Raw genomic sequence first — 57,671 nt, forward strand, 5'->3', positions numbered from 1 at the left:
TAGCTTCGTGAGTAAAGATCTGCGCAGATTTTTAAAATAGAATCCATTAAAATCTGCTAAAATCTTTATAAATCTGCGTGAAACTTTTTTAATCATTCGTAAAATACCATTAATATTTTTTCTCGCAGATTTAGCAGATAAAGCAGATTAGCTTCGTGAGTAAAGATCTGCGCAGATTTTTAAAATAGAATCCATTAAAATCTGCTAAAATCTTTATAAATCTGCATGAAACTTTATTAATCACTTCCTTAAAATCCATTAATGTTTTTCACGCAGATTTAGCAGATAAGGCAGATTAATTTATCAATTAAAGATCTAAGCAGATTTTAAAATAAAAATCTATAAAATCTGCTAAAATCTTTATAAATCTGCGTGAAACTTTTTTAATCATTTCATAAAATACCATTAAAGATTTTTCCACGCAGATTTAGCAGATTTTAAAATAAAAATCTATCAAAATCTGCTAAAATCTGAGCAAATCTGCGTGAAATAAAACTTTTCCAGCCCTTCCAAATGAAAAAAATCCGCAAAATCTGCAAAATCTGCGAGAGTCATGATTTAGCAGTATTAATAAAATTCCAGTTCACAAAAAAAAGGTAAAATCACGACAATCCATTAAAAATAAAAACCTTCACCTGTTTAGAATAAAAAAACTTTGCGCCTTAGCGCCTTCGTGGCAGAAAAAAATAATTCTGCAAGAAAAAAGCAATTTCAACTTTTTTTTAAAGAACAGTTTCCAAATTTGCGCTTACTATTTATTTACATTAAATTTGCAGCTCAATACAACAAACTACACAAATGATCCATTTCTTTGAAAACCAAAGCAAAACTGTTTTTGCCGTACAAACGCAAAACGAAATTTCAGCTCAAGACATTTCAAAATTAAACTGGCTTTTTGCCGATGCAAACAAGATCGAAAAATCTGCACTGGCAGGCTTTTTTGTTGGTCCACGCGCCACAATGATCACACCTTGGAGTACAAATGCTGTAGAAATTACTCAAAACATGGGTATTGACGGCATCATCAGAATCGAAGAATTTCATCCTGCAACAGAAGATTTCACTGATTTTGATCCAATGTTATTCCAAAAATTCAATGAATTAGATCAAGAAATCTTCACTATCAACATTCAGCCAGAACCAATTCTGGAGATTGAAGATATTGCAACTTACAACAAAGCTGAAGGTTTAGCTTTAAGCGAAGAAGAAGTTGATTACTTAAACAATCTTTCAGCAAAACTTGGAAGAAAATTAACTGACTCTGAGATTTTTGCTTTTTCTCAGGCAAATTCAGAGCACTGCCGTCACAAAATTTTCAACGGAACATTTGTAATTGATGGCGAAGAAAAAGAAACTTCTCTTTTTAAATTAATCAAAAAAACATCTCAGGAAAACCCTAACGATATTGTGTCTGCTTACAAAGACAACGTTGCTTTTGTAAAAGGACCAAAAGTGCAGCAATTTGCACCAAAATCTGCTGACAAACCAGATTTTTATGAAGTAAAAGAATTTGATTCGGTTATCTCTTTAAAAGCAGAAACACACAATTTCCCAACAACTGTTGAGCCTTTCAACGGAGCTGCAACAGGATCTGGAGGAGAAATTCGTGACCGTTTAGCTGGTGGTCAAGGTTCATTGCCATTGGCTGGAACTGCAGTTTACATGACTTCTTACTCTCGTTTAAACAACGAAAGAAAATGGGAAAATGCAGTTGAAGAAAGAAAATGGTTGTACCAGACTCCAATGGATATTTTAATCAAAGCTTCAAACGGAGCTTCTGATTTTGGAAATAAATTTGGCCAGCCGCTTATTACAGGTTCTGTTTTAACTTTCGAACATGAAGAAGAAAATAGAAAAATTGGTTACGATAAAGTAATCATGCAAGCGGGTGGAATTGGTTACGGAAAAGTAGATCAATCAATTAAACACAAACCAAAAGAAGGCGATAAAATCGTTATTTTGGGTGGTGAAAATTATAGAATCGGAATGGGTGGTGCTGCGGTTTCTTCTGCAGATACAGGAGCTTTCGGTTCAGGAATTGAGTTAAATGCGATTCAGCGTTCTAACCCAGAAATGCAGAAACGTGCTGCAAACGCCATTCGTGGTTTAGTAGAAAGCGACAATAATCCAATTGTTTCGATTCACGATCACGGAGCGGGTGGACACTTAAACTGTCTTTCTGAATTGGTGGAAGAAACTGGAGGTTTGATCGATTTAGATAAATTACCGGTTGGAGACCCTACTCTTTCTGCAAAAGAAATTATCGGTAACGAATCTCAAGAAAGAATGGGATTGGTTATTGGTAAAAAAGATATCGATACATTGCAAAGAATTGCTGATAGAGAGCGTTCGCCAATGTACGAAGTTGGAGATGTTACAGGCGATCACCGTTTTACATTCCAATCACAATCTAACGGTTCAAAACCAATGGATTATGCTTTGGAAGATTTCTTCGGAAGTTCTCCAAAAACGATTATGACAGATAAAACTGTTGATAGAAAATATGCTGAAGTTGCTTACAATGCAGCAGATTTCGAATCGTATTTAAAAGACGTTTTACGTTTAGAAGCGGTTGCATCTAAAGACTGGTTAACTAACAAAGTAGACCGTTGTGTTGGAGGAAAAGTAGCAAAACAGCAAACTGCGGGTCCATTACAATTGCCTTTGAACAACGTTGGTGTAATGGCATTGGACTATTTAGGAAAAGAAGGAATTGCAACTTCTATCGGGCATGCTCCTATCGCTGCTTTGATTGATCCTGCTGCTGGTTCTAGAAATGCTATTGCAGAATCGTTATCAAACTTAGTTTGGGCTCCAATTATCAACGGAATAAAAGGGGTTTCTCTTTCTGCAAACTGGATGTGGGCTTGTAAAAACGAAGGTGAAGATGCTCGTTTATACGCTGCTGTTGAAGCTTGTTCTGAATTTGCAATCGAATTAGGAATCAATATTCCAACTGGAAAAGATTCACTTTCGATGAAACAAAAATATCCAAATGATGAAGTAATTGCACCGGGAACGGTAATTATTTCTGCTGCTGGAAACTGTACAGATATTAAAAAAGTAGTAGAGCCTGTTTTACAAAAAGACGGAGATTCAATCTATTATATCAATTTGTCTCAAGATGATTTCAAACTTGGAGGTTCATCTTTTGCACAAATTAGAAATGCAATTGGAAACGAAACTTCTACTATTAAAGATTCGGCTTTCTTCAAAAATGCATTTAATACGATTCAGGAATTAATCGTTGAAAATCAAATTTTAGCTGGACACGATATCGGAAGCGGTGGTTTAATCACCACTTTATTAGAAATGTGTTTTGCTGATGTGAATTTGGGAGCAAAAATTGATTTCAGCGCTTTCGCGGAAAAAGACTTATTGAAAATCCTTTTCGCAGAAAACATCGGAATCGTGTTCCAAGCCAACTCAAACGAAGCAGTTGAAGCTAGATTAAAAGCTAATGATATTGAATTTTTCAAAATTGGAGAAGTTCAAAACACAGCTGTTTTGGAATTTGGAATTTATAAATTGGATATTCCTACATACAGAGACATTTGGTTCGAAACTTCTTATTTATTAGATCAAAAACAATCTAAAAACGGAACTGCTAAAGCACGTTTTGAAAACTATAAAAATCAAGCTTTAAATTACACTTTCCCAAGTCATTTTACAGGTAAAGCGCCAGTAATTGATGCTTCTAAACCTCGTCCAAAAGCAGCTATTATCCGCGAAAAAGGAAGTAATTCTGAGCGTGAAATGGCAAACGCTATGTACTTGGCTGGATTTGATGTAAAAGACGTTCACATGACCGATTTAATTTCAGGTCGCGAAACGTTAGAAGATATTCAGTTTATTGGTGCTGTTGGAGGTTTCTCTAACTCAGATGTTTTAGGTTCTGCTAAAGGATGGGCTGGAGCTTTCTTATACAACGAAAAAGCAAAAACAGCTTTAGATAATTTCTTTAAAAGAGAAGATACTTTATCTGTCGGAATCTGTAATGGATGCCAATTGTTTATGGAATTGGAAGTAATTAATCCAGAGCATGAAGTGCACGGAAAAATGCTTCATAATGACAGTAACAAACACGAAAGTATTTTTACTTCTGTAAAAATTCAGGAAAACAACTCTGTAATGTTATCAACATTGGCAGGAAGCACTTTAGGAGTTTGGGTTTCTCACGGAGAAGGTAAATTTAATTTACCAATGGGTGAAGAAAACTACAACATTGTTTCTAAATATGCTTACGAAGGATATCCAGCAAACCCGAACGGTTCTCATTATGATGTAGCTATGATGTGCGACAAAACAGGAAGACATTTGGTTACAATGCCTCATATTGAGCGTTCTACTTTCCAATGGAACTGGGCACATTATCCAAAAGATAGAAATGACGAATACACTCCTTGGCATGAAGCGTTTGTCAACGCCAGAAAATGGATTGAAAAAAACTAAAAATATATTTATAACTAAAACGCTCGAATTTTATCGAGCGTTTTTTTATAGCCACGAATTCACGAATTTCATTAATTCAATTTTTGCTAATAAAATTCGTGAATTCGTGGCTATACAATATTAACAAATTCTCGGCAATTGCTCACCAACCAAAGGATTCACAACTCTTTTTCCTCCAAAACTGCTTTCAATAACTATTTTTGAAGGATGCTCAGCTGTAATAAAACCTATCTCTGAAGCATTTGAATTTTCTTTTTGTAAAATTTCTAAAACTTCTGTCTTGATTTCAGGCGCAGCGATGCAGACAAAAATTCCTTCATTGGCAACATATAAAGGATCTAAACCTAGCAATTCGCAGGCACTTCTCACCTGATTCTGTACCTTTATTTTTTCTTCAAAAATGGAAATGCCAAAATTAATTTCTGTTGTTATTTCGTGTAAAACCGAAGCAAGTCCGCCTCGTGTAGCATCTCTTAAAAAGTGAATTTTACCTCCAAATCTCTCTATTAAATTTGCCACAACGTGATTTAAATTGGTAGTATCACTCAAAATATCACTTTCAAATTCCAGACCCTCGCGTTGAGACATAATAGCCATTCCATGCGAAGCGATCGGTCCATTTATAATAATTGCATCATTCTCTCGAATGTTTTGAATTTTTATAGCTGCCCTTTCATGAATTACTCCAATTCCAGAAGTATTGATATAAATTTGATCTCCTTTTCCTTTCTCTACAACTTTAGTATCACCTGTAACGATTTGCACATTAGCCTTATCTGCCGCAATTTTTATAGATTTAATGATTTCTGTAAATTTATCCAGACTAAAACCTTCTTCTATAATTAATGCCAGAGATAAAAATTTAGGAACCGCACCACACATTGAAAGATCATTAACAGTACCATTTACGGCAAGTTCTCCAATATTTCCACCTTTAAAAAATATAGGAGACACAACATAACTATCGGTAGAAAATGCCAAATTTCCTTGAATATTTAAAAATGCGCCGTCATGACGCACTTCTAAAATATCATTTTTCAAAATCTTAAAAATTACTTCATTCAGTAATTTAGTCATATGTTCACCGCCACTTCCGTGATGTAAATGAATGACTTCTTTATTTTTATTCATTTCGCTAAAAATTAAATTTCTTCGCCCAATTCTTTCAGGACTTCCATCGTTCTTTTAGCTTCAATTTCATCAATGATTCCAATAGCCGCGCCAACATGCACTAAAAGATAATCGCCCACTTTTGCTTCAGGAACGAGCGCCAGATTAACTTCTTTAATAATACCTTCAAAAGAAACATTTCCAATTCTGAAAGTTTCATCAAGTTCTATTACTACTTTTTCTAATAAACCAGGAACTGCTAAACACATATTTATCGTTTTATAGATTGCGCTAAAAACTCATACCATGCAGATAACCCTTCTCCTGAAGTTGTCGAAACCTCAAAAAAGGTCAAATGCGGATTGACTTTTTTAGCATATTCTTTTAATTTTTCTAAGTCAAATTTTAAATAGGGCAGCAAATCTATTTTGTTGATAATACAGATTTGTGAACCTAAAAACATATCTGGGTATTTAAGCGGTTTGTCCTCACCTTCTGTAACCGAGATAATTACAACTCGTTTCAGTTCGCCCAAATCAAACATCGCAGGACAAACCAGATTACCAACGTTTTCAATCATCAATACCGAATCTTGAACTGGCTTTAATTCCTTAACTGCTTTCGCAATCATCTCGCTATCTAAATGACAGCCTTTTCCAGTATTGATTTGTATCACAGGAACATTTAATTTGTGAATTCTGTCGGCATCGTTGGTAGTCTGCTGATCACCTTCTATAACCGAAAATGCCATTTTACTTTTTAAATCTGAAATCGTTCGCTCCAACAAAGAAGTTTTTCCCGAGCCTGGAGAACTGACAAGATTAATTGAAAAAATGTTTAAGGCTTCAAAAAAGCCTCTATTTCGCTCGGCTGTCAATTGATTTTTGTACAAAATATCTTTTTCAAGCTGCACAATATTAATTTCATGCGAGTGATGATGATCATGAATATGGTCGTGGTCATGGTCGTGACTATCATTATCGTGGTCGTGATCGAAATGATGTTCATGATGATGGTCTTCGTGATGATGATGGTGATAATGTCCGGAATGATAATGAGAATAGAAGTTTTTATCGCCTATCTTGGTGAATCGTATTTCATTTTCATCAGAACTGCAGCCGCAAGTCGTACACATATATAAATTTATTTAATAATTATCTTTTTTATTTTTAATTCCTTTCCTGACAGTATCTCTTTAAATGGACTATTGCATTTTGGACAGCTGTCAAAACTTTTTTCTATCGGAAACTCCGTTTCACATTCGGCACATTTGGCTCTTCCAATTGGTTCTTCAACATATAATAAGGAGTCATGCAAAACGCTTCCGCTAATACATTGCGGCCAGACGAAATGAAAAGAACTTATTTCTACTCCCGATAATTTTCCAATTTCTAAATAAAGTTCTAAGACTTTTTTCCCTTTTATTTTATGTACTTCTTGCTCGGCAATTTTTACAATTGAGGTAACTACAGAAAGCTCATGCATGATTTCTTTTTATTACAAATATTTTTTCAACCTCGCAAGGTAAAAACAAAAAAGAAAGTAAAAACTGACAATTATCAGTTTTGCGAAATAAATGTTTAGATAATTTTAGCCCCGCAAAAAATGTAAACAAAGTTTCTAAAACTGCATTTTTATTAAACAGTATCAGTATGGAGGAAAAAGAAAAAAGCAACGAGACCTATTATAATAGTATAGAAAGGCAAGGCTACAGTAGAAGGGATTTTTTAAAGTTTGTTGCCTATATAGGTGCTTACATGGGTGTTCAAAGTTCGGCAATTGGCCAAATTACTAAAGCTTTAGAAACTACTCCTCGATTACCCGTAATTTGGGAACACTTTCAAGAATGCACTTGCTGCAGCGAATCATTCATTCGATCGGACCATCCTATCGTTGCTGATATTATTCTGGACAAAATTTCTTTAGACTACACTCTTACGCTCATGGCGGCTTCTGGACATCAGGCTGAGGCAGCTAAAAAAGCAACAATGGATAAATATAAAGGAGAATATATCCTTTGTGTAGAAGGTTCTATTCCGATGGGAGCTGACGGAAATTATTGCTGTATTGGTGGAAGAAGTGCTGTTGAAATTTTAAAAGAAGCTGCTGCTGGAGCAAAAGCAATTATTGCTTGGGGAAGCTGCGCAACGTCTGGCTGTGTACAGGCTGCAAAACCAAATCCAACGGGTGCAGTACCAATTCACAAAATCATTACAGATAAACCTATTATTAATGTTCCTGGCTGTCCTCCTATTGGAGAAGTTATGGCTGGAATCATTGTGCACGTGGTTGCATTTGGAAAACTTCCAGAATTAGACAGTTCTGGGCGTCCGAAAGCTTTTTATTCAAAAAGAGTTCATGACAGCTGTTATCGCAGACCTTATTTTGACGCAGGACTTTTTGCAGAGAGCTTTGATGATGAAAATGCCAAAAAAGGATACTGCTTATATAAAGTCGGCTGTAAAGGACCAAGTACATACAACGCTTGCGGTAACATGAAATGGAATGGTGGTGTAAGTTATCCTATTCAATCTGGACATGGATGCATTGGCTGTAGTGCCAATGATTTCTGGGATGCAGGAAGTTTCTATTCTAGAGATGCAGCAGTGAATCCGGGCAATATTGAAGCAAATGCTGACACTTTAGGCAAAATAGCTCTTGGAGGAGTTGCGGCTGGAATTGGTGCACATGCCATTATTTCTAATATATCTAAAAGAAAAGAACTTACTCATAGAATTAATCAGGGAACTGAAAACGAAAAACATTTAGAGGATTTATAATCTATAAAAAATAAACATGGCAGAGAGAATCGTAGTAGACCCTATTACACGTATTGAAGGACATTTGAGAGCCGAAGTAGAAATCTCAGATGGAACGATAAAAGAAGCTTTTTTATCTTCTACAATGGTTAGAGGCTTAGAAAATATTGTAAAAGATAGAAATCCAAAAGATGTTTGGGCATTTGTACAAAGAACTTGCGGTGTTTGTACTGCGACACATGCTACAGCATCAGTGAGATCAGTAGAAGATGCATTGGGAATTGTTGTCCCGCCAAATGCAGAAATTGTAAGAAACATTATGCTTGGTGCTTTGTACTTACACGATCACGTAGTGCATTTTTATCACCTGCATGCTTTTGATTGGGTAGATGTTTTAAGTGGTCTAAATGCAGATCCTGTGAAAACATCTCAATTAGCACAGTCCATTTCTAACTGGCCTAAAAGTTCTCCAGGCTATTTCTCAGATTTACAAAAACGACTTAAAAAATTTGTTGCCAGCGGTCAGTTAGGCATTTTTGCCAATGGTTATTGGGGACATCCTCAAATGAAACTGCCTCCTGAAGCCAATTTAATGGCTACAGCTCATTATCTCGAAGCTTTAGAATGGCAAAAAGAAATTGTAAAAGTGCACGCTATTTTTGGAGGTAAAAATCCGCATCCCAATTTCTTAGTGGGCGGAATGGCCTGCTCGATAAATCTAGATGATGCCAGTGGATTAAACGCAGAAAGATTGGCATTTGTTAGACAACTGTTAGAAGACGGAAAACGATTTGTTGAACAAGTTTATGTACCAGATGTTTTAGCAATTGCAGGTTTTTATAAAGATTGGGGAGCTATTGGAGGCTTTCATAATTTTATGTCTTTTGGAGATTTTCCAACTCAGGGATATAATAATACCAACATGAATACTTTCAAATTCCCTTCTGGTGTTATTTTAAATAAAGATCTAACAAAAGTTCATGACTTAGACCTAAGAGATTTAAAAACGGTTGAAGAATACGTAAACAACTCTTGGTACGATTATGAAGGTGAAGGAAATACAGGAAGACAGCCTTGGAGCGGCGAAACGAAGATTAATTACACTGGTCCAAAACCTCCATATACGCATTTAAATGTAGATCAGAAATACAGTTTTATCAAAACCCCTAGATGGAAAGGTCATGCGATGGAAGCTGGTCCGCTAGCGCGAATGCTGGTTGGTTACGCATCAGGAAGGGAAGAATTTAAAGATATCATAGACTCGACATTATCGACTTTACAAATTCCTGCTGCAGCCTTATTTTCAACTTTAGGAAGAACTGCTGCCAGAGCTTTAGAATCAAAATTAGTAGCAGAATGGAATCTGGAATTCTTTGATGCTTTAATTCAGAATATCAAAAATGGAGATACAAAAATGGCCAATATGGAGAAATGGGAAACCTCAACATGGCCAAAAGAATCTCAAGGAGTCGGGCTTGTAGAAGCTCCTAGAGGTGCTTTAAGCCATTGGATTGTTATCAAAAATGGAAAAGTTGCCAACTATCAGCAAGTAGTTCCTTCAACATGGAATGCTTCACCTAGAGATCCAAAAGGACAGCGATCTCCTTATGAAAGCAGTTTATTGAATACGCCAGTTGCAAATCCAGATTTGCCATTAGAAATCATTAGAACTATTCACTCTTTTGATCCTTGTATTGCTTGTGCAGTTCACTTATACGATGAAAACGGCAACATTATTAAAGAAGTAAACGATATTTCAATTTGCACTATTTAATATAAAATTTACAACATGCCAACAAAAACTAACGATTATAAAAGAGCTTATATCTGGCAGTTACCGATACGTATTTTTCATTGGATAAATGCTTGGGCAATTACGGGATTAGTTGCAACAGGTTTTATCATAGGTAATCCGCCGGGTATAATCTCCAAACAAGAAGCAACCAATCAATTTTGGCTTGGTTACATTCGAGAAATCCATTTTGCATGTGCCTATTTATTAGTTGCGGTCATGATCTTGAGGGTATATTTTGCTTTTAAAGGAAACAAATACGCGAATTGGCGTGTCTTTTTTCCATTTAAAAAAGAAGGTTTTAAAAGAATGTGGCATGTTGTAAAATATGACATTTTTTTACAAAATGAAGAAACAAACGGAGCCCCGAGCGGTGCTGTAGGTCACAATAGTGTGGCTGCAGCATCTTATCTGGTGATGTTTATCATGGCATTAATAATGGTTTTTACAGGTTTTGCTATGTATGCGCCAACTTCGACATGGTTTTTTCCAAAAATGTTTGGTTGGGTTACTGATTTAGCAGGCGGTGATCTCAATGTTAGAACGATACATCATTTTACCACTTGGACATTTATCCTCTTTGCTATAGTTCATATCTACTTAGTATTCTTCCACGATTGGCTGGAAGGCTTGGGTGAAACATCTGCAATGGTAAGCGGTTACAAATTTGTACGTACTGAAAGAGTAAAAACAGAGGAGAACATCAATAATACAGATGAAAATATTGAGCAGGATTTACCATGGTAAACTGCTTTCTAATTTTGATACCAAAGAAATATGCAAGAAGATGTTATTGAAAAAAAGATAGATCATTTCCATACTGATGGAAATGAAATTCTAGTACTAGGAATTGGCAATTATCTTATGGGAGATGAAGGTGTTGGAGTTCATTTTATAAATCGAATTGACAAAACAAAATTCTCAGAGAATATTTCTTTTATAGATGGCGGTACTGGTGGTTTTACGTTAATTCCTTACATAGAAAATCATAGAAAAGTGATTATTGTAGATGCTACAATGGACGGTAAAGAAGAAGGAACAATAACACTTTTAAAACCGCGCTTTTCTGAAGATTTTCCAGTTTCGTTGAGCGGACACAATTTCGGGCTTAAAGACATGGTCGATATTTTATCGATGCTCGATACCATGCCCGAAATTTATTTATATACAATCACGATACTGAAAATGGAACCGATGTCTATGACACTCTCTCCAAAAGTAGATGAAGCCATTCAAAAAGTTACCGATCAAATTGTGACACAAATAGCAAATTTTAAAAACTAATAATTCCCTTTTTTTTGATTCCCTCCTTTCAAATAGTAATTTCTGGCATTGTACAAGGCGTTGGTTTCCGACCTTTTGTATACAATTTGGCTATAAAACATGATCTGAAAGGTTATGTATCTAATAATCAATTTGGAGTTCTTATAGTTGCGCAAGAAAAAGAAGCGGCTATAATAAGGTTTTATAATGAATTAAAAAGAAGATATCCTAAAAATTCGACAGTTCAACATATTGCAATTTCAGAAATTTTAGTTGCAGAAAAATTCGATACCTTTTCGATCAAACCGACAGCAGAAAACATAGCGGTGAATTCTCTACTTACACCAGATTTTGCAATTTGTGAAAACTGCAAGAAAGAAATTTTAGATTCCAAAAACCGTCGATTTTATTATCCTTTTATAAGCTGTACGGAATGCGGACCAAGATATGCTATTGCAACTAAATTTCCTTTTGAAAGAGAAAACACTACTTTACAGTCTTTTAAAATGTGTAAAAAATGTCTAGAGGAATATCACAGTCCAAAAGATATCCGTTTTCATTCTCAAACCAATTCATGCCCTGACTGTGGTGTACAAATTTCACTGACAGATAATGCTGGAAATATAATTTTTGGCAGTAATAAAGAAATTTTTAAAACTGTTTCCCAAAAGTTGCATGAAGGTAAAATAATAGCTGTCAAAAATAACAGTGGATATCTGCTTCTTTGCGATGCAACAAACCCTGATGCTGTTCAAGAACTTCGCAATCGAAAAAAAAGGCAAACTAAACCCTTCGCGGTTTTATTTACAGATCTGCCTCAAATTGAAAATTATTTACACTATGACAAAACAGAAAAGAATATGCTTCTTTCTGTCCAAGCTCCAATTGTCATTTTATCCATAAAAGAAAAATTAGATTTGGCTCTACAACAAATAACGCCAAATGTCAATACCGTTGGTGCTATGCTGCCAAACTCTGGAACGCTGTTTTTAATTTCTAAATTGTTTCACAAACCTCTAATTGCTACGAGTGGTAATTTTAATGGCTCCTCTATCTGTTCTACCACTATTGAAGCTACAAAATCATTACATACAGTCGCTGATTATTTTTTACATCATAATTTAGAAATTCAACATTCTCAGGATGATTCTGTAATTAAGTTTTCGAATAAGCACAAACAAAAAATAATCTTACGCCGATCTAGAGGTTTTGCTCCTAACCTTGATGTTCCTTTATCGAAAAGCACAGATAAAAAAGTGCTCGCTTTAGGAGCCGATCTAAAAAACACGCTCACTTTTACCCAAAATCAACAAGTTTATACTAGTGAATATATTGGCGATTTATCACATTATGAAACTTATAACAGATTTGAAAACAAAGTACGTAGTTATGCAAATTTCTTCAATTTTTCTCCCGATATAGTCCTTCATGACCAGCATCCTAATTACGAAAACAATAAAAAAATTAGTGATTTTAAGATTAAAAATGAGACACTGGAAAATTTTAAAATTCAGCATCACGAGGCTCACTTTTCAGCAATTCTGGCTGAAAAAAAATTGTGGAATAAATCTAAAATATTAGGCGTAATCTGGGATGGAACTGGGTACGGAAGCGAGACAGAAATTTTTGGCGGAGAATTTTTTGAATATCTCCGTCAAAAACCAATAAAAAGAATTGCTCATTTGGGGTATTTTTCTTGGATAGCGGGAGATAAAATGGCTAAAAATCCAAAGATTGCAGCTCTATCTATAAGCAATTGCAACAACCATTTTTGGAAATATTTTAATTCAAACGAAATAAAAATTTATTCAAATCTCATTAAAAATAAAACGATTAAATCTTCATCAATGGGAAGATTAATTGATGCCGTTGCATTTGTTTTAGGTTTTCATAATCCGATCTTGTTTGAAGGTGAAGCTGCAATGTATTTGGAGAAATTAGCGCAAGAAGCTTACAACAAACCGCACGTTAAATTAAAAGATTATCTACGGGATGAAAACATCAGCAATACAATCCCAACAAAAAAATTGCTGACACAACTTATTAAAGCTTCGAAGAGTGAGACAAATTGGGAAACTGCCTCTCTAAATTTTCACTACACCTTAGTGAAGTGCATCGAAAAAATCGCTCTTTTTTCAAAATCAAAAGAAATTGCTTTTAGTGGCGGTGTATTTCAAAATAGTGTTTTCGTCGATTTAATTATTGATCATTTAAAACCAAAATACAAATTACATTTTCATGAAATGTTATCTCCAAATGATGAAAACATATCCTTTGGACAGCTTAATCATTATTTACATTTAAAAAATTAAAATATGGATATTTTAGAATTATTAGGACATATTGGTAAGACCGAAGAGAAGGATAAAATTTCGTATTCTGCTGGAGTTGTTATGGCGTTAAGCTTAAAAGATATTGGTTTTGAAGAAGTCATGTATGAGGATTTTGCAGACGGAATGAAATCTGTTTTTGAAAAGTCTACTGAAAAAATTTCACCCAAACGTTCTATTGAAATTTTTAATAATTATGTGGCACTTCTACAAGAAGAATTAAAAGTGAAAAATGCCGAAATCGGAAGTGCTTTTCTAACAAAAAATGCTTTAAAGGAAAATATCATCACACTACCAAGCGGTCTTCAGTATGAGATCTTAGAAAAAGGAACTGGCGAAATTCCGAAGCACTCAGATACCGTAAGTGTTATTTATGAAGGTTATTTATTAAACAAAAATGTTTTCGATTCTACTAAAGATTCTGGCCCACAAAAAATACAGATTTCGCAAACTATCAAAGGCTGGCAGGAAGCTTTACAATTAATGCCAGTAGGATCGAGTTGGAAAATTTATATTCCGCATGATTTGGCATACGCAGAAATTGGTGCTCCGCCAATGATTCAACCCAATTCTACTTTGGTTTTTACCATTAAGCTTTTAAATATTATCTAAAATGAAATATCTTTCTGAATACCGAAATCCAGAGTTGGTAAAACATTATATAAGCGAAATTCATAAAATAACGACAAAGCCCTGGAATATAATGGAGATTTGTGGCGGACAGACACATTCACTAGTAAAAAATGGCTTACTCGATTTATTGCCAAAAAATATCCGAATGATTCACGGACCAGGTTGTCCTGTCTGTGTTACTCCAATTTCATTAATTGACAAAGCCATCGAATTAATGAATCAAGGAGTAATCATGTGTTCTTTTGGAGATATGATTCGTGTTCCTGGTTCTGTTAAGAGCTTGCTTCAGGCAAAAGCAGAAGGTGGCGAATTGCGTATTTTATATTCGCCACTCGAAGCTGTAAATATTGCTTCTAAAAATCCTGATAAAGAAGTCGTTTTTTTTGCCGTAGGTTTTGAGACTACTGCTCCAAGCAATGCTTTAGCGGTACAATATGCCCAAAAACTGGGTTTGACCAATTTTAGTTTATTAGTTTCTCATGTCTTGGTGCCGCCTGCCATGGAAGCTATTTTGTCTGATGAGTTTTGCACTATTAATGCTTTTTTAGGAGCCGGCCATGTGTGTACCATTGTTGGCCTTGAAGAATATTATCCAATTGCTGAAAAATATAAAATTCCGATTGTTGTTTCTGGATTCGAGCCTGCTGATATGGTTCAGGCCATTTATCATACTATTCTGCAACTTGAAAAAGGCGAATACAAAGTAGAAAACCAATATACAAGATTGGTAAAAGAAGAAGGAAACATTCGGGCAAAAGAAGTTGTGGATACTGTTTTTACAATTGGAACTCAAGAATGGCGAGGCATTGGCGCTATCGAAAACAGTGGACTTGTAATTCGAGAAGAATACAAAACATATGATGCGAATCAAAAGTTTTTGATTCCAACAAACAATAAAAAAGCAAATCAATCGTGTATTGCCGGACAAATTCTAACTGGAAATAAAAGGCCTCATGAATGTCCTGAGTTTGGAAAGAAATGCAAACCATCCAATCCGCTGGGAGCTCCGATGGTTTCTTCTGAAGGAGCATGCGCAGCCTATTTCAACTATTTATAATTTGTAATGATTGGATTTTTAATTACCATCTATGCAGGTTTAGAGCATGCTTTTGAAGCAGACCATTTATTGGCCGTAAATATTTTGGTCACCAATAGAAGTAAAATTAAAGATGCTTTAAAAGATGGAATGTATTGGGGAGTTGGCCATACCTCAACTATTTTTATTGTAGGTATTATTATGATTGGGTTTAAAATTTCGATCAGCGAAAATATCTTCAGTTATCTAGAGGCTGTAGTTGGCTTAATGCTCATTATGCTTGGACTTTATCGTTTGTCTAAAGTTTTTTATAAAAAAGAACATTCGCATACTTATTATCACAGTCACGAGCATACGCACAGCAATGGAGTTACGCATACTCACATGCATGCCCACACTTATACTCATTCACATCCTATAGCTGCTTTTCCGCACGATCATTCGGGCAACAAAAATTACAAAACAGCTTTTGGAGTGGGTTTAATTCACGGATTAGCCGGAAGTGGTTCGTTGGTTATTTTAGTGATTTCACAGATGAAAACACCTTTAGAAGGATTATTGTACATATTAATTTTTGGTTTAGGATCGATTTTAGGAATGTTCATTGCTGCGGGACTTTTCAGCATACCTTTTACCAAAACTATATTGAAATCTGAAAAACTGCAGTATTATCTCATTATCATTTCTTCTGTAATATGTATCATTTTCGGTCTTAAAATTATCTATAGCAACTTATTTTAAAAATAAAAAAACAAAAAATGCCTCGACGCTATCCCTAAAGTCGAGGCATTTTTTTTAACGTTTAAACGCTGTTGCCACTCCTGTTACCACACTTGCGGCACCAAAGGCAAATAGACCTGATGCTACTGCATTTTGTCCAGAGAAAAATTGGCTGTCACGAATCGCATCACTAAAGAATGTTCCGCCTGCAAGGCCAGCAATTAATCCCAAACCGATTGTTCCGATTATCCACCAAGGTTCTGGGTCTGGCGGCAGTGGCGGATTTTTAAAAAAGCGTTTCCACCATCCCGGATATTTAGTTCCGCACCATCCCATTGCTAAAAAGAAAGCTGTTTCCATTTTATTTATGTTTTAAATAATGCCTACTCATCTGCTTTTCGGCTTCCGCATTTTTAATAGGATAAAATTAGCAGACACAACTCACAAAGGATCAATATAAATTCCTGTTTTTAAACGGGGAAAAACACCTTTTTTTACTCCTTTCAATTTCCTTTTCTTAAGTTAATTAATCTTCCTAAGTTTAATTTAATACTATCTTAAGGTGCTTTATTATTCCTTTTTTTTATCGGATAAATAACTTTGCCTCATGAAAAACTGGAAACAAAATTTAGTCGTTGCAATTATCTTATTCGCTTTTAGCCAATACTCTTTTGGCCAAAAAACAAATTCGATTAACGGAATTGTATCTGACGGAAAAAATCCGATCGAGTTTGTCGATGTGGTTTTAAAACCTGTTAACGATACAACCAAAATTTCAGCGTATGCTACAACCGATTCTTCTGGAATATTCATTCTTGAAAATATAAATCCAGCAGAATATATTTTAAAATTTCGTCTGATTGGTTTTAAATCCTATAATCAGAAAATAAAATTTACAGGCACACCTATTTCACTCCATAATATTGTCTTAGAGGAAGATGCTAATCTTTTGAATACCGTTGTTGTGAATTCGCAGAAAAAACAAATACAGAAAACATCTGAAGGTTTTGTTTTTAATGCCATTTCGAATATTTCGCAGTCGGGAGGAACTGCAATTGATATGCTAAAAAATATCCCAACCGTTTCAGTTGATGCCGATGATGCCATTTCGCTGCGCGGGAAAACTCCTTTGATTTTGATTAATGGAAAAAATTCTGCTATTACCAATATGAATCAGATTCCAGCAAGCAGTATTGAAAGCATTGAAATCATTACAAGTCCAACTGCAAAATACGATGCCAATGCCGAAAGCGGGATTATCAATATTAAACTAAAAAAGAATAATTTAAACGGAATAAATGGAGCCGCGGTTCTAGGCGCCGGTTTTGGAGCTAAAGGAAGATTAAGCAGTTCTGCACTTCTAAATTACAAAAATGACAAATGGAATATTGGTCTTGCATATGATAATCGTTTTGCAGGAAGAACTAAAAGTATAAAAGGCGATAGAACCAATTACTTCATCGCTGATGAACATTATATTAGTCAAATAAGACATGATGAACGTACAGAAGGTTTACAGAATTTAAAATTCAATCTTGATTTTTCTCCAAATGAAAGAAACTTATTTTCGTTTGAAGCTTTAGGAAATCTTGAAAGTAAAGACAATGACGAAACTTTAAATACAGCTATTTTCAATAATTCTAATCAATTTTTCTCTGCCAACCAGCGTAATTCCTTAGAAATACAAAAAGCGAAAGCTGCAGAAATGGCGTTCAATTATGATCGAAAATTTTCTGATGACCGAAAAAACTTAAATGCTAATATTACAACTTCATTCAATTTTGGCAGAGAAAACACACATATTGACACCAATAATTATGACGAAAGCGGTGCACAAGTTGGCGATACTTTTTGGCAGAAGACACATAATTACGGAAAAGAAAATATATCAAATGCTATTCTGAATTATACTTTTCCTTTTTCACAAAAATCAACAGTTGAAACAGGCTACAAAGGAACTTTTAGATTCTTTAATTCTGATTTTCAAAGTGCTGATTTAGTTAATGGAGATTATGTCATAAATCCGCTAACGAGCAATATTTTTGATTTCAACGAACAAATAAATGCTTTCTATGGAGTCTTGAATTCTTATTCTGGTTCTAAGGAAAATCAGAAATGGAAATATTATTTGGGACTTCGTGCGGAACAAGTTTCAAATAGTGGAAAAACAGAAAATGGCAGTGATCGTTTTTCGAATAACTACGTAAAACTTTTCCCTTCTGCTTCTGTTCAACTGAAATTACAATCTGACGAATCCTTAAAATTTGGCTATAGCAAACGCATCAATCGTCCAGATTTAGATGATCTGAATCCGTTTATTGATATTACAGACGCTTTAAATCCGCATGGAGGTAATCCGTATTTAAAACCTGAAATTATTCATATTATCGAATTAAACTATAATAAAGACTGGGACAACTATTCACTTTCTGGAAATGCTTTTTATAGAAATGCCAATAATACCATTAGACAATATTCTATACTTCAAGAGAATGGTGCGGTTTTGCTTCAACCTCAAAATATTGGAAACATGGTTACTTACGGACTCGAAGGCCTTTTTAGCTTGAAACCATTTTCTTTTTATGATGCTAATGTTAGTTTAACGGCCTTTCAGCAAAACATTAGCGGAGGCAATCTGCCACAATCAGAAGATATTGTAAACAGTGCCTTTAGCTGGTATGGAAAAATAATCAACAATTTTGTTCCGTGGAAAGGCGGAAAACTTCAATTAATAGGAAATTATAATTCTGCCGTTGCAACTCCACAAGGAAAAAGAATTCCGGTTTATAATGTCGATATGGGATTTCAGCAAAAGTTAGGAAAAGGAAATGCCCGACTTGGATTAGTCGTAACCGATATGTTTAACACGTTAGAAAGCGGTTATAAAAACAACACGTTATTATTTAAAAATAACAGAATTTCTAAGTCTGATACTAGAGCTTTGATGGTTACATTTGCCTATACATTTAGATCTGATTTTAAAGAAAAGTTACTAGAAAACCAGTTTTCAACGGAGTAAAAACTTACTTAAAATCTTTAAAAAAGAAAAATTTCATTCTTGTATTTTTAAGCTCAATTCTATTAAAAAATTGAATTATATTCGCCGAGAGAAATCGGTTCTATCGATTTTTTCAGCCCAAAACACTTAATCCTACATAGAATGAAATTTTTACATTTATTATTGATAACATTATTTTTCACTGCCTTTCAATCCCATTCACAAGTTCAGGTTGATCAGATCAAACACAATTCAAAAGATCGATTTATAACCACAACAATTGGTTATCCAGTACCTGGAACTTACGCTCCATTAAATCAAAAAGAGCCTATTACAGTTTTAAATCCAGACGGAACAGGCTTTATTCAGGCCGAAGATTTAAGCAAACAAAAGATTAATTGGGGCATAGAATGCACAGAAGAAGGTGTTCCCGTTTTTAAAGAAGGATTCAACAGTGCTTCTTACACTTTTTGGTACAGACCAACTGACGGAGAAGAATGGTATTACTCTCAATTTTCTATTCATTTTGCCAAGAAAAAAATGTTTTTGATGGGCGAAAGAGTAAAAGTATATGAAGATTATAACGTACAATAGCCTGTTAAAACCATTTTCAAATTAAATTTTTCTTGATTTCTTAGAAATTTTACCGCAAAAAAGAAAACGTTTTCGTTGATTTTTAATAGTGTATATAAATTTTCCCATAAAATTTTATAAAACTGAAAATCATACCTAAATTTTATTTAATTTGCAATAAAATTCAATATATTAAACATGGTTTCAATCACACGCCTTTTTGATTTTCCCTATTATCAACAAGAAACTTACAACCTTCCAGTTGCTCTTGCAACCAAAAAAAATGGAGCCTGGGAAAAAACATCTAGCCAGGAATATATTGCAAAAGCAAATGCTGTTTCGAGAGCATTATTGCGCATGGGCGTTCAGAAAGATGATAAAATTGCTTTAATTACTTCGAACAACAGAACGGAGTGGAATATAATGGATATTGGTATTTTGCAGACAGGTGCTCAAAATGTTCCGATTTATCCAACAATTGCCGAAGAAGATTACGAATATATTTTAAATCATAGCGGCAGTATCTACTGTTTTGTTTCTGATGAAGAAGTTCTACAGAAAGTAAATGCTATTAAAGCGAATGTGCCAACTTTAAAAGAGGTTTATTCTTTTAACGAAATTCCAGGTTGCAAGCACTGGTCAGATCTTCTTTTGGCTGGTGAAGACGAAAGCAATCAAAACGAAGTAGAAGCTAGAAAAGACAGCATCAAAACGGATGATTTGGCTACTATTATTTATACTTCTGGGACTACAGGAAAACCAAAAGGTGTAATGCTTTCGCATAAAAATATAGTTTCGAACGTATTGGACAGCGCGCCAAGAATTCCGTTTGATCCAGGAAAAAGCACGGCATTGAGTTTCTTGCCAATCTGCCATATTTTTGAAAGAATGATTTTGTATATCTATCAATATTATGGTGTTTCGGTATATTTTGGAGAATCAATTGACAAAATCAGCGACAACTTAAAAGAAGTCCGTCCAACAGTTATTACTGCTGTGCCAAGACTTTTAGAAAAAGTATACGATAAAATTTATGCTAAAGGAGCTGAATTAACTGGCATTAAGAAAAAACTTTTCTTCTGGGCTATTGATTTAGGTTTAAGATACGAACCATACGGAGCCAACGGTGCTTGGTATGAATTCCAATTAAAGATTGCCCGCAAACTAATTTTCAGCAAATGGAAAGAAGGTTTGGGCGGAAATTTAGATTTAATGGTTTCTGGAAGTGCTGCACTTCAGCCACGTTTGACGAGAGTTTTTGCTGCAGCAGAAATTCCAGTTATGGAAGGTTACGGATTATCTGAAACTTCTCCTGTAATTGCTGTAAACGACCAGAGAAACAGAGGTTTTAAAATTGGAACTGTCGGAAAACCAATTCGTAATATCGAAGTTAAAATTGCCGAGGATGGCGAAATCTTATGTAAAGGTCCAAACGTAATGTTAGGCTATTACAAAGATCCCGAAAAAACAGCCGAGGCTTTAATTGACGGTTATTTCCATACGGGAGACATTGGAGAAATTGACAGCGAAGGTTTCCTAAAAATTACCGATCGTAAAAAAGAAATGTTTAAAACTTCTGGAGGAAAATATATTGCTCCGCAAATGATCGAAAATGCAATGAAACAATCTCGTTTTATTGAGCAGATTATGGTTATTGGCGAAGGCGAAAAAATGCCTGGAGCTTTTATTCAGCCTAATTTTGAATTTGTAAAAGAATGGGCTAAAATCCATAAAATAACTTTAGGATCAACTGATAAGGAAATAAGCGAAAATGCAGATGTGATTAAACGTATTGATAACGAAGTGGAAGAAATCAATAAAAAATTCGGTCACTGGGAGCAAATCAAACGTTTTGAATTAACTCCAGATGTTTGGTCTATTGATGGCGGACAGCTTACTCCTACTCTAAAATTAAAACGTAAAATCATTAAGGAAATCTACAAAGATCTTTACGGTAAAATCTACGGGAATAATTAAATCAAAATAATATAACCAAAAAGTTGAAAACGGCTGTCTGAAAAGACGGCCGTTTTTAGTATAAAAAAACAGGTATTTCTACCTTAACCTCCAAAACATAAATCCCGTATTTTTAAGTTTTCTTTCAACTAAACCAAAAACTTATGCCTTGGACAGTTCTCGAACAATTATGGAAACGTGTTGTAAATCCTAATGAAACAAATTCAGATCACTCAAATTGGGATAACGAAGTTAAAGAATTGTATAAACTCGGCATTGGCATGGAAGATACATTACTCTTTTTATATGCTGAAAAACCCAATTTTGAAAATTTCAAAAATTGGATAAGCGGCAGAAAACGAGATACCATTTACGAAACCGAAGATTTGACCGAAAATGTATTGTCTGAACAAGATCTTGAATTCTGGAATGAAAACGGTTATATCGTAGTAAAAAATGCCATTTCTAAAGAAGATTGCGAAGCTACACAAAAAGCGATTTGGGAATATTTAAAAATGGATCCGAATAAAAAAGAAAGCTGGTACAAGCGCCATGAAGACCAAAAGGGACTAATGCTTAATTTTTCGGATCATGAAACTTTAAATCGCAACCGCTTTTCGCCAAGAGTAAAAAAGGCTTATGAACAGCTTTATGAAACCGATAAGATTTACAAAACAATTGATAAAGTAAGTTTTAATCCGCCTGAGACGTCTGATTTCAATTTTCTTGGAAGTCCGTTGCATTGGGATATGAGTTTAAAAAAACCGCTGACTTACGCACTTCAAGGCATGCTTTATTTAACGGACTGCGGGCCAGAAGATGGCGCTTTTCACTGCGTTCCAGGTTTTCACAACCAAATTAATCAATGGTTGGACGAACTTGAGCCTGATGAAAATCCAAGAAGCAAAGCTTTACAAACCTTGCAGTCCAAACCAATTATTGGCAATGCAGGCGATTTTATCATCTGGCACAACACGCTTCCGCACTGTGCAACACCCAATAATGGAGAGAAACCGCGAATGGTTCAATACCTGACTTATCTTCCTGATGATTACAATGCTGCAGGAGAATGGATTTAATATAAACACGAAAACTGCAAACATAACATGCCTACAGTTTTCTTCAGTTACCAATTATACTTTGATAACTGGAAAACAAATTAAATTCTAATTTTTAAGACACCAATTCAAAATCTTCGCGATGTTTTTGGCATCGTCAATACCTCTGTGATGCGTTCCTTCTAAAGGAATATTCAATAGCGCTAAAGCTCCATTCATTCCCGTTGGTTTTACTAAACCAAACTTTTCTGCAAACCAAGTTTTGACATTGATGTGTTCGTCTCCCATTGGGTAAGCAACTCCGAATGATTTGCACTGTTTTTTAAGCATATTCAAGTCGTACTGGCCGTAACTTGCCCAAGTGTACAAATCGGGATGATACTCATCAACAAGTTGATTGATTGCTTCTTCAAAACTCACTCCGTTTTCATCCAGCAAATCTTGCGTAATTGTCGTGAGTTCCGTACAAAACGGACTGACTGTTGATCGTGACGGTTTGATTAATATTCCTTTATTTTTTGAAATTTCTCCTGTTTGGGTATCCAAAACCGCGAGACCAATTTCAATAATTTCATTTTCTTGCCCTTTCGGGACTTCACCCTGCCAGCATGTGGCTTCTAAATCGATAATAATAATTTTATCTGTAGTATTCATTTTTTTAAATTTTTAAATTAAAAACCATCAGCGTTTCCGTTGATGGTTTTCTTTATTTCACGAAGATTTCCTTCAATTGACCAATTACGTTTCCGCCTCCAGAAATCGTGATTTCCCCAATTTTATCAGCAATTTTCTCGACGTACTCCATCTCTTTCAATTTCCACAACATTTCGTTTTCTTCCATCAGCTTTGCTGTGTTAAGCAAACTTCTTGTTGCAGCGGTTTCTTCTCTTCTCATAATACTGTTTGCCTGCGCTTTTTTCTCAGCAACCAAAACCTGATTCATGATTTCTTTCATATCGCCTGGCAAGATTACATCTCTAATTCCGGCATCAGAAATTGTTAAACCTAAGTCCTCAATTTTGGTTGTTACTTCTGCCAAAATTGCTTCGGCTATAGTATCTTTTTTAGCCAATAATTCATCTAAAGTCAATCCGCCCACAAAAGCTCTTAAAGCCAATTGCATCGCAACATACAATTGTTTTTCAAAGTCTTTGTTTTCGATCAAAGCTTTCATAATATCAACCACTTGGTATCTCACAAAAAAGTTAATCCTTAATCCCGCTTTATCTTTGGTCAACAATTCCTGTCCAGAAATCTCAACTTGCTGCTGTCTTGTATCGATTGTCTTAACTTCGATTGTAATCGCATTATTCCAAAAATAATGAGTTCCAGATTTTAATTCTTTAGAAAAACTTCCATTAACAAACAACAAAGCTTTGTCATTGCTTGTCACAATAAACTTTCTGACAAAGTACTTCAATTGGTTATTTTCCAATAAGTTTACTGAGATATCTTCTGTAATTTCAATTTTTGAAAGATCTGCTTTTTTGAATTCGTTTTTTACAATTCCTTTCCAAAAAGTATGTCTGCCTGGAGTTAACGTACCTTTAAAGTTTCCGTTAACGAAATGAAGAGCAATTTCATTATCAGCAACCTCAACAACTTCAAGCATTGACGCTAAAACTTCATTTTGCAATAAAATATTCAATTCAAAAGGCGCTTGAAAAATTGCATTCATATCATAAATCAATACATTTTTCTCACCAAAAATCCAGTGCGACCCTTCTTCAGCTACTTTAACTAATTTTCTATTTTCGAAAACCAAACCTACTTGGTAACCTTCAATTTTAATTCTTTTAATCATGGTTATATTTTTTTAACTTTTTGTTTATTTTTCAAGTTTAAAGTTTCAAGTTCTGAAATCTGTAAACTTCTCTTTATTCTATTCTCTTTATTCTATTCTCTTTTCTAAATAAAAAACCTCTTTGCCTTTCTCCTCCGAAAAAAACGGATGAAGAGTTTGTAATTTGTTTGCCCGAGTTGTTTTCGACTGTGTTTTGCAAAGATGATCCCCAAATCATTTAAGCAATCAAATCGAGAAGAAAACAGGCATTTCAAAAAACATTGCTTTTCGCACTGGCTTTATCATGAGTGTGAAACTTCAGATTTGAAACCTTAATTTCACTGACAAAGACAAATCAGCTTTTTTCTAATGGTCATCTTTTAAGAGTGATGGTCTCTGGAAATACAGATTTTGAGTCTGTTGACTTACCACTTCGTCCAATCAACCTAAGTTGATGCAGGATTCGAACCTGCAAATTTCTATTGTTCTAACCAGACTGAACTATCACATTGCTGTGAGTGGGATTCGAACCCACGACCGATAGGAGACAGTTTTTTGGAAAACCATCAAAACCTCCAAATCAAGTTGCATAGAAAAACATAATTCGCTTTCGCGGAAAGTTCCCTACAATGGTGCTATACAGAAACACGCAACTGGACTTGTTTGATATTTTTAATCAAAGCCAAACTTTGATGCTTTTCATTTTCTAAAAGAACTTATTTATTTCTTGAGCAAATATTCAAATTATACTACGCAATCATTTTGCGTAGTATAAAATTTTATAATTAAACTCTTTTTGAATAGTTGAAAAGAATACTGCCAGCGTAATACTGGCAGTTTCTATTTCACGAAGATTTACTTTAATTTGATCAACTCGCGCTAGCCGCTTGACAAAGACATTATGCTTCTAGAAAACATATTTCTAAAACTTGCGAAAAGATTTTCATGTTTAGCTTTTTTGCCTGATTTTTTCTTTTTTTCAGGGCTGTTTTTTTCCAAACTTTCTTTCTTCGCTTTGTCCGCTTTTTTAGCTTTAACTACTTCGATGCTTTCGAACTGCTTCATTTCTTCACTTCTAAATTTCTTAAAAGGACGCGGTTGAAAATCAACCAAAATCGCAGCCATGTTTATAGCATCTATGTTTGTCAAATCTGTTTCTCCCTTAAAGAAGGTTTCAATAGGTCTGAATTTATCTTTTTTCTCCTTGAACTTGTTCTTCTTCGTTGGCTCAAAATCCATAGAAAAGAAGTTTCTAAAAACATTCAAATCATCTGGAGTCGGATTCTCTTCGAAAATCATCCAACAGAAATCACGTAGTTTTCCACGAGACGGTTTGTACAAGTAATCGAAGTGTTGTCCTTCTTTAGCTATTTCGTATTTCTTTTTAATCTCTTTTTTGTACTGTTTTAATGTGTTGTTGTGCATGGTTATATATTTTATTTGGTTATTGGAATCTCAGGAAAACTAGTATTTCAGGGAATCCAATAACTTCAAAGGTTTGCATGCACCTCTACAGTATCAGAGCAATTTCACGTAAGTGACATTACTTTTCCCAAAAATTCACCAGTATTCCATAGTTTCATAAGTTTCGACTCAATTTCCCCGGCAGGAGAAAAAGAACTTTCCCTAAATCGACCTATTTTTTGATCAAAATGATGATCTGTCTTAATGGCTATTTTTTGATTCATTATTTATTTTTTACTTTTTAAAAATCTTAGTGTCTTAGTCGCAAACGAGCATAAAAAAAGCACCCAATTAAAGGTGCTCATCAAAGTTATAAGATACATACGTATCCTACTGCTTATAATGATGCACTTGCATTGTAATACTTCCAAAGGCCGACCCAGGCAGTACTAATTCTCTTTTATATTCAAAACTTAAATCCATTTTATTACTTGTTATATTTTTAAATCATTTTTTTAAAATCATTGTTGTGATTTTGTTCAGCAAAGATAATATCGAAAAAATCAATTCTCCAAATTTATTTTTAACATAATTTTCTGATTATCAATTGATTAACCCCTAAATTTAAGCAAAGAAATTCCTGTCCGCTTATTCGTGCAGATTTCTATTTTATATTAATTAATTGTCATTCATCCAATTACTCTCCAAGACTAGTTTTCGCTATTTGGGTTAATTAATAAATATTTTTTCATTCACTTTTTTTTAAAATTTTACAATTTATACGTTAATTCTTATAATTTATTTTTATTATTTAGGCAATATCAAAATGCTTTTAAACAAAAAAAGCGACCCAAATAAAAGGACGCTTTTTCTATATCTTAATTTCGAATTTGATATTGCTACTTGCTTTTCTCTTCGAAAAAATACATACTGCATCCATAATTTTGCGTCGAGGCAAATCCTGCCAGACGATCATTATATTCCGCTTTTATTAAACTAGTACGCATTTCTTTCGCTTTTATTTGAAGTACAAATGTAGTAATTTGTTTCTTAATTTAACATTTTATGTTAAAAAAGTTAAAAACAACACAATTATAAAACTTCATTTTAAGCATAAGTTTTATCAATCTGACTCAAAATAGTCGGGTCTTGAATTTCATCATCTTTGGCAAACAATAAAACTTTAGACATCACCTCAGCCGATTTCGGATCATCATCTGCAAACGGCAAGAACAGACGTCCTCTATGTTGCGAATGAATCGGAAGAACCGATAAATACCTGCCTGGAACTTGATGCACAACTGCACTTCCTAAATGTACACTGTATTCTGCCATGTTTCCTTTAATGATCGCATGATTTCCTGTGATCTCCACATTTTTGATTTTAAACAATCTCAGCGTTTCTCTCAATAAAACAGCTCTCATTTCGATAGAAGAATGACTTGCTTCTGGATCGACACCTCCCACATGAGCCACACTTACAACCAAATCAATGTCACGCATTACTTCTGAGAAAATCCTCGGATTTACGTCTTCAAAAGCAATGTTTTTATAATCTTTTAACGAATGGAATTCAATGGTTTCTAAAGTCGGACTTTCAACGTCTGCTGGCGAGAACCAGTCGGCCATGGCATACATTTTTACTTGATAGCCTTCTTTATGGAAAACTTTCTGCAATCCTTCTTCGTAATCTACTTTCCAGCCTCTAGTTTTCAATAAAGCCAAAGTTTGCGTTGGCTGAACTTGATGTCCGGCATAACGTCTTGAAATTGATTTTTCTTTCAACTCGTCTGGTGTTGGAACATACAATTCTCTGAAAATCTGTTTAAACGGCTGCTGCACTTTATTATCAAAACAATACGATTGAAAATCCACCCAAACGCCGTTTTTATGTAAATCGAAACAATGTGCAATTCTAAAAGTCTGATTTTCGTTTAGCGAAATCATTTCTCCCAAAGCCGAAATCAGATTTCCATCTACATAAAAACCAATCTGATTGTCATTAGAAATAAAAACCAATTTTTCTAAATGTTTCGAGATAATCGGATGCTCAAAAAGATTTTGCATTTCTGCGAATAAAAACTCATCTCCGCGAATCATACTTTCTTCCAAACCTTTTCTCGAACGTGTCCATTGTTCACGCATCGTTTTTCTGTAAGCGGTTAATTCCAGAATGCCTTTGTCTTTTTTGTATTTTGCTGGAATTGCTTTTATTTCTTTATCACCTTTAAAAGTAACCAGATCGGCTTTTCCTTCTTTATTAATAACCAGACTTACCGTAATATCATCCAGTTTTACTTCTGTTTCTTTCGATAAAATATTCTGAACCTGTTTGGTTTCCATTGCCCAAGTCAAACGAACTGGATCTGGATAACCTGCATTTCTCGCTAAGTTTTCTAACGCCACGCGAATCGCCAAAGCCTCGCTCGCCTGCTTCATCGAACCGAATTCTTTACTTTCTTTTTTAAACTGCTGTAAATATTCGTAACGCGCCAAAATATCTTTTTCTGGACTCGTTTTGCTTAACGGAACCAAACCGTAAACTCTTAAATAATCCTGATCGCGTTTGTCTTTTACTTTTGCCGTTACTTCTCTAATTTTCAAATCGCCTGTAATGGTATCAGCGTATAATCTCGCACGTCTGTGACCGTTTCCGTCTGTTACATATTTGGCAGATTCGTATAAAAGTTCCCATTTTGCTTTTCCTAATTTTTTGTAAGCCGATGTAAACCAATCTTTATCGACAGCACCATCTTTAAAATCCTGCAAATCTAAAGTTGAAAATCTTGCTGCTTCACTTTCTAATTCTGAATTGGTAGCGCTATAAGATGCTGTTTTGGTATGCGCATGAAACCACCAGATTCCTTCGTCCAATCCATTCCAATCCAAATAACTGCTGATAAACTTTTGCCATTGAGGCGCATAAATCGCAGTCTGAATCAGTCTTTCTTCAGAGATTTTAGCTTTTTTAATTAAAGCATTAAAGCTTTCTTGTGTATCTGTCTCTAGCGGATAACATCTTTTTAATAAGAAACTAAATAATTTCTGTTTTGTTAAATCGGTGTAACTCCACGAATAGATATAACCTTTGTACAAACTTGCTTTGCCAAGTGCTGTAATCAATTCGACCAAACGGTTTGCGCCAAAAATCTTCTGGAAATTCTGAACCAAATGCGTTACTGTAGTATTAGAATCTCCCCTTTTAACTTCGATATCCAAAAATGTTTCTCGGATTTTATCTACCATCGAAACTAGGAATGGAATTCTCTCCAATAAGTATTCGCTTCCTTGATTTCTGTAATTTCTGTTTCCACCCGTTAAAAATGAAATTCTTTCTGGAACCAAAATACCTTCGTAAAATTCGCCTTCGGTAATTAACTTTTGCTCAAATGCAGCAATATATAATTGAACAAAAGGTTTGCAGTACGAAATATTTCTTTCCAGTCCATTCAACTGTCGCCATCTATACAGATTCCAAATCTTAATTTCTTGTTCTGTAGTTACATTTCCTAAGTCGATTCTGTTTAGATAGACATCAAAAAAGTGCTGATTTTGCCAGCCGTTTCCGCTGTTGTTGTTATAATAATATTCATTTTTACCAGGCAGGTATTCAAACTCTTTTACAGATTCTGGAAGATTTGCATACAAATTGCTACAAGCGTCGATTAAGAAATCAACTTTTTCTTCAAAAGCATATTTTAATTGTAACGCATTCAAAATATTCAGAATCGCATTGTCCCAATCATTACCTCTTTTGTTTTGGTGCGGCAATAATTCTTTATAGTAGAAAACATACTCTTCTAGAAAATCTCGCCAAATTTTTCGATCGCAATTGCTCACCAAAGTCATCAAGAACAAATCTCTTTCGGTTAAACCTGAATTTTTAAACCAGTTTTCCCAAACTTCATACAACGGATAATTTACGGCTGCAGCTTCAGAATCTTTTTCGTCTTTCAGATTTTTTAAGGTTCTAAAAGTATTGCCAAGCAAAACAGTCGATTTACTATTATCGTAATTCTCGATTTCGTATTCGTAATTTCTGTTTTCTTCATACAATTGATAAAGCTTTGCAATTTCAGCTTTAATATGAGACATCGATTTTGAAAAACCATATTGTTTTGCTTTTACCGATTTAGCATACAGCGAATCGGCTTCTGGTTTTGGAAGTTTGTAAGCAGAAACTGTATTGGGAGTATAAAAACCATAACCGTTTTCTTCGCTTAATATATTTTTCTTTTGCGAAGGTTCTAACTGCTCAATAAATTTGGTTTCTTTTTCGGTAATTTTTGGTCTTTTTAGATAATCCTGAACCCAGTCGTTTACTTTATCCGTCAGTTTGTTATTTTTCTGAAGCTGAAGCATTACGTCTAACATAGACATACGCTGTTCTAAATCGCCTTTTTCTATAGTCTGATCGACAAAATTGGTGATTTTCCCTTCTTCCTGTTTGACTAAAATTGCCGTTAGATTTTTCTTTAAATTAGAATTCTTACGTTTATATAATTCCTGAAAAACAGCCAATTCGTTTTCGGTTAAACTCTCGTTTTGTAAAACACAGATCGCCGAAGCTACTAGAGATTCTCCCCTGTCTTTTAAAATTCGTAAAGCAAAATTTCGCTGAAAATCGGTTGGAACTTTATCCTGCTTTTTCTGCTGATTGGAACTGTAAAACGAATATTGGTAAAAACCACCCAATAAATTCCTTGTCAGTTTTTCTCTTAAGTTGATAGAAAATCCTTCAAAATGTTCTAAAACAGCTTCCAATCTTTCGTTGTTATCGCCAACTAAATTTATCGCTGCTGCGAAAAGCGTGTCACGTTCAAACTTGATATTAAGCCACGAAAATACTTTTCCTTCAAAAGTTTTTTCCTTTTCGGATATTTTCTGAGCAAGGTCAAATACCTTGTTAAAGAAGTTCGCATAATCGGCATTTTCTATATAAAATTTCGATCTGGTATTGGCTTCCAGCAATGCATTCATTCTCGGAACGGCAAAGGCCAAAACCTGTAAATTTTCGTCGTCTAAGGCTTTAAAATACAACGGCATTTCGATGTACGGATCGTTGGTTTCTCCCGCAAATTTTAACGCCAGAGATTTCTTTTCTACCGAACCTTTTTCTAACAATTCATGCAGATAAGGAACCGTTTTCTCCACATCCAAAACGCCCTGAACCCAAAGCGCCATATAAACTTCATTGTTGTTTTTGCTTTTAACGCCAGTTGGAATCGTTTCTGGATTCGAAAAATAACCCGAAGCCAAATCGATAATATTTCGAACGGTTGTTTCTTTCTCCGATTCCCAACCTAAACCTGTCCACGTATCGATCGCTCTTACGACAGATGAAAAACGCGTCAGTTTATTATCGATAATTACTCGAATCATGTATTGCAAAGCGCCGATACTCGTTTCGTCCAACGCTTCTAAAACCGTCTGGCGCAAACCTTCCTGACGCTGAGCCGCCAAAAGCAATTTTTCGACCAGTTCCCAACTTTCTTTTTTTTCGCTGTTTAACAGTGCTTTAATAATATTTCGCGACACTTTTCCGTGTGTATCTTTATTGAAAATAATGTCTTCAAACAATTGAAAAAGACCTTTCTTGCCCAAATCAATCGCCGACGACCAAACCATAAACTGATTAACCGAATTGGAAATCTCGGTATCGTAACGAATCTGGTCTTCGATACTTAAATCATAATAAAAAGTGCTGCTGTCTTGATAATTGTATTTGTACGGTCCGTTGAGCAGCGAACGCAGAAAATTGATCTGATTAACTAGCAAATAACTCTTATGATTAGGCGCTCTAAAAGAGCGTCTCGCATAACCGTGCTGATACATTTTTTGAGGCAGTCTGTTCCAAGCCTCTTTTACGTACGCCGCGTTTTCTTCGCCAAAGAAATAAACCAGCAGATCGTAATAGTTTTTATCGTCCCACATATTCTCTTTGACCAAAGTGGCAAAGGTTTCGGCTTGTGTAGAACCCAGCGAAATATAATTACTGTAATAATTGTCCTGAAGTTTCAGAAGTTCCAAACCAAACTCGGCCACTTCTTTTTTCAGTTTTGTTCCAGAAAACAATTTCGAAAGCAGATTGCTGTTTACAATTTCTTCCAGTTCTTTTTTAAATCTCTTAATCGGATTTTCGATTACTTTACTTTTTAAAAGATCTTCTATCGTCATACTTTTTATTTTAGATTGTTGATTGTAGATTTTAGATTATTTTGATGGAGCTCAATTTTTTGATTTAATATTGCAATTGATTTTTGATATTGATATTGCAATTGGAATTTGGAATTTGGAATTTGGAATTTAACCCCTTGTTGTCCTCCTGAGCGAAGTCGAAGGATTTCACACAAAGATTTTGGAATTTGGGATTTAAAAATTGGAATTTAATCACCAATAGCTCCCCGCCAAAAAAGTCAGCCTGATAAACATGAGATTTTTATTTTGAGATAAATCTATTTCCTCTGAAAGCGTTTCCAGCTGATCGTCTCCGTAGAAAACGGCATATAGACCATCTTCAAACGCTACGATGGCATTTTCCTGCGCTTTCGCTAAATCGACTTGATTGTGATTGTAAATTGCGCCGAAACCTACTTTTCCGGTATCGGTCAGAATGGGAAGGTAATTTTCTTTGGGAAGATGGATTTTGTCTTCGTCTTCAAACTCAAACGAAGAAGAACGGAACAACTGTACCTGATGATCGACAATCGATTCGATGAGTTTTTGTGTAGTAATGACAGGATTTTCTATGGCCAAAGCGATACTTTTTTCCTGAAGCAACGGATGCTTTTTTCCTAATTGTTTAACTGAGATGCTTATATTCATCTTTACGGCTTTTATTTTGAAGCTGTAAAATAAGAATTTTACCGCTATTTTCACTTAAACGAATGTGTTTTAAATGTTAAAAAATGGTACGAAATAAAAGTACAATTTGAAGACAAAAAAATACCCCGCAAATGGGTAGTTGCGGGGTATGGGTTTTATTGGTTTATTTTTGCAACCGCTATAGTGTTGCACGCATTTACAATTTCTGTATTTGAAAACGGCGACAAAGTCTTGGCCAGATTTCTGCTTGTTCTGAGACAGCTTAACATTTTGAGCCTTAAATCGAGATTATTACCGCTTTCTGTTTCGAGTACAAGCTCGAAGATTTCCTGCAGATACAAAGGCTGATTTTGAAATTCTCCCTCAAACCAAACGTCTGAAAGGAATCTTGCCACGGAAGGCATTACTTCTTGTTGTGTTTTTTGATTTTCTTTTAGCATAATCGAAAATATTAGATGCACGAAACCCTCGCTTTAGATGTGCTAAAATACCCTAATAGGATAGATTTACCATTGTTTCCGCAGGTACATCATGGCGAGGGAATCGCTTATGTTAACTTATAAAGTTTATAGGATAATATCCTAGGTATTTTAGCAAAGCAAAGATATAGTTTTTTGAACTAAAAATACGTATTTACCTACAAATTATATTGATTTTAAAAGATTACATAAAAGTATAAAAAATTGAGAGAAAAGATATTATTTATAAAGTTCTTCTCTAATTTGAATAATTAAAAACCATATTTTTCTTCACGTTTTTTAAAAGCTTCCTTACCGCCTTCAACTATCTCAGCAATATGCTCTCTAATTCCCATACTTTTCAATAAATCTTTTTCATCTTTAATTAAAGGAAAGGAATTCTCTAATGCTCCATTTACATAATCAAATTTATAAGGGCTTTCGCTTTCAAAATTGTTTTGTCCTTTTTGGTTAGCTATTATTACATTTTCCGCATCAGCATTCACAACAATATTTGGATTATGAGTTACCAAAATAATTTGTCGTTCTCGTTTCTTTTCTTTTAAAAATTTAACTAATTCATTAGAAACTGAACGATTATCCAGATTGTCCTCAGGTTGATCAATTAAAATAGGTCCATCTTCTTTACTTAATTTAATAATTAATTTTAATAGTACGAAACTAGCTTTTCCAGTAGACATTTTATGTATATCGTCTCCTTGTGATTTAACATCCCAATGATCAAAAAAATAATCTGTAAATATTTTTTCGCATGCATCTTTTTCTGAATTTCCTCCCTTTGGCAATAATTGCTTATTTTCGATTTTCTCAAATATCACTTTGAGAGCTTTTTCAATTTCTTCATATGTAATATCTGCAAGAGCTGACTTTGGATTATCATTAAAATATTGATACAAATATTCAAATCCATTATTATTAAAACCTCTTCTGTCGAAAATTTCATCTGCTAACTTTCTAAATTTAGGGAAGTTATATTTCACGACAGGCAAAATTTCAATTTTATCAGTTTCATTTTGAATATCTGAAATTCGAGGTTTTAGATTTTCAATTATATTTTCATATAATTTTAAATTAGCAGCAAAATCGTGAAATATTTTTTCTTTTTGAGAAACTATTGAGTTTTTTGTAGTTTCTATTTCTTTTAAAAACTGCTCCACAGAGGCAATTTTTGCTTCATCTTCACCAATACTTTTTTGAAGAGCTATAACTTGTTTTTGATTTTCTATTTTATCATTAAAAAATTTCAATTCAACATTAGTCTTTTCTTTTTCTTTACTTATATCTATTGTTTCCTTTGCGAAAGTAGAAACTTCATTAAATTTATTATCAGCATCTTTTACAAATTGTTTAGAAATTTCATTTATACTTGTCAATGCATCATCGATAAATTGGAATTTACTTATATACTCATTTTTGATATTCTCATTTTGCAAAGAATCTATAACTACCCGCTTTTTGTTAGAAAATTCAATTAGAAAGCGTGTCAGTTCTGCATTGAAAATATCTAATTTTTCAAAATCTGAACTAATCTCATTTTCTTTTATATTTAATAAACTTAACTTTTCAGTAAGTTCATTATACTTAATCAGCTCTTCAGGCAAGAAATCTTTATTAAGTTCTGCAATTTTTTTCTTATTAAATTCAATACCTTCTTTTAAAGCTTTTGTATCTCCTTTAGTAAGCAAATCTTCTTCTTTCTTCTTTAAATCATTTTTTAATGTAAAATAATAATCTATATCTTGACTTCGTTTCTCGTCATTTCTCTGCGCTTGAGTCACAAAATCATCATATTTAGATTTATAATCAGGATCTTCCAATATTAAATCTCGTATTAATTTTTTTAATGTAGCGCCATTTTTTCTACTTTTATCTACAAGGTTTGCAAGATGATTTTGGGAAATGTATTTTATGCTTGGCAAAATACTTGATTGGGAAATACGGTCTTTTAACGATTGACTACTTTTTGAAAATAACTCTATATTAAAATTATAATCTTCATCAACAATATCTTTTGAAACAAAAGTTAAATCATACAAATCCTTTTCTTTATTAGAATCTTCTATATCTGTGTATTTTAAAACTTTATCAGAAACATTTGAATAAAGAGTTCTAGCAATTTCATATAGGAGTATCGACTTACCAGAAGATTTACCACCAATTATAACATTAAGATTTTTATTAAAATAAATAGGTTGTTTGGTAAATCTTTCATCTGAAGATGTGAAAGTAATTTTTTCAATCATCAAGTTGTCTAATTTCTCAGACTCAGGTTGTTCTTTTTGAATTTTAACTCTTTCTTCTGGCTCATAACAAATCTGTTTTAAACCTTGAAAAGTTAAATCAGCTTTTATCCAAGTAAATCTATTAAACAAATCTTTTTCTTCATGAGCATCACTTCCAACTAAACAAGCTTTTAAAGATCCTCGTTGCTGAATAACTAATTCTCGTTCATCTTCTTTTTCCTGATTTGTTACGCCTTCCTTATCATCCAATCTTTTACCAAGAAAATATTTAATATCCTTTGTATTGGTTGAAAAAATTGAATTTGAAATATTGTAAATTGTTCTTCTAACACCATCCAATGAACTTTGATCTCCTTCAAATAAGTCATAATGCTTTTGTAAACCAGAATTTCCATCATTGCTTGAATTACTAACTACTATTATTGTATTATTCTTAAAATTTAAATTTTTATCAATTAATTCTTTTACACTTTTTGGGTCGATTACAAAATTATTTATACCTTCTTTAAATAATTGCTTTTCATCAATTAATGCAGGTTTCAATGATTTACCATAATTAATGAAACCTTGACGATTCATTTTAAATCTATCTTGATTTTCAATTGTACCAAAGAAATCATTATCTAACTCTGAAACGTAATCAGGATTAAAAATACAATGAATATTAATAAGCTTTTCAACACTTGTTGATGGCATCATTCTTAATTCAATGTTAGGAAAAATGAAAATATTTTTAATAAAATCAATATCCACGTCATTAAAAATTTTTTCATTTAAATGATTAACTTTACTTTCAATTGACTTGACATATTCTTTAGCTTTTAGGTAATTATCAATAGTAAAATAATCCGTTATTCCGATAGCATGTATGTTATTTTCAATCGCTTTTTTAAAGAAAAATTCAAAGAAACTTTCTAGTGAATCAGAACTAAACTGATCGTTTTTATTTGTTTCCTTTGTATGAACGTGCAAGTCCCATTTTCTCCATTCTGAACCTCTATTAATCATAATTATTTTAGTTTTATGTTGGTTACTTAGCTTATCTTCTGTTTTTAAAATCTAGCATCAAAAATGCATAAAATTTCATAAGATAGTTTACGGTTTTCCGTAAATATAGAAATTGAATATCTCTCAAATATATATAAACAATAAGCCTTCAAACCAAGTACAAACCCCTGATTTAAAAGCCAACATTTTTTTTGCCACAAAGGCGTTACGTTTTTTTATTTAAGCGTGATTTTTGTCATTCTGAGGAACGAAGAATCACACTAGAAGCTCCGCAAAGTAAGTTTCCAATCTTTGTCGAATCCCGCATGAGATTTCTCGTTCCTCGAAATGACAAAAAAGTGGAAAACTTTGTGGCTTTGCGACTTAGTGGCTATATCCCAAAAAAGCTCTTAGCATTCCTCGTCGTTTCCTCTGCAACTTTATCCAAAGCAATTCCTTTAAACTGTGCAATAGTTTCCGCAACGTAAGGCAGAAAAGCAGGTTCGCAACGGCGTTCGTGGTATTTCTTCAAAAGGCTGTTAGGTACATTTTTCGGAAGCATAAACGGCGCATCGGTTTCGATCATCATTTTGTCGAGCGGTACGTACTGAATGACTTCTTTTAAATGTGCGAAACGTTTGCTGTCTGAAATCGCTCCCGTAAAACCGAGATAAAATCCGTTATCGAGATAGGTTTTGGCTTCTGGCAAAGTTCCCGTAAAACAATGCACAACGGCTTTGGGCAGTTTCGGCAGATAGTCTTTTGTGATATTCATAAAGGAACTAAAAGCGGCTCTTTCGTGCAAAAACAACGGTTTCTGTACTTCTATCGCCAATTCGAGCTGGGCTCTGTAACATTCTTCCTGTTTGTTTCGGGGCGAAAAATCACGGTCAAAATCGAGTCCGCACTCGCCTACCGAAACCACATGTTTCAATTCTAATAATTTCCGAAGCCTCGAAATACTCTGATTGTCAAAACTCTTCGCATCATGCGGATGTATTCCTGCCGTGGCATATAAAACGTCTGGATATTGTCTGGTAATCTTTGCAGATTCTTCGCTGTTTCTCACACTTGTACCCGTGAGAATCATTTGGGTAACGTCGGCATGTACCGCGTCTTGTACGACATCGTCTATGTAGTTTTGGAATTGTTTGTTGGTCAAATTAATTCCTATGTCTATATATGTCATTTTTTTAAGATTCTAAGGTTCTTAGAGGCTAAGCTGCTAAGCTTTTTTTCCTCTTGGAACGGTTATTTTTTATTTGCCATCCCGATAACTATCGGGACTAAGGCACGAAGTTTTTATTTTTTCGTTGTGTTGAATTAATCTCGCAAAGTCGCAGAGGCGCAAAGTTTTTTTTGTTTCACGCAGATTTAAAAAGATTTAAGCAGATGGCGCAGATTATTTTAAAAAAAATCTAAACAAATCTGCATGAATCTGTCGAATCTGCGTGAAACAAATTTTGCGCAGAGTTTTTTATAGCAGATTTTAAAAATGTTTCACGCAGATTTAAAAAGATTTAAGCAGATGGTGCAGATTATTTTATAAAAAATCTGTAGAATCAAAAGATACGCGCAGATATTTATTAAAAAATCTAATTAAATCTGCTAAAATCTGTCGAATCTGCGTGAAATATCTTCTCTCAGATTCGCAGGTAAAAATCTCACGAAGGCGCAAAGTTTTCTCTCGCGGATCATGCAGATTAAGCAGATTTTAAAAAATCATTATAATCCTTTAATCTGTGGCAAAAAATTTGCGCAATTTGCGCAATTTGTGGCAAAAAAACTTTGCGTCTCTGCTCCCGATAGCTATCGGGATTGCGAGATTTTTTATTTTATTCATTTTGTGTGAAACATACTTTGCGTGAGACGCACTGCAGTGCGCCTCTACACTGAACACTAAAAAACTGACTACTGACCACTAGTCCTCCTTACTTCCATCATCTGCCATTCGCACTAATTTTGGTGTAAACTTGGCTACAACGTCAACCAAATCCTGTTGTGCTTCCATAACCTGATTGATATCTTTATACGCCATTGGTGCTTCGTCCAGACCTGCACCGATTAGCGTAACGCCATGATCTCTCAGGATCGATTTCATTTCGGTTTGTGTAATGTTTTTGATGGCTTGAGTTCTGCTCATTTGTCTTCCTGCTCCATGCGAAGCGGAATTAATGGCGTTCTCCTCGCCTTTTCCTCTCACCAAAAATCCTGGTGCGGTCATAGATCCCGGAATGATTCCCATAACGCCTTTTCCCGCTGGAGTGGCTCCTTTTCTATGTACTATCACTTCTTCGCCGTTCCAGATTTCTTTCCACGCAAAATTATGATGGTTTTCGACTTTGGCTAAAATTGTCGCTCCCAACGCACGTTCCATTTTGTTATGGATAATCTCGTGACAAGCCGATGCGTAATCTCCCGCCAGATTCATCGCCATCCAGTATTCCTGACCCAATTGCGAGTTCATATCCAAATACGCTAAATTTCTCGCCACTTCTGGAAGTTTACATTCATCTTTAGCAATTTTAGTATAATGTCCAGCAATTGTTGCGCCCATTCCGCGTGAACCGGAATGCGTTAACAAAGCGACATATTTTCCTTTTGGGATATTCAGAACCGCATCGTCTTTTGCAAATTCCATAATTCCGAATTCAACGAAATGGTTTCCACCACCCGAAGATCCTAATTGCGACCAGGCTTTATCTTTCAGGTTCTTCACAAACGGATTCATATTGAAATTTTCATTCTCCAAAACCGCATGATCTGATTTGTACTGACCGTGAAATCCGTGACCTGCTCCAAAAATAGAATTGGCGATTAATTCTTTTTTGAATTTAGCTTCGTTTTCAAAGTAAAAATCTTCTGGAATATCGTAAACCGACAATGCCATTCTACACCCAATATCAACACCAACACCATACGGAATAATGGCATTTTTAGTGGCTAAAACTCCTCCAATCGGTAATCCGTAACCTTGGTGTGCGTCTGGCATTAAAGCGCCTGCAACCGTAACAGGAAGTTTCATTGCGATTTCCATTTGTTTTCTGGCACCGTCTTCGATATGATCCAATCCGTAAGCAGAATACGCATTCGGATTCTGATTTAAAGCAATAAAATCTTCTGGCTTTTCATTCGATTTTTCGATTAAAGCCACAGCCAGTTTGCTGAATACTTTATCGTCTATATAATTTTCTGGAGCTTCTAAAACGTTTTTATATTTTTCGATCATTTCTTCTCGAGTGAATCCGTTTCTTTTGCTATTTATTTTTAAGGCAATCCCAATTATTTTTCCTTCAGGGAATCCTAATTCTAATATATCTGTACCGTTTATTTGTGTTTTCATTTTTTTCTTTTTTAGTGACAAAGGGTCAAAGTTTCATAGTGCCAAAGGTCTTTTACTACTGCGCAGTTATTTTGCGTAGTTTTTAGTTTCACGCAGATTTTGCTGATTTGAGCAGATCTAAAAGGATTTTTTTTAAATAAATCTTTGTGATATTTTTTTGATTTCACAGATTTATCAAATAATCTGCAAAATCTGCTTAAATCTTTTTAGATCTGCGTGAAATATTTTACTGCACAGTAAAGAGACGCACAGCAGTTGCGCCTCTACAAAACCTTTGGCACTTTGCTCCTTTGAACCTCTGTCACTTTTTCTAATCAATTAATAACTGTGTAACAAGAGCAGCATTCATTGCCCATTGCGCGTTGTACACCTCATCAGCATTTTCACTATCAATAATCGTTAAACCTTGAGCTTCCGCTTTTAGTTCTAATAAATTACCGATATTCAATTTGCTGCTCAATTTTGCCAATAAAGCCTGAACTCCTTTGAAATCCAAACCTCCTACGACCTGACCTCCGAAAGTCATCTCTAACCAAACGATTTCTCTTTTGGCTACATCCAACGCCCCAAACACCAAACCTTTGGCAACATTTTGCGTCACACGAACCTGATGATCTACACACGACGGATCGTACGCAACACCTGTTCGCTCCGAAATTTTCATCGGATATTTGCTATTCATCCAACCTACAACCAAATTTGGCGTGATACTTCCGTTGCTGTATGCATTACAAGTAAAAGTTACAAATTTTGCCTTCGCTTTCGCTAATTCGTCGATGTTGATATTGATGTATTCAGCTGTTCCAATTTTATTCGGAATGCTTCTGATATCACCGCTATGCTGACAACCCGTAGTCGTCAATCGGCTGAAAGAACACATATCTGAACGGTCTTCGTAAGCGACATGACAGCTTAAATCCATATCTAAATGTTGCGCTGGCAAGTCTTTACCCCATTGCATAAACAATCGCACTTCGTTTCCTTCAACTGGGAAACGTGTTCCCATTAAAGCAACTGGCAAATCTTGAACAGTCTCACTTCTATCGCCAATTGAAACTGGCATATTGTACAATTGCGGATCGATATAGATTGTCTTATTTGGATTTGAAACCGACGCAAATCGTTTTTTCATAGCCAAAATAGTCAATTCTTCGATTTGATTTTTCATTGTTTCCAACTGCACATCATCGTACAACTTCAACAATTGGTTTGATCCAACACGTTTGTTTGTTCCGCCCAAAGGCTTCACGCTTCGCTGCATGTTTACATCAAAGTAGTTTTGTGCATACATATTTAAAGTAAACACCAATCTTGCCGGAACTTTATCGATCACTTCTTCGAAATGCCCAATTGTTTCATCAGCTCCAAACCAAAGCATATTCGAGAATAAAGAACGGGCAAATAATCCTGGACGCTGTTTCAATAAAGCAAATGTTTTATCGGCATCAAATTTTAATCTTGACGAATTTACTTTGCTTTGCCAAACATCATACACTTTGTTGTAGAATACATCCATTAAAAAATTCAATTTCTCAAATCCTTTTCTTTTGCTGTATTCTGCCAAACGCAACGCACGGATAAGCCGAACCCACATTCCGCGTTTCGGATGCATGATTTCGCACATCGCCTCAACCTCCATTTCCATATCATTTAACCAATTTGCCACCATCAAACATTCTTTTCGAGAATATTTAAGTTTCAAATCTTTTGGAGATGCAACTTTTGCCTGCGCGCTTGTATCTAATGCATAATGAAAATGCTGATTGTTTTTAGACGCTCTTTTAATAATCGTTTTTGGCTCAATAATCTGCAATAAACCAGTATTTTTATACCACAAATAACGCAAGATATCTGTTGGTGTTTTTAAAAATTGAGATGCCAAATCTTCATTACCGTTTTCAATCAAAAGATCGATTACCAGCATTAAAGTTTCCTTCATGGCAACATCTGTTTTTGGCAAAGCCAAATATTTCATCGCTATTTTTAAACTATCAACCTGAGTTGCGTCTAAAGCGGTTTTAGATTGCAATAACGAAATATAGAAATCATTTAAGTCTTTCTCATTCCACAATTCCAACACTTTTAATTTGCTTCCTTGACCGATATTTTCCAGTTTACCAAATTCAAACGGAGTTCCGCAGAACGGACAACCATTGTATCTTTCTAAAGGAAAAGTATTATCTGGAATTATATGTCCGCATTGCAAAGTTGTTCCGTTTTTTGTTTGGAAAATATTTGAAAAATACGTGATAATATGATCTAAAACAGATTCATTTGTTGGCACATTCCATTCTCTAACCAATGGTGTCCAGTTTTTATCAGTTCCTAAAACTTCTCTTAAGACTTCTAAAACTTCAATTTTATATTTTAGGTTTATATTATTTAGCGCCTGCAATAATGTTTCAGAAAACGTAAATCCTAATTTTGCAACATTAGCTGCTAAAACCGAAGTTGTTCCTGATAAATTCTTGTTTTCATTCACAATCATTTCTGATGGAATAAAAATGGCATTTTGACGTAAACTGATTTTTAATAATTCTTGCGTTTTCATTTTTTTAATTTTTTAAAATTTAGATAATTGCGTTTCTGATTTCTACCTAAAAGAGTTTTGAAGTAAGAAACACTTGACCTAAAATTGGAGTGTAATTGACCAACTAATAATATCTGGTGGGTTTCCCCGAAGAAGTAAGTTAATCTTGACCCTCGTTTTAGTGAAGCAGATGGGATTCGAACCCATGACATGGACATTAGAAGTGTACGAAGTAAGTTTGGATTGACCTTTGAAGGATAATTTCAAAACTACCTGCTCTACCGCTGAGCTACTGCTTCAATTTATATAAAGAGATAATGGCATAAGTATAAATCGTGGAAAGGTTTCTAGAAGTAACTTAAACTTGACCTGCTTTATTTAATTTTTTATTTCTATGAACGTTTGTTTTTTATTTCTGAACAAAGATTTCTAAACTAGTGCGCAGTTATTTTGCGTAGTGAAATTTAAATCTTACAATATAATTTTTCTAAAATAGTTTTCCTGTGTTTTTTCTTTAATGATTACTTTATTTAAATTGAATTCTATATAATGACTCAACCAACAATCTGAAATCTCTGAAGCAACTTCATTACCACATACACATACTTTATTTAAACTATTGAAATTTGAACTTCCACAACATCCAAGAAATCTTGATTTATCGGAATGGTCTTTTAAATTATAATTATCAATAGAAACCATAATAGATTTGTTTTTAGATTGACCATTAATAACAATACTAAAATTGTTTTTCGGCATTATATCCTTATTCTCATCCCAACATAAATCCTTTTCAGGAATTTCCAATAATTCTTGAGTTAACTCAACTTCACATTCTATACAGTAAATTTTTATAGTTCTCATAATTGTTTCATTTTGATAGAACAAAGATTTCAAAACCACTACGCAATTATTTTGCGCAGTAAAAAAAGAATTTTAAATTTGAGTAAAACAATTGATAGCAAAAGCGAATAAGTCCCAGAGGGAAGGCATATTTGTAGTTATTGCGAATTCTATTTCAAGGACCCCAGCGGGGTGACATATTTTATGATAAGCATAAAAGCTGAAGTGTCGCTCCGCTGGAGCTTTTGATCCTTTCGTGATAAATTGGCTATAAATATTGCGCTCTTCCAGAGCTTTTTATTCGATTTAAACAAAAAAACAAAATATGAATCTCAATAAAATCTACGCCGATTTACTTCGCACTATTGGCTTTTCAGAAAATGAAATTCAGCAGAATTGGTTGGATTTAGAAAAGGCATATTCCAAAAAATCAAGACATTATCATAATCTGACGCATCTACAAGAAATGATTGCCAGTTTTGAAAAGTATCGAGATCAGCTTCAAAATCCGAACGAAATATTATTTTCAATTTTTTATCACGATTTTGTGTATTCGGCTTCGAAAAAAGATAACGAACTTAAAAGTGCTGAATATGCTTTGAGTGTTTTGGGTGAAAAAAGCAATCTCAATAAACAATTAGTTTTTGATGCCATTTGCGCGACACAACATCACGCGTATAATGCAAATGAAGACATTAATTGGCTAATTGATTTTGATTTGAAAATTCTCGCCAAAGACTGGGAAGAGTATAAAATCTATTTTGATCAAATCAGAAAAGAATATCGCATTTATCCTGATTTTCTATACAAACCTGGACGCGCAAAAGCTTTGAAACATTTTCTGGAATACGAATTTATTTTTCAAACGGATCAATTCCGAAGTTTATATGAAGATCAAGCTAGAGCAAATATTGAAAAAGAGATTTCTTTATTAACAACGTAAACGCGTGAGGGATGGGAACGGCATCCTTTTGTGGTCTCGTTTTTTTTACGAGACCACAAAAGATATAGTGGACAGCCCGACCCGGAGGGACACGCCCATAATATACTAGGAGAAATTAATCTCGCAAAGACGCTAAGGCGCAAAGTTTTTTTAATTCAAAGAGTATTAAGATTTGTTTCACGCAGATTTTACAGATTTGAGCAGATCTAAAAAGATTTTTTTTATTAATTCTGCTAAATCTGCATAAATCTTTTTTAATCTGCGTGAAACAAAAAAAATTGCGCCTTCGCGACTTTGCGAGCAAAAACAACACAACGTATGTCACAAAACAAAAACGCCCTAATCCGCTACAAAACCATCGACAAATGTCTGCAGAATAAATACAGGCAATGGACATTGGAAGATTTAATCGAATGCTGTTCTCAGGCTTTAGAAGAATATGAAGGACGCAAAATTCCGATTAGCAAGCGAACCATTCAGATGGATATTCAGATGATGCGCAGCGAGAAACTGGGTTATAATGCACCAATCGTAGTTTACGATAAAAAATATTATAAATACGACGATGAAGATTTTTCGATAACTGATATTCCGCTGACCGAAACGGATATGAATGTTTTGACCGAAACGGTTTCGATGCTGAAACAGTTTAAAGACTTCTCATTGTTTAGCGATGTTTCGGATATTTTACAACGACTGGAAGATAAAATCTATTCGGAGAAATCGCATACCAAACCTGTTATTTATCTGGATAAAAACGAAAACTTAAAAGGTCTTCATTATCTGGACGAAATCTATCAGGCGATCATCAAAAAAATGGTTTTGATTATTACCTATAAATCGTTTAAATCGAGAGAAGAAACCAAATTTCATTTTCATCCTTTTATTTTAAAGGAATTCAACAACCGCTGGTTTTTAATCGGAAAGAAAAAAGCATCACAACCTATTACAAATTTGGCTTTGGATAGAATCGTTTCTATCGATTACGATTTTAACCTTCCTTATATAGAAGAAGATTTTGATGCCGATACTTATTATCAAGATATTATAGGTGTAACGGTAAATTCTGGTTTACAGCCGAGACGCATCGAACTTTGGATTGACGCTTCAAATGCACCTTATGTAATTACGAAGCCACTGCATCATTCGCAGAAATTAATTAAAGAAAATGAGGATCACAGTATTATTGTACAGCTTTTTATTTCTCCTAATTATGAAATGGAAAGATTGTTACTGGGTTTTGGCGATTCCATTGAAATTTTGCGTCCTGAATATTTACGAAATCGTATGCGAAAGATTCTTCAAAACGCAATTTTGAGATACGAACCAAAAGACAATACTGAATTAAATACATGATTTTTTGAATTATCCAGAATTAAAACCAATATAAATACTGCAAAGATATTTTTAAGCTGTTTAAATTGTTAAAATTTCAAAAAAGAATAGTATATTTCAAAATAAATAAACCACAAACCCCTATAAATCAAAGGGATTTTTTAACTAACCAAAAATTTATGAAAAAATAATATGCATGCATAGTATTTTTTGATTATATTTGAAATCGATATAGTTACCTATGAAAGACAAAACGATAGATTATATTTTGAGAGCAACATGGCAGGCTGTTTCAAGAATGTATAATGAAGAGGCTGCAAAATACGATGCGACAATGGCAACGGGATTTGCTCTGTTAAGTATTGACAAAGAAGAAGGAACTCCGTCAACGGCTTTGGGACCACGAATGGGAATGGAAGCTACAAGCCTTACGAGAACATTAAAATCTATGGAAGACAAAGGTTTGATTGTTCGCAAAAAAAATCCAAGCGACGGAAGAGGCGTTTTAATCTATCTGACTGAATTTGGAAAAGAAAAAAGAGAGCTTTCTAAAAACACGGTTTTGAAGTTTAATGAGACCGTTAGAAAACACGTATCAGACGAAAAGTTAAATCATTTTATTGAGGTTTCTGAAATCATTAATGAATTGATTCACGATAAAAATATTTTTAATCAAACAGAAAACGCAGAAAAGGAATAGTTTTTAAAGCTGTTCACTTTCTACCACAAACAAACAAGTAACAAATATGAAACGCACAATTAAAAAAGTTGCTGTAATTGGATCCGGAATTATGGGTTCAGGTATAGCTTGTCATTTTGCCAATATTGGTGTTGAAGTTTTACTGCTTGACATCGTACCGCGCGAGTTGACAGAAGCTGAAGCTAAAAAAGGATTAACGCTTGAAAGCAAAGCCGTTCGCAACCGTTTGGTAAATGACCATTTGGCGAACTCATTAAAATCGAAACCCTCTCCTATTTACAGTCAGAAATTTGCTAGCAGAATTACGACTGGAAATACAACAGACGATATGGCAAAAATTGCCAATGTAGATTGGATTATTGAAGTTGTAGTTGAACGTTTGGATGTTAAGAAATTAGTTTTCGAACAAATCGACAAATTCCGTAAACCGGGAACTTTGGTTACTTCAAATACTTCTGGTATTCCGATTCACTTTATGAGTGAAGGAAGAAGCGAAGATTTCCAACAACACTTCTGCGGAACACACTTTTTTAACCCTGCGCGTTACTTAAAATTATTTGAAATTATTCCGGGACCAAAAACTTCAAAAGAAGTATTAGATTTCTTAACCGATTACGGATCTAAATTCTTAGGAAAAACTTCGGTTGTTGCTAAAGATACTCCAGCGTTTATCGGAAACAGAATTGGTATTTACGGAATTCAGAGTTTATTCCATTTAGTTAAAGAAATGGGATTAACGATTGAAGAAGTGGATAAATTGACTGGTCCGGTAATTGGTCGTCCAAAATCGGCTACTTTCCGTACGGTTGACGTTGTTGGATTGGATACTTTGGTACACGTTGCCAACGGTATTTATGAAAACTGCCCGAACGACGAGCAACATGAATTATTCAAACTTCCGGATTTCATCAACAAAATGATGGAAAACAACTGGCTTGGTTCTAAAACTGGTCAGGGATTTTATAAAAAAGTAGATAAAGATATTCTTTCTTTAGACTTAGATACATTAGAATACCGCGCTGCAAAAAAAGCAAATTTTGCAACGCTTGAATTAACTAAAACTATCGATAAACCAATTAATCGTTTTAAAGTTTTAGTAAAAGGAACAGACAAAGCGGGAGAATTCTACAGAAAAAGCTTCGCTGGAATGTTTGCTTATGTTTCAAACAGAATTCCTGAAATATCAGACGAATTATACAAAATTGACGATGCCATGAAAGCTGGTTTTGGATGGGAAAATGGTCCATTCGAAATCTGGGATGCTATCGGCGTTGCCAAAGGAATTGAAATCATGAAAGCTGAAGGTTTAGAGCCTGCTGCATGGGTAAATGAAATGCTGGCTTCTGGAAGCGACAGTTTCTATACGGTTAAAGAAGGTGCTACGTATTTCTACAATATTCCGACAAAATCTCAAACTAAAGTTCCTGGACAAGATTCATTCATTATTCTGAACAACATTCGTGAAAGCAAAAAAGTCTGGAGTAATTCCGGAGCAGTCATTCAGGATTTAGGAGACGGAATCTTAAACTTAGAATTCCAATCTAAAATGAATACTATTGGCGGTGATGTACTTTCTGCGATCAATAAAGCAATTGAATTAGCTGAAAAAGAGCACCAAGGTTTAGTTATAGGAAACCAAGCAGCTAATTTCTCTGTTGGAGCTAATATCGGAATGATTTTCATGATGGCTGTTGAGCAGGAATATGACGAATTGAATATGGCAATTAAATTGTTCCAAGACACTATGATGCGTGTTCGTTACTCTTCAATTCCAGTTGTTGTTGCGCCTCACGGAATGACTTTCGGTGGTGGATGCGAAATGAGCTTACATGCTGATAAAGTTGTAGCTGCAGCAGAAACTTATATGGGATTGGTTGAATTTGGAGTTGGTGTAATTCCTGGTGGTGGTGGTTCTAAAGAATTGACTTTAAGAGCTTCTGACTTATTCCGCAAAAACGATGTGGAGCTGAATGTTCTTCAAGAGTATTTCTTAACTATCGCCATGGCTAAAGTTTCGACTTCTGGTTACGAAGCTTTTGATACTGGATTATTACAGCACGGAAAAGATATTATCGTAGTAAACAAAGATCGTCAGATTGCTGAAGCTAAAAAGCATGCGTTGTTAATGGCAGAAGCTGGATATACACAGCCAATTAGAAGAACAGATATTAAAGTTCTTGGAAAACAAGCTTTAGGAATGTTCTTAGTTGGAACCGATCAAATGGAAGCTGGAAAATACATCTCTGAGCACGATAAGAAAATCGCTAACAAACTGGCTTACGTAATGGCTGGTGGTGATTTATCTGAAGCGACTTTAGTTTCTGAACAATATTTATTAGATATCGAAAGAGAAGCTTTCTTGAGTTTATGTACAGAACGTAAGACTTTGGAGAGAATCCAATATATGTTAACTAAAGGAAAACCGCTTCGTAATTAGAAAATAGATGAAAGATGCAAGAAGCAAGATTTCAAAACAGAGTTTTGTCTTTTATCTTGCTTCTTGCTTCTACTAAATCTTAAAAAACAAAAACAAATGAAAACAGCATATATAGTTAAAGCTTACCGTACAGCGGTAGGAAAAGCACCAAAAGGAGTTTTTAGATTCAAACGTCCTGATGAATTAGCTGCAGAAACCATTCAGTTTATGATGAATGAACTGCCTGATTTTGACAAAAAACGCATCGACGACGTTATGGTTGGAAATGCAATGCCTGAGGCAGAACAAGGACTTAACGTTGGTCGTTTAATCTCTTTGATGGGATTAAAAGTTGAAGACGTTCCCGGAGTTACTGTAAATCGTTACTGTGCTTCTGGATTGGAAACAATCGGAATGGCGACTGCTAAAATCCAGTCTGGAATGGCAGATTGTATCATCGCTGGTGGTGCAGAAAGTATGAGTTATATTCCGATGGGAGGTTACAAACCAACTCCGGATTATAAAGTTGCGGCTGCAGGTCACGAAGATTACTATTGGGGAATGGGTTTAACTGCCGAAGCGGTAGCAAAACAATACAACGTTTCGAGAGCAGATCAGGATGAGTTTGCTTACAATTCTCATATGAAAGCTTTGAAAGCGCAAGCAGAAGGAAAATTTGACAAACAAATCGTTCCAATTACTGTTGAGCAGACTTTTATCAATGAAAATGGTAAAAAAGAAACGAAATCATACGTAGTAAATAAAGACGAAGGACCAAGAGCCGGGACTTCTATTGAAGCATTAGCAGGTTTAAAACCGGTTTTCGCTGCTGACGGAAGCGTAACGGCTGGTAACTCTTCTCAAATGAGTGACGGTGCAGCTTTCGTTTTAATCATGAGCGAAGACATGGTAAAAGAATTAAACCTTGAGCCAATCGCTAGATTAGTAAACTTTGCTTCTTCTGGAGTGGAACCAAGAATTATGGGTATAGGTCCAGTAAAAGCTATTCCAAAAGCATTGAAACAAGCTGGATTAACTTTAAATGATATCGAGCTAATTGAGTTAAACGAGGCATTTGCTTCTCAGGCTTTAGCCGTTACTCGTGAGTTAGGTTTAAACCCAGATATCGTAAACGTAAACGGTGGCGCAATTTCGTTAGGTCACCCTCTGGGATGTACAGGTGCGAAACTTTCAGTTCAGTTATTTGATGAGATGAAACGTCGTGGAAACAAATACGGAATCGTAAGTATGTGTGTTGGAACTGGACAAGGAAGTGCTGGTATTTACGAGGTTCTTTAAGACTTTTTTAGAGGAAAGAGACAAGAGACAAGATTTAACTTTTTGAATATTGGTATTTGGGAAACGAATAATAAAGTAGTAAAAAACTTACTTTTATTTATTTTTCTTAACTTGCGTCAAAAACATGAGACACAATTTTAAGAATTTAAAAATTTGGCTTTTAGCTATGGAAATTACAAATGACATCTATAAACTAACAGCAACTTTTCCTAAATCAGAAATTTACAGTTTATCAAATCAAATGAATCGATGCTCTGTCTCGATGCCTTCTAATATTGCAGAAGGATCTAATAGAGGAAATAAACATTTTCAACATTATTTGAATATCAGTTTAGGATCTTCATTTGAATTACAGACACAACTGTTGATAGCTTGTCAAAATTCCTATTTAACAAAAGAAAAAACAGAAGAAATAGAAAACAAAATAATTGAATTTCAAAAGATGACAACAGGTTTTATAAATAAGTTAGATTAAAATCTTGCTTCTTGCTTCTTGCATCTTTTAGCTAAACAAAAAAAAACATAAGTCATGAGCGACAAAACAAGAGGAGGTCAATTCCTAGTAAAAGAAACAAAATGCGAAGACATCTTCACTCCAGAAGATTTCTCGGAAGAGCAGTTAATGATGCGTGACTCTGTAAAAGAGTTCGTAGACAAAGAATTATGGGCACATAAAGATCGTTTTGAGAAAAAAGATTATGCGTATACAGAATCATCTATGCGTAAAGCGGGTGAATTAGGACTTCTTGGAGTTGCAGTTCCAGAAGAATACGGTGGATTAGGAATGGGATTCGTATCAACCATGTTGGTTTGTGACTACATTTCTGGCGCAACTGGTTCTTTCTCAACGGCTTTTGGTGCACACACAGGAATTGGTACAATGCCAATTACACTTTACGGTACTGAAGAGCAAAAGAAAAAATACGTTCCGAAATTGGCTTCTGGAGAATGGTTTGGAGCTTATTGCTTAACGGAACCAGGTGCAGGATCTGATGCCAACTCAGGAAAAACAAAAGCGGTTTTGTCTGAAGACGGAACGCATTATTTAATCACTGGTCAGAAAATGTGGATTTCGAATGCAGGTTTCTGCAGCGTTTTCATTGTTTTTGCCAGAATTGGAGATGATAAAAACATTACAGGTTTCATCGTAGAAAACGATCCTTCAAACGGAATTTCTATGAATGAAGAAGAGCATAAATTAGGAATCCGTGCTTCTTCTACTCGTCAGGTTTTCTTCAACGAAACAAAAGTTCCAGTTGAAAACATGTTATCTGAAAGAGGAAACGGTTTCAAAATCGCTATGAATGCTTTGAATGTTGGTCGTATTAAACTGGCTGCGGCTTGTTTAGATGCACAAAGAAGAGTTACTTCTGGAGCTGTAAAATACGCTAACGAAAGAATTCAGTTCAATACTTCTATTGCATCTTTTGGAGCTATCCGTTCTAAATTAGCTGAAATGGCTACAAATGCATACGCTGGAGAAAGTGCTTCTTACCGTGCTGCAAAAGACATCGAAGACAGAATCGCTGCTCGTGAAGCGGAAGGAACTTCTCACCAAGAAGCTGAATTAAAAGGTGTTGAAGAATATGCAATCGAGTGTTCTATCTTGAAAGTTGCGGTTTCTGAGGACGTTCAAAACTGTTCTGACGAAGGAATTCAAGTTTTTGGTGGAATGGGATTCTCTGAAGACACTCCAATGGAAAGTGCTTGGAGAGATGCTCGTATCGCTCGTATTTACGAAGGAACAAACGAAATCAACAGAATGCTTTCTGTAGGTATGTTGATCAAAAAAGCAATGAAAGGACACGTTGATTTACTTGGACCAGCAATGAAAGTTCAGGAAGAATTAATGGGAATTCCATCTTTTGATACTCCAGATTTCTCTGAATTATTCTCAGAAGAAAAAGTAATCGTGGCTAACTTGAAAAAAGTTTTCTTAATGGTTGCTGGAAGCGCTGTTCAAAAATACGGACCGGATTTAGATTCTCACCAACAGTTATTAATGGCTGCTGCTGATATCTTAATCGAAATCTACATGGCTGAAAGTACAATCTTGAGAACAGAGAAATTAGCTAAATCTCAAGGTGAAGATAAAGTTCAAGAGCAAATTGCTATGGCAAAATTATACTTGTACAAAGCAGTTGATATTGTAAACTTGAGAGGAAAAGAAGGAATTGCTTCTTTCTCTGAAGGAGACGAACAGCGTATGATGTTAATGGGACTTAAACGTTTCACTAAATACACTAACCTGCCAAATGTTGTGGCATTGAGAGAAAAAATCGCAGAAAAATTAGTTGCAGAAAATTCATACTGCTTCTAACGTAAAAATAGTTTTTAGCTTTTAATTTGTTTAAGCCCGCGCAAGTCCGAAACTGTGCGGGCTTATTTTTTTTTCTTTTTTTTTAAACCATATAAGTGATGTAAGTTAATATTAAAGTTTGTGTGTCGATTAAATTGCTAGGTCTATTTTAACCGCAAAGGGCGCAAAGGATTTTTTTGTTTAGGGTATACTTTATGCGCCTACATAAAATCTATAAGTAAAAATACTTTGCACTCTTTGCGGTAAAAAAAAACTTATATCACTTATATGGTTTAAAATTCAGTCCGCAATATTTTTGCATCGATTTGCAAAAAATTCGTTAAAATTGTATTTTAAGGTTATCTGTAATAGCGAATATCAAATTTATACTTTACTTTTAGCATTCTAAAAAACTAAAAACAACATAATATGAAAAAAATTAACCTAATTGCTCTTTTCTTTTTGTGTCTGGCAAGCTGCAATATTTTTGCACAGAAAAACAAAAAAATGGACATTATTGCTTATTACACAGGTGATGCTGATTTAATTGACAAATATGAAGTCAATAAGTTAAACCAGATCATATTTAGCTTTTGCCATTTAAAAGACGGAAAACTAACGGTAGATTCTCCTAAAGATTCTATTACGATTAAAAAATTAGTTTCGCTTAAAGCGAAAAATCCACAATTAAAAATTATCGTTTCTCTTGGCGGATGGGGTGGCTGCGAACCATGTTCTCAAGCTTTTTCTACTGCTGAAGGACGTTTGAAATTTGCAAAATCAGTAAAAGCATTAAGTGATTCTTATAAAGTTGATGGTTTAGATTTAGACTGGGAATATCCATCAATTGAGGGACTTCCTGGGCATTTATACCAACCTGCTGACAAACCTAACTTTACTGAATTGATCAAAATATTACGTTCTACTTTAGGCAAAAAATATGAATTGAGTTTTGCTGCAGGAGGTTTCCAAAAATGTTTAGACGAATCTATCGACTGGAAAGCGGTTGCTCCTTTTGTAAATCTTATTAATATTATGAGTTACGATTTAGTAAACGGATATTCAAAAGTTACAGGACATCATACTCCATTATACAGCACAAATCCAAAAGAAGAGTCTACAAATAGAGCTGTTGAGTTTTTATTAAAAGCAGGTGTTCCTGCTGAGAAATTAGTTATTGGAGGTGCATTTTATACTAGACAATGGAAAAATGTAGAAAACATCAACAATGGATTGTATCAAGCTGGTGAACACTTCCAAGGTGTTGACTTTAAAAACTATGCTACAACCTATACAGAAGCAAACGGCTGGAAATATTTTTACGACGAAAAAGCACAAGCTCCATATTGGTACAATGCTAGCACAAAAACTTTTGCAACATCAGATGACTTAAGATCGATTAAAGCTAAAGCAGAATATGTTAAAGCTAAAAAACTAGGCGGAATCATGTTCTGGGAACTTACTTTAGACAGTTTCCACGACGGAATGGTAAATGAGATTTACAAAGTAAAAACAGAGAAGTAATAAAAAAACGGGAATCATTTTGATTCCCGTTTTATTTTATAGATACTATCTGATTATTGTACCTTACTCTTATCCATTTCTCCAATAAACGGAATGGCTTCTAAAATTTCGCTTCTAATGATCGTCTGAAGATACACTTCAAGCTGGATAAACTTCGCAGCATTTATAGAACCAATTGCTTTTTTTGCCTGATTATACGTTTTAGAATAAAGCTTCTCATAATCAATATGATTTTTTAGAGTAGCTTTAGCCAATTCGTCCGCTTTTGCATCGGTTAGCGTTTCGTAATTTGCTGCATAATCATTTATCAGTTGAAACTTCGTCTGGCCTAAAGCTTTACGAGAGGTTTCGTAATTATCATAAACTTTAGTAAAAGCTGTGGCTTGTGCGTCAGATAAATTCATGTACTGTTTTACCAGTTCGCTTTTAGATTTTCCATACACACTTTGTACCACTTCTAAATCTTCTTTATAAGAAGACTGCGCATAAGATGAAAACGAGGCTGCCGCCATGATAAGAATAAGACTTAATTTTTTCATAGTTTTAATTTTAAATTTGTTTTTAAAAATATATGCATACTCAAATATACTGATTTTAAACACATTAACCCACTAGCAAATTTTAAAAAAATGAATATTGATAAACGGCAGACAAGGCATAATAGTTTAATCCGTTATTGGTATAAGCCCCGATATGATATTGCAATCTAACTGACTGGCCTTTTGCAATTGGAGTAGAAAAAGTTCCTCCTACACGCCAGTTATCGATTTGACTGTCTTCTTCGACGCCGTCAGTAATTGTTTTTCCTCCAAAAAACCAAGTAGTATTAAATCCAATCCACATATGATTTTTAAAATAATAACTTGCATGGCCTTGCAAACTATAGGTAGATTTCTGCTCTAACTTTTTCCCCATGAAGTCGTTATTATCGGTATAAAACCAAACTCCAGCATAAGCTTCGGCATATACATGCGTAAATCGTTTAGAAACTCCAATTTCTGGTTTAAATCCCCAACGGTTTGTACCTATATTAACCTGCTTGTCATCATAATATTTTCCTGTGGGAATAGAAGTCACTAGACTGACTCCTAAAATAGTCTTTTGTTCAAAACTCCTAAATTCAGCTTTATCAAGTGCTGGAGAACCCAGTAAATTTATTCCAAAACGAATTTTCATATCTGCAAAACCTGTTCTCGATCCTGTTAGAACATCTCCATTTGTTCTGGTCTGCGAGCCATCCATAAAAGAATAAGGAAGTACAATCTGCACACGCGCCAGTTTATTGGCTAAACCAAATGTTCGAATATAATTGACTGCAAAATTATGGCTATGAAGGGTAAAATCTGTAATTGGAAGCGAAGGGTCTGTTAACACATTGCCATTCATAAAAACATATCCGGCCGCGACAACATTCAAATCTTTTACCACATTTGCATACACTCTCGGTTCTAAATCCTGACCGTAATTTAAAAAAATCCCTAAAAAGAAAACTAAAACAAATTGCAACATACTATAATTTAACCTAGAAATCTTTTTTTGCATATGAAGGGAAATAATTAGACATCAAACAAATAAACAGTTCTACATTTTATTCTTTAGTTTTTGGGGCATAAATTATTCCATCGTAATTAATTGGCGCCCTATTATTGCTATTGACAGAAAGGGTAGCGCTTCCGTTATAAAAAATAGAAAACATTAAATCGTAAACATCCGTTTTTCCTCTTACGGTTGCTTTCAGCATTGTACTATTCTTTTTATTTTCAACCTTAATGTTTTGTGGTTTGCCTTCAAATTTTATTCCGCCATCGGTGCTATATCCAATATTATAACCTCGCCCGAAAAATGGCAGATCGCATGTTACAGTATCCGCTTTAAACTTTAAAAAATAAGTATTATAATCCAGCTGTATCAATCTTCCGCCTTGTGGAGTTGTTTTTTGAGCTTCAAAAACAAAATTCTGAGCATCTAGAAGTGCTTTAATTTCATTTTGCTTTTTTAGCTCTCTTTCTTGCTTGAGTTCTTTTTTTGTTTTTTCCTGTGCCGTAATTGAAAAATTAAAGACACTTACTAAAAATACCAAAAGAGATGCTACCGTTTTCATAATGTCACTTTTTAGTAAAACGCATCATTGCAATGTCGCCAGAAATAAAATTGAGCGTTTTTCCATCATCAGTAATATCGTATGAGGTAATTTTCTGCAGTGTACTCATATAAATCTGTTCGCCCTGACCATTAAGACACATCATTTTAGTTACTGCCATAGGCTGTGTAAAGTCGATTTTGTTTCCTGTAACATTCAGTTTTCCTGTGTATGAGTTACAGCTGTTGTTACCAGAAACCCTATTTTCTTTTGTATCAAAAGTTATATTAGGTTTTTTATTCGGATACAATCCATCAAAAGCAATTCGCGGGCCCGAAATATAATTCAGCTCCCAAGTTCCATCCAGTTTCGAAACTGAATCTACTTTTTTACACTTACAGGAAATTAAAAACAAACTAAAAAATACGAGGGTAAGAATCTTTTTCATCATAACATTAAGGATTAAATGTGAACGAATTAGATAAATGGTTTTCAGAAATTATTCGTTAAAAACCTTTACGAATTTAAACAATATTTTCGGTTTTTAACTCAATCGGTATCAAATTATAACGTATAGTTTGACTTTTTTTTAACTTTTTGAGTCAATCAATTCGGTTATTTTATGTTAAATTTACTTAATCTTTAACTAAAATGCCCGTAGACATGAAAAAACTAATTGTTTCTTTCGCTATAATCTCAGCCTTAATAATTGGCTGTAAGACCAATACAAAATCAAACGATGCAAAAACATTAACTGTTGCATTAGAACCAAAAAGCAATAGTAAAGTTGCCGGAACCGCTACTTTTGTTGAGAAAAACGGTAAAGTAACTTTTACAGCAAAAATAACAGGATTAGAACCTGGAGTTCATGCCATCCACATTCACGAAAAAGCAGATTGTACTGCTGCCGACGGAAGTTCTGCTGGAGGTCACTGGAATCCAACTTTCAAAAAACATGGAAAATGGGGAGTTGCAGAATATCATAAAGGTGATATCGGAAACTTTACCGCTGATGCAAAAGGTAACGGAACGATAACTTTGACAACAGACGAATGGTGCGTAGGTTGTGGAGATTCTAACAAAGACGTTCTTGGCAAAGGTTTAATTGTACATTCAGGTGCAGATGATTTTACCACTCAGCCAACTGGAAATGCCGGTGGAAGAGTTGCTTGCGCAGGAATCATTAAATAAGAAAAACTGAGATAACCACTATTTTTAACAAAATCTAGTGGTTATTTCATTTTAAAATGAATTCTAAAACAAGAAAAAGGCATAGCTTTGCATCAGCAAAATTAAGTCCATGATTAACCCATCAGCACCAGGCTGGATCGATAAGTTTTTTAGTGAACAGAAGTTTTCAGAAGCTATTCCTTTTGAAACTGTAGATTCGTTTTACTATAAAGTAAGAGAAACGGGATTTATCTACGGGCATATTATTGCTATAGATTCTCAAATTCCGATTTCGATAAACGGCTGGTTTAAAACCGAAATTTCTAAAGTAGCCTTACTTAACACACTCTATCATGTCTTTTGTTTAGAGAAAAGAAATTCGGAACCCAAAAATTTTATTTCAGAAGTTTTAAAGTTTTACAAACAGATGAATCCAGAAGGATTTAATTTGTTCAAGATTTTATTGCCGAAAGACACTCCTTCTCTATCACTGGAAAATATTATTGACCAGAGGGTTCAAACCAATGACAGTATCATCAGCAAGAATTTTTCGCATTTAGTAACCAATGCTTTATTGTTTATTGATGTTTTGGCTTTCAGACAATATTTGGAACATGGAGAAATTCCTGAAAAATATTTAAAGAGAATTGAAGAAACTGTTCTAGGAATTGTGGGTCTGGCTTTAAAAACCAAAACATCTAAATCTCAGCATGACGATCTTTTAATCAAACTTTTTGAAGCTTCTATACGTTATTCAAAATTTTCAAAAGTTACCGTTGAAACTTTAG

Annotated in this window: 43 protein-coding genes and 1 tRNA gene (1 of these 44 running past the window's edge); 23 read left to right on the plus strand and 21 right to left on the minus strand. The window is 34.5% G+C overall.

The window, feature by feature from the left end; all coding sequences use genetic code 11:
- Positions 1 to 798 precede the first annotated feature (798 nt).
- On the plus strand, positions 799 to 4,452 hold the full coding sequence (purL, locus tag Q9Q97_RS19520; RefSeq protein WP_306160181.1) for a phosphoribosylformylglycinamidine synthase: 3,654 nt from the start codon (positions 799 to 801) through the stop codon (positions 4,450 to 4,452).
- Between the two features lie 120 nt (positions 4,453 to 4,572).
- On the opposite strand, the gene hypE is transcribed toward purL, so the two are convergent.
- Genes hypE through Q9Q97_RS19540 form a run of 4 tightly spaced genes read right to left on the minus strand, consistent with a single transcriptional unit; the run spans position 4,573 to position 7,047 of the window.
- Positions 4,573 to 5,583, minus strand: a complete 1,011-nt coding sequence (gene hypE / locus Q9Q97_RS19525; protein ID WP_306160183.1) for a hydrogenase expression/formation protein HypE — start codon at positions 5,581 to 5,583, stop codon at positions 4,573 to 4,575.
- Positions 5,584 to 5,594: 11 nt separating this feature from the next.
- Entirely contained in the window at positions 5,595 to 5,831 is a 237-nt protein-coding gene (locus Q9Q97_RS19530; RefSeq protein ID WP_306160185.1) for a HypC/HybG/HupF family hydrogenase formation chaperone, read from the minus strand.
- 2 nt (positions 5,832 to 5,833) lie between these two features.
- The gene (hypB, locus tag Q9Q97_RS19535; protein ID WP_306160187.1) at positions 5,834 to 6,697 is read right to left on the minus strand and encodes a hydrogenase nickel incorporation protein HypB; all 864 of its coding nucleotides are present in this window, start codon (positions 6,695 to 6,697) and stop codon (positions 5,834 to 5,836) included.
- A gap of 8 nt (positions 6,698 to 6,705) precedes the next feature.
- Positions 6,706 to 7,047, minus strand: a complete 342-nt coding sequence (locus Q9Q97_RS19540; RefSeq protein WP_306160189.1) for a hydrogenase maturation nickel metallochaperone HypA — start codon at positions 7,045 to 7,047, stop codon at positions 6,706 to 6,708.
- A gap of 167 nt (positions 7,048 to 7,214) precedes the next feature.
- Between Q9Q97_RS19540 and Q9Q97_RS19545 the strand changes: the two genes are divergently transcribed.
- From Q9Q97_RS19545 to Q9Q97_RS19580, 8 genes are read left to right on the plus strand one after another with little or no spacing between them, the layout of a single operon-like run.
- The gene (locus tag Q9Q97_RS19545; RefSeq protein WP_306160191.1) at positions 7,215 to 8,342 is read left to right on the plus strand and encodes a hydrogenase small subunit; all 1,128 of its coding nucleotides are present in this window, start codon (positions 7,215 to 7,217) and stop codon (positions 8,340 to 8,342) included.
- Positions 8,343 to 8,358: 16 nt separating this feature from the next.
- Positions 8,359 to 10,095 carry a nickel-dependent hydrogenase large subunit gene (locus Q9Q97_RS19550; protein WP_306160193.1) on the plus strand — a complete coding sequence of 579 codons (1,737 nt, stop codon included), beginning with the start codon at positions 8,359 to 8,361 and terminating at the stop codon, positions 10,093 to 10,095.
- Positions 10,096 to 10,110: 15 nt separating this feature from the next.
- A complete protein-coding gene (gene cybH, locus Q9Q97_RS19555) occupies positions 10,111 to 10,860 on the plus strand; it encodes a Ni/Fe-hydrogenase, b-type cytochrome subunit (RefSeq protein WP_306160194.1) in 750 nt (249 codons plus the stop codon).
- Between the two features lie 30 nt (positions 10,861 to 10,890).
- A complete protein-coding gene (locus Q9Q97_RS19560; protein WP_306160196.1) occupies positions 10,891 to 11,397 on the plus strand; it encodes a HyaD/HybD family hydrogenase maturation endopeptidase in 507 nt (168 codons plus the stop codon).
- Between the two features lie 14 nt (positions 11,398 to 11,411).
- Positions 11,412 to 13,688 (plus strand): carbamoyltransferase HypF, encoded by a 2,277-nt coding sequence (gene hypF / locus Q9Q97_RS19565; protein WP_306160198.1) that lies wholly within the window; start codon positions 11,412 to 11,414, stop codon positions 13,686 to 13,688.
- Between the two features lie 3 nt (positions 13,689 to 13,691).
- The gene (locus Q9Q97_RS19570) at positions 13,692 to 14,318 is read left to right on the plus strand and encodes an FKBP-type peptidyl-prolyl cis-trans isomerase (RefSeq protein ID WP_306160200.1); all 627 of its coding nucleotides are present in this window, start codon (positions 13,692 to 13,694) and stop codon (positions 14,316 to 14,318) included.
- Between the two features lies 1 nt (position 14,319).
- A complete protein-coding gene (gene hypD / locus Q9Q97_RS19575; protein ID WP_306160202.1) occupies positions 14,320 to 15,396 on the plus strand; it encodes a hydrogenase formation protein HypD in 1,077 nt (358 codons plus the stop codon).
- Positions 15,397 to 15,402: 6 nt separating this feature from the next.
- On the plus strand, positions 15,403 to 16,116 hold the full coding sequence (locus Q9Q97_RS19580) for a sulfite exporter TauE/SafE family protein (RefSeq protein WP_306160204.1): 714 nt from the start codon (positions 15,403 to 15,405) through the stop codon (positions 16,114 to 16,116).
- Between the two features lie 54 nt (positions 16,117 to 16,170).
- Here the strand turns inward: Q9Q97_RS19580 and Q9Q97_RS19585 are convergent, their stop codons facing one another.
- On the minus strand, positions 16,171 to 16,455 hold the full coding sequence (locus tag Q9Q97_RS19585; RefSeq protein WP_306160206.1) for a hypothetical protein: 285 nt from the start codon (positions 16,453 to 16,455) through the stop codon (positions 16,171 to 16,173).
- A 247-nt stretch (positions 16,456 to 16,702) separates the two neighbouring features.
- Between Q9Q97_RS19585 and Q9Q97_RS19590 the strand changes: the two genes are divergently transcribed.
- The 4 genes from Q9Q97_RS19590 to Q9Q97_RS19605 all read left to right on the plus strand — a co-directional run bounded on the left by Q9Q97_RS19590 (position 16,703) and on the right by Q9Q97_RS19605 (position 22,701).
- The gene (locus Q9Q97_RS19590) at positions 16,703 to 19,114 is read left to right on the plus strand and encodes a TonB-dependent receptor domain-containing protein (RefSeq protein ID WP_306160208.1); all 2,412 of its coding nucleotides are present in this window, start codon (positions 16,703 to 16,705) and stop codon (positions 19,112 to 19,114) included.
- 141 nt (positions 19,115 to 19,255) lie between these two features.
- Positions 19,256 to 19,687 (plus strand): hypothetical protein, encoded by a 432-nt coding sequence (locus tag Q9Q97_RS19595; protein WP_306160210.1) that lies wholly within the window; start codon positions 19,256 to 19,258, stop codon positions 19,685 to 19,687.
- A gap of 177 nt (positions 19,688 to 19,864) precedes the next feature.
- A complete protein-coding gene (locus tag Q9Q97_RS19600; RefSeq protein ID WP_306160211.1) occupies positions 19,865 to 21,643 on the plus strand; it encodes a long-chain fatty acid--CoA ligase in 1,779 nt (592 codons plus the stop codon).
- 143 nt (positions 21,644 to 21,786) lie between these two features.
- The gene (locus Q9Q97_RS19605; RefSeq protein ID WP_306160213.1) at positions 21,787 to 22,701 is read left to right on the plus strand and encodes a phytanoyl-CoA dioxygenase family protein; all 915 of its coding nucleotides are present in this window, start codon (positions 21,787 to 21,789) and stop codon (positions 22,699 to 22,701) included.
- Positions 22,702 to 22,788: 87 nt separating this feature from the next.
- Here Q9Q97_RS19605 and Q9Q97_RS19610 read toward each other — a convergent pair whose 3' ends face one another.
- The 12 genes from Q9Q97_RS19610 to Q9Q97_RS19665 all read right to left on the minus strand — a co-directional run bounded on the left by Q9Q97_RS19610 (position 22,789) and on the right by Q9Q97_RS19665 (position 43,138).
- Entirely contained in the window at positions 22,789 to 23,334 is a 546-nt protein-coding gene (locus tag Q9Q97_RS19610) for a 3'-5' exonuclease (protein WP_306160214.1), read from the minus strand.
- A 52-nt stretch (positions 23,335 to 23,386) separates the two neighbouring features.
- A complete protein-coding gene (locus Q9Q97_RS19615; RefSeq protein ID WP_306160216.1) occupies positions 23,387 to 24,484 on the minus strand; it encodes a slipin family protein in 1,098 nt (365 codons plus the stop codon).
- Between the two features lie 858 nt (positions 24,485 to 25,342).
- The gene (locus tag Q9Q97_RS19620; RefSeq protein WP_306160218.1) at positions 25,343 to 25,888 is read right to left on the minus strand and encodes a hypothetical protein; all 546 of its coding nucleotides are present in this window, start codon (positions 25,886 to 25,888) and stop codon (positions 25,343 to 25,345) included.
- 1,086 nt (positions 25,889 to 26,974) lie between these two features.
- Positions 26,975 to 32,044 carry a DUF4132 domain-containing protein gene (locus tag Q9Q97_RS19625; protein WP_306160220.1) on the minus strand — a complete coding sequence of 1,690 codons (5,070 nt, stop codon included), beginning with the start codon at positions 32,042 to 32,044 and terminating at the stop codon, positions 26,975 to 26,977.
- Positions 32,045 to 32,257: 213 nt separating this feature from the next.
- Positions 32,258 to 32,692 carry a hypothetical protein gene (locus Q9Q97_RS19630; RefSeq protein ID WP_125720214.1) on the minus strand — a complete coding sequence of 145 codons (435 nt, stop codon included), beginning with the start codon at positions 32,690 to 32,692 and terminating at the stop codon, positions 32,258 to 32,260.
- A 155-nt stretch (positions 32,693 to 32,847) separates the two neighbouring features.
- Positions 32,848 to 33,132 (minus strand): hypothetical protein, encoded by a 285-nt coding sequence (locus Q9Q97_RS19635; RefSeq protein ID WP_306160222.1) that lies wholly within the window; start codon positions 33,130 to 33,132, stop codon positions 32,848 to 32,850.
- Positions 33,133 to 33,422: 290 nt separating this feature from the next.
- Entirely contained in the window at positions 33,423 to 36,422 is a 3,000-nt protein-coding gene (locus Q9Q97_RS19640; protein WP_306160224.1) for a TrlF family AAA-like ATPase, read from the minus strand.
- 370 nt (positions 36,423 to 36,792) lie between these two features.
- Entirely contained in the window at positions 36,793 to 37,590 is a 798-nt protein-coding gene (locus Q9Q97_RS19645; RefSeq protein ID WP_306160226.1) for a TatD family hydrolase, read from the minus strand.
- A gap of 732 nt (positions 37,591 to 38,322) precedes the next feature.
- Positions 38,323 to 39,744: an RtcB family protein gene (locus Q9Q97_RS19650; RefSeq protein ID WP_306160228.1), complete on the minus strand. Its 1,422-nt coding sequence runs from the start codon at positions 39,742 to 39,744 to the stop codon at positions 38,323 to 38,325.
- 310 nt (positions 39,745 to 40,054) lie between these two features.
- A complete protein-coding gene (locus Q9Q97_RS19655) occupies positions 40,055 to 42,295 on the minus strand; it encodes a hypothetical protein (RefSeq protein ID WP_306160230.1) in 2,241 nt (746 codons plus the stop codon).
- A gap of 161 nt (positions 42,296 to 42,456) precedes the next feature.
- Positions 42,457 to 42,573 (minus strand) — tRNA-OTHER (locus Q9Q97_RS19660).
- 172 nt (positions 42,574 to 42,745) lie between these two features.
- Complete coding sequence (locus tag Q9Q97_RS19665; RefSeq protein WP_306160232.1) at positions 42,746 to 43,138, minus strand: hypothetical protein; 393 nt, start codon at positions 43,136 to 43,138, stop codon at positions 42,746 to 42,748.
- Positions 43,139 to 43,442: 304 nt separating this feature from the next.
- Between Q9Q97_RS19665 and Q9Q97_RS19670 the strand changes: the two genes are divergently transcribed.
- The 8 genes from Q9Q97_RS19670 (at position 43,443) to Q9Q97_RS19705 (ending at position 53,633) form a co-directional block, all read left to right on the plus strand.
- Entirely contained in the window at positions 43,443 to 44,060 is a 618-nt protein-coding gene (locus Q9Q97_RS19670) for a hypothetical protein (protein ID WP_306160233.1), read from the plus strand.
- Between the two features lie 318 nt (positions 44,061 to 44,378).
- On the plus strand, positions 44,379 to 45,416 hold the full coding sequence (locus Q9Q97_RS19675) for a YafY family protein (RefSeq protein ID WP_306160235.1): 1,038 nt from the start codon (positions 44,379 to 44,381) through the stop codon (positions 45,414 to 45,416).
- A gap of 220 nt (positions 45,417 to 45,636) precedes the next feature.
- The gene (locus Q9Q97_RS19680) at positions 45,637 to 46,095 is read left to right on the plus strand and encodes a MarR family winged helix-turn-helix transcriptional regulator (RefSeq protein ID WP_306160237.1); all 459 of its coding nucleotides are present in this window, start codon (positions 45,637 to 45,639) and stop codon (positions 46,093 to 46,095) included.
- 46 nt (positions 46,096 to 46,141) lie between these two features.
- Entirely contained in the window at positions 46,142 to 48,532 is a 2,391-nt protein-coding gene (locus Q9Q97_RS19685) for a 3-hydroxyacyl-CoA dehydrogenase/enoyl-CoA hydratase family protein (RefSeq protein ID WP_306160239.1), read from the plus strand.
- A 96-nt stretch (positions 48,533 to 48,628) separates the two neighbouring features.
- A complete protein-coding gene (locus Q9Q97_RS19690) occupies positions 48,629 to 49,810 on the plus strand; it encodes an acetyl-CoA C-acyltransferase (RefSeq protein WP_306160241.1) in 1,182 nt (393 codons plus the stop codon).
- Between the two features lie 124 nt (positions 49,811 to 49,934).
- A complete protein-coding gene (locus tag Q9Q97_RS19695; RefSeq protein WP_306160243.1) occupies positions 49,935 to 50,285 on the plus strand; it encodes a four helix bundle protein in 351 nt (116 codons plus the stop codon).
- A 54-nt stretch (positions 50,286 to 50,339) separates the two neighbouring features.
- On the plus strand, positions 50,340 to 52,130 hold the full coding sequence (locus tag Q9Q97_RS19700; protein WP_306160245.1) for an acyl-CoA dehydrogenase family protein: 1,791 nt from the start codon (positions 50,340 to 50,342) through the stop codon (positions 52,128 to 52,130).
- A 408-nt stretch (positions 52,131 to 52,538) separates the two neighbouring features.
- Positions 52,539 to 53,633, plus strand: a complete 1,095-nt coding sequence (locus Q9Q97_RS19705; protein WP_306160246.1) for a glycoside hydrolase family 18 protein — start codon at positions 52,539 to 52,541, stop codon at positions 53,631 to 53,633.
- 53 nt (positions 53,634 to 53,686) lie between these two features.
- Here Q9Q97_RS19705 and Q9Q97_RS19710 read toward each other — a convergent pair whose 3' ends face one another.
- The 4 genes from Q9Q97_RS19710 to Q9Q97_RS19725 form a co-directional block, all read right to left on the minus strand.
- Positions 53,687 to 54,172, minus strand: coding sequence for a hypothetical protein (locus Q9Q97_RS19710; protein WP_306160247.1), 486 nt, complete (start codon positions 54,170 to 54,172; stop codon positions 53,687 to 53,689).
- An 82-nt stretch (positions 54,173 to 54,254) separates the two neighbouring features.
- The gene (locus Q9Q97_RS19715) at positions 54,255 to 55,142 is read right to left on the minus strand and encodes a transporter (protein ID WP_306160249.1); all 888 of its coding nucleotides are present in this window, start codon (positions 55,140 to 55,142) and stop codon (positions 54,255 to 54,257) included.
- A 79-nt stretch (positions 55,143 to 55,221) separates the two neighbouring features.
- Entirely contained in the window at positions 55,222 to 55,734 is a 513-nt protein-coding gene (locus Q9Q97_RS19720) for a DUF4251 domain-containing protein (protein ID WP_306160251.1), read from the minus strand.
- Between the two features lie 4 nt (positions 55,735 to 55,738).
- Positions 55,739 to 56,164, minus strand: a complete 426-nt coding sequence (locus tag Q9Q97_RS19725) for an META domain-containing protein (RefSeq protein WP_306160253.1) — start codon at positions 56,162 to 56,164, stop codon at positions 55,739 to 55,741.
- Positions 56,165 to 56,376: 212 nt separating this feature from the next.
- Here Q9Q97_RS19725 and Q9Q97_RS19730 point away from each other — a divergent pair, with 212 nt between their 5' ends.
- Together Q9Q97_RS19730 and Q9Q97_RS19735 are read left to right on the plus strand one after the other, a co-directional pair.
- Positions 56,377 to 56,904, plus strand: coding sequence for a superoxide dismutase family protein (locus tag Q9Q97_RS19730; RefSeq protein ID WP_306160255.1), 528 nt, complete (start codon positions 56,377 to 56,379; stop codon positions 56,902 to 56,904).
- Between the two features lie 109 nt (positions 56,905 to 57,013).
- Positions 57,014 to 57,671, plus strand: the 5' portion of a protein-coding gene (locus tag Q9Q97_RS19735) for an LETM1-related biofilm-associated protein (RefSeq protein WP_306160257.1). The gene runs 545 nt beyond the window's last position; 658 of the gene's 1,203 nt are visible here — the first part of the coding sequence; its start codon is at positions 57,014 to 57,016; its stop codon lies beyond the right edge, outside the window.

It is taken from the genome of Flavobacterium sp. DG2-3 (genome assembly GCF_030730925.1).
GTDB lineage: Bacteria > Bacteroidota > Bacteroidia > Flavobacteriales > Flavobacteriaceae > Flavobacterium.

Coding starts and splice junctions, on each gene's coding strand:
- Q9Q97_RS19655 (WP_306160230.1), bottom strand. CDS start 42,295: ATGAAAACGCAAGAATTATTAAAAATCAGTTTACGTCAAAATGCCATT.
- cybH (WP_306160194.1), top strand. CDS start 10,111: ATGCCAACAAAAACTAACGATTATAAAAGAGCTTATATCTGGCAGTTA.
- Q9Q97_RS19610 (WP_306160214.1), bottom strand. CDS start 23,334: ATGAATACTACAGATAAAATTATTATTATCGATTTAGAAGCCACATGC.
- Q9Q97_RS19645 (WP_306160226.1), bottom strand. CDS start 37,590: ATGACATATATAGACATAGGAATTAATTTGACCAACAAACAATTCCAA.
- Q9Q97_RS19700 (WP_306160245.1), top strand. CDS start 50,340: ATGAGCGACAAAACAAGAGGAGGTCAATTCCTAGTAAAAGAAACAAAA.
- hypD (WP_306160202.1), top strand. CDS start 14,320: ATGAAATATCTTTCTGAATACCGAAATCCAGAGTTGGTAAAACATTAT.
- Q9Q97_RS19630 (WP_125720214.1), bottom strand. CDS start 32,692: ATGAATATAAGCATCTCAGTTAAACAATTAGGAAAAAAGCATCCGTTG.
- Q9Q97_RS19665 (WP_306160232.1), bottom strand. CDS start 43,138: ATGAGAACTATAAAAATTTACTGTATAGAATGTGAAGTTGAGTTAACT.
- hypB (WP_306160187.1), bottom strand. CDS start 6,697: ATGTGTACGACTTGCGGCTGCAGTTCTGATGAAAATGAAATACGATTC.
- Q9Q97_RS19675 (WP_306160235.1), top strand. CDS start 44,379: ATGTCACAAAACAAAAACGCCCTAATCCGCTACAAAACCATCGACAAA.
- Q9Q97_RS19720 (WP_306160251.1), bottom strand. CDS start 55,734: ATGAAAACGGTAGCATCTCTTTTGGTATTTTTAGTAAGTGTCTTTAAT.
- Q9Q97_RS19545 (WP_306160191.1), top strand. CDS start 7,215: ATGGAGGAAAAAGAAAAAAGCAACGAGACCTATTATAATAGTATAGAA.
- Q9Q97_RS19585 (WP_306160206.1), bottom strand. CDS start 16,455: ATGGAAACAGCTTTCTTTTTAGCAATGGGATGGTGCGGAACTAAATAT.
- Q9Q97_RS19680 (WP_306160237.1), top strand. CDS start 45,637: ATGAAAGACAAAACGATAGATTATATTTTGAGAGCAACATGGCAGGCT.
- Q9Q97_RS19715 (WP_306160249.1), bottom strand. CDS start 55,142: ATGTTGCAATTTGTTTTAGTTTTCTTTTTAGGGATTTTTTTAAATTAC.
- Q9Q97_RS19695 (WP_306160243.1), top strand. CDS start 49,935: ATGAGACACAATTTTAAGAATTTAAAAATTTGGCTTTTAGCTATGGAA.
- Q9Q97_RS19595 (WP_306160210.1), top strand. CDS start 19,256: ATGAAATTTTTACATTTATTATTGATAACATTATTTTTCACTGCCTTT.
- Q9Q97_RS19530 (WP_306160185.1), bottom strand. CDS start 5,831: ATGTGTTTAGCAGTTCCTGGTTTATTAGAAAAAGTAGTAATAGAACTT.
- Q9Q97_RS19710 (WP_306160247.1), bottom strand. CDS start 54,172: ATGAAAAAATTAAGTCTTATTCTTATCATGGCGGCAGCCTCGTTTTCA.
- Q9Q97_RS19605 (WP_306160213.1), top strand. CDS start 21,787: ATGCCTTGGACAGTTCTCGAACAATTATGGAAACGTGTTGTAAATCCT.
- Q9Q97_RS19635 (WP_306160222.1), bottom strand. CDS start 33,132: ATGCTAAAAGAAAATCAAAAAACACAACAAGAAGTAATGCCTTCCGTG.
- Q9Q97_RS19650 (WP_306160228.1), bottom strand. CDS start 39,744: ATGAAAACACAAATAAACGGTACAGATATATTAGAATTAGGATTCCCT.
- Q9Q97_RS19640 (WP_306160224.1), bottom strand. CDS start 36,422: ATGATTAATAGAGGTTCAGAATGGAGAAAATGGGACTTGCACGTTCAT.
- Q9Q97_RS19625 (WP_306160220.1), bottom strand. CDS start 32,044: ATGACGATAGAAGATCTTTTAAAAAGTAAAGTAATCGAAAATCCGATT.
- Q9Q97_RS19705 (WP_306160246.1), top strand. CDS start 52,539: ATGAAAAAAATTAACCTAATTGCTCTTTTCTTTTTGTGTCTGGCAAGC.
- Q9Q97_RS19560 (WP_306160196.1), top strand. CDS start 10,891: ATGCAAGAAGATGTTATTGAAAAAAAGATAGATCATTTCCATACTGAT.
- Q9Q97_RS19550 (WP_306160193.1), top strand. CDS start 8,359: ATGGCAGAGAGAATCGTAGTAGACCCTATTACACGTATTGAAGGACAT.
- Q9Q97_RS19580 (WP_306160204.1), top strand. CDS start 15,403: ATGATTGGATTTTTAATTACCATCTATGCAGGTTTAGAGCATGCTTTT.
- Q9Q97_RS19615 (WP_306160216.1), bottom strand. CDS start 24,484: ATGATTAAAAGAATTAAAATTGAAGGTTACCAAGTAGGTTTGGTTTTC.
- Q9Q97_RS19725 (WP_306160253.1), bottom strand. CDS start 56,164: ATGATGAAAAAGATTCTTACCCTCGTATTTTTTAGTTTGTTTTTAATT.
- purL (WP_306160181.1), top strand. CDS start 799: ATGATCCATTTCTTTGAAAACCAAAGCAAAACTGTTTTTGCCGTACAA.
- Q9Q97_RS19620 (WP_306160218.1), bottom strand. CDS start 25,888: ATGCACAACAACACATTAAAACAGTACAAAAAAGAGATTAAAAAGAAA.
- Q9Q97_RS19730 (WP_306160255.1), top strand. CDS start 56,377: ATGAAAAAACTAATTGTTTCTTTCGCTATAATCTCAGCCTTAATAATT.
- Q9Q97_RS19570 (WP_306160200.1), top strand. CDS start 13,692: ATGGATATTTTAGAATTATTAGGACATATTGGTAAGACCGAAGAGAAG.
- Q9Q97_RS19600 (WP_306160211.1), top strand. CDS start 19,865: ATGGTTTCAATCACACGCCTTTTTGATTTTCCCTATTATCAACAAGAA.
- Q9Q97_RS19690 (WP_306160241.1), top strand. CDS start 48,629: ATGAAAACAGCATATATAGTTAAAGCTTACCGTACAGCGGTAGGAAAA.
- hypE (WP_306160183.1), bottom strand. CDS start 5,583: ATGAATAAAAATAAAGAAGTCATTCATTTACATCACGGAAGTGGCGGT.
- Q9Q97_RS19590 (WP_306160208.1), top strand. CDS start 16,703: ATGAAAAACTGGAAACAAAATTTAGTCGTTGCAATTATCTTATTCGCT.
- Q9Q97_RS19670 (WP_306160233.1), top strand. CDS start 43,443: ATGAATCTCAATAAAATCTACGCCGATTTACTTCGCACTATTGGCTTT.
- Q9Q97_RS19540 (WP_306160189.1), bottom strand. CDS start 7,047: ATGCATGAGCTTTCTGTAGTTACCTCAATTGTAAAAATTGCCGAGCAA.
- Q9Q97_RS19685 (WP_306160239.1), top strand. CDS start 46,142: ATGAAACGCACAATTAAAAAAGTTGCTGTAATTGGATCCGGAATTATG.